The sequence below is a fragment of the Ornithinicoccus sp. genome, from assembly GCF_057176825.1.
On record NZ_CM169976.1, the window covers coordinates 3,606,638 to 3,664,308 of the forward strand.

Sequence of the window (57,671 nt, forward strand, 5' to 3'; positions counted from 1 at the left end):
CCCGTGGCCGGGCAGGACCTGCGCTGGCTGGTCGACCACGTGCCCGCCGATGCGTGGCGGGCCGAGGTGGGCCGGCCGCGGGACCACGCCTTCGCCGATCTCCTCTCCCGCGTCGACCGGGGCCTGGTGGTGGCCGTCGACTACGGCCACGTCCGGGGTGACCGACCGCCCGGGGGCACGCTCACGGCATACCGGTCGGGGGTCCAGGTTCCCCCGGTACCCGACGGGTCCTGCGACCTGACCGCCCACGTCGCGGTCGACACACTGGGGGCCGAGCGCCTGGTCCGCCAGCGGGACCTGCTGCCCGAGCTGTTGGGGCCGGCGCCTCCTCCGCCGCACGACCTGGCGAGCCGGGATCCCGCGGCCTACCTGGGCGCCCTGGCGCGGCGCTCCGCCAGGGCCGCGCTCACCTCCCCCGACGGACTCGGCGCGTTCTGGTGGGCGATGAGCAGCCGCGGCGGGGCGTGCCTGGGCTAGCGTGGGGCGGGTGACACCACAGGACCTCGACCTGGCCCTGGGCGCCGGTGGGCTGACCACCACCGAGATGGTGCTCAACATCGGGCCGCAGCACCCGGCGACGCACGGCGTGCTGCGGTTGCGGATCACCGTCGACGGCGAGCGCATCGTGGCCGCCGAGCCGGTGATCGGTTACATGCACCGGGGCGCCGAGAAACTGTTCGAGGTGCGCGACTACCGCCAGATCATGGTGCTGGCGAACCGGCACGACTGGCTGTCGGCGTTCAGCAACGAGATCGGGGTCGCGCTCGCCGTCGAGTCGATGCTGGGGATGGAGGTCCCCGAACGCGCCACCTGGGCACGCACCCTCCTGGCCGAGCTGAACCGGGTGCTCAACCACCTGATGTTCCTGGGCTCCTACCCGCTGGAGCTGGGCGCGATCACGCCGATCTTCTACGCCTTCCGCGAGCGCGAGGAGTTGCAGGCGGTGATGGAGGAGATCAGCGGCGGTCGGATGCACTACATGATCGCCCGGGTCGGGGGGCTGCGCGAGGACATCCCCGACGGGTGGCTGGACCGGGTGGACGCCGCCGTCGCGGCGGTGCGCGGCCGCCTGCCCGAGCTGGAGGCGCTGCTGGTCGACAACCCCATCCTGCGCGGCCGGACCGTCGGCGTGGGCGTCCTGTCGCCCGAGACGGTCCGCGAGTTCGGGGTCTCCGGCCCGATCGCCCGGGCCTCGGGACTCAACATCGACCTGCGGCGCGACGAGCCCTACCTGGCCTATGGCGAGCTCTTCGGCCCGGACGGCCCGGGGCGGGTGGTGACCCGCACCGCCGGCGACTGCCACGCCCGGCTGGAGCTGCTGCTGGAGCAGGTGAGGGTGAGCCTGGACCTGGCCGAGCGCTGCACCGCGGTGCTGCGGGACCTGCCCGACGGGCCCATCAACGTCAAGCTGCCCAAGGTGCTCAAGGTCCCCGAGGGCGAGATCTACCTGGCCACCGAGAACCCGCTCGGCTTCAACGGCTACTACCTGGTCAGCCGCGGCGACAAGGTCCCCCACCGGCTCAAGCTGCGCTCCGCCTCGTTCAACAACGTCCAGGTCCTCTCCCGGATGCTCCCCGGCCACCTCGTCGGCGACATGGTCGCCATCCTGGGCTCGATGTTCTTCGTCGTCGGCGACATCGACCGCTGAGTTCGCATCTGTCCGGGCGATCTCCCCCGGACCCCTACAGGCCCGCCCTACAGGCCCGCCGAGTCCGCCCGGTCCAGGAGCCACTGCATCGCCCGGGGCAGGGCCACCTCGAGGGCGCCGTTCAGGCCCTCGTGGTCATACCCCTCGTAGACGTCGCGGGGGACGCCGCGCCGCTCCAGCCCGGCGCGGTACTCCTCGTGCGATAGCACCATCTCGACGGCCTCGGCGTCCTGGTCCCCCCAGAAGCAATAGAGCGGGCAGGGGAGGTCGTCGACCAGTGTGTCCGGCGGCAGGGTTGCGAGGTCGCGGTAGAACGCCCGCGCCGCGAGGGGATCGAACCGCTGGTGCACCTGCTCCCAGACCGCGGGGTCCTGCTGCAGCGCCCGGGCCTGCCCCTCGATGTCGGCCAGCGTGACCCCGTAGTCACCAAGGAGGGGGAAGCCTCCGGAGGCGACGGCCGCCACCGTGTTCGCCTCGCGCAGTCGCCGGGCCAGCCACGGGCCGAGGGCGCCGGTGAAGGAGTAGCCGAAGAACAGGGTCCGGTCGAATCCCGCCCGCCGGACGACGGCCTGCAGGTCGGTGGCCCAGCGACCGGCCTGGTAGGCGGGTCCGCCCGTCCTCGTGCTCGGGCCGTAGTCCCGGGGCGAGGCCACGATCAGCGTGAACCGCTCCGCCAGGCGCTGTTCAACGACTGGACTCCAGGTGAAGTTGCACTCGGGGGCCAGCAACGGTGGCCCGGCCCCCCGCACGCGATAGGCGATGCGGGCGCCGTCCAGGTCGAGCGTCTCCATGGCCACCTCGCGGGTCGACTCCGGCGCGGTCGGCATGCCGCGCCCCGCACGCTACCCGGCTGTGGGGCGCAGCACGGCCAGCGCATCACCCAGCGTGCCGAATCCCCTGGCGCACAGGACCTCCCGGGTGTCGGCGGGGTCGCACCGACTGAGCACCTGTCGCTGCATCGCCTCGTCCAGGGAGTCCATGCTGTCCTGGGACAGGGCCCAGCCGAGCGGGGCGGTGACGGTGGGGAAGGTCGTCTGGTTGACCACGACCACCGACAGGGGTCGCCACTGCTCGATGGCCGCGATGATGCCGGCGTGCTCGACGTCCGGGCCGGTGACCGGCCCGAGCCCGAGCCGTCCCGTGCGGGTGAGCGTGCTCACCCGCTGCAGCAGGGCCGCGGTGTCGGACTGGGACAGGGCGGCCCGGCTGTTGGCGACGGGCGGCACGAGGATCTCGTTGGTCAGGTTGTTCCGCGGGCTGGCCAGGTCGCTCCCGGCCCCGTTGTCGAGATAAATGACGAGTGGCACGACCAGCTCGACCCCCGCTCCCCCGGCACCGGCGAGCTGGCTCCGGTTGTGCTCCTGGACCAGGACCAGCCACTGCGGCGCCAGGTCCACCAGGGTCCCCAGCCCGGTGTTCTCGGTGTAGCCGCCGTCGACGAGCTGCTGCACCGGCCACTGCCCGCACGGGCCGACCACGCCGGAGGGGGTCACGTAGGGGAACCGGGCGGTGAGCATCCCCGCCGTCGCGGTGGTCAGCGCGCCGAGGCAGTCGGGGCGCCGCGCCCCCGTAGTCGGCCAACAGGTCCACCGACCGCGGCGCCGCCCGGTCCAGGGCGTCGCAGGTGCCGTCTGCCGACACCGAGGAGGTGGTCTCACCCGAGAGCGCCCCGTCCCCATCTCCGACCAGGAACCCCGGACTGCCCGGGCCCGCGACGTTCTCCGACACTTCGGGTCGGTCCGGCGCGGCGAGCTCCAGCTGGCTGACCAGCATCCGGCACCCGGTCGTGGCCGAGGTCGAGGTGAGCACCAGGTGCCCCGACGGGGTGCCCACGACACCGGGGGCGTCCTCGGGCAGGAACGGCTGCCCGAGGGCGCTGCTGTTGCGCTCCCAGGACCGCTCCATCAGCCCGGCACGATCGACCCAGTCCCGTTCCGCACCTCCTGCCGGCAGCGGGACGCCGGTCGCGCTGAAGATCAGGTCCCGCACCAACAGGCCCACGACACCCGCGCCCAGCGCGTCACCGCCGGTGATCCCGGTGACCTCCTCGCGCGCCCCGCCGACGGGGGCGAACCGGGTCGCGGCCAGCCCGACCGCCCCACCGCTGGCGCCGCCGGAGAACAGGGTGGAACGGGCCCCGCACGCCTCCTCACCGGACGCCGGCGCCAGCCACTCCTGGCCGTCCGCCGTCATCTGGCGCCCGCTGAGCAGGTCCAGCCCGGCCGCCGTCCAGTAGGCGGCGCGCACCCCACCCCCCTCGGCCGCGACCAGCACCATGGGCCGCAACGTCACCTCGCGCCCGTCGACCGTGACCGTATGCCGACACGCACCGGGATCCTCCAGCCAGCCCCGGAAGGCCGTGGCCACGTCGGCACGCTCGGGCAGCGGGTCGACCCGGGGGTCCGCGCTGCGGACCCCGTGCACGTCCGAGGACCCACCGGCGGTGCCGGCGATCAGGAGCGTGACCACGAGCAGGGTGACGACCGGGGCGACCGACAACCGGATCCCCGGGATCCAGAAGAGGTGCGGTGACCCGCCGTACTGCAGGAGCACCACGGCGCTGGCGATGAGGGTGGTGAGCAGGGTGATGGCCAGCACCACGCAGGCGATCACGCCCAGGCCCCTGCCGAGCGGGAACGGGAAGGACCCGACGAGGAGCAGCCCGAGGGTGCTGGCGGCGAGCAGGCTCGCAGCGACCGTGGTCTGGCGCCGGGTGGTGGGGTGGCCGGGCGACAGGATGGTGCGCAGGCGGCCCCAGACCCGCTGGCTACGGGTCCGCGGGACGTCCTGGGTGGGCTCGAGCCGCTCCAGGACGAAGTCCCCCACCGGCCACGCGGCGAGCGCGGTGCCGCAGCCCAGCACGATCAGGAACCAACTCCACCCGTCGCCCCCGTCCAGCACGATCGGGGCGGTGAACGAGCGCACCAGGCCGAGCCCGGCGACCACCGGCACCAGCACGGCCAGGACGTCACCGGCCAGGCGGACCGGGCGCAGGTGCTCGGGTCGCAGCACCCGGACGTCGGGGCGCCGCACGTGGCGGCGCACCCACTGCGCCACCGGGCCGTCTGCCGACCCTGCCAGGAGGGCACGCAGCACCAGCGACCCGACGCCGATGACGGCCGGGACCCCGGCGAACACCAGCACCCGCGTCCAGTTGCGGCCGTCGGTGCCGGTCAGGGCCGGCAGCAGCAGCGCCAGCGCCAGGATGACCCCCGCGCAGATGATCCAGAACCACACCAGCGGGCCGGGTCGGCGCCGACCCCGCTCCTCCCACCCGTGCACGCGCCACCAGGTGAAGTCGCTGCGCATCCGGCCCAGCACGAGGACCACGACGCCCAGCACCGCGAGGGCCACGGACGCCGCCAGCGCGTGGACGAAGCCGGTGCCGTCGTCGGTCCACCGCCGCTGGATGTCGGGCAGCTGGTCGAGCATGTCCGCCCCCGGCAGGATGCTCAGCGCCAGCAGCGGCAGCAGCGCCACCACCGAGAACCGGTGGGTGTAGAGCGCCCGCACCCCCCGGGCCAGGGCCGCCCGCCAGCTCGGGTCGCCCCGTCGGAACAGCCTGCGCAGCACGACCACGCTCAGCAGCACGACCCCCACCCACTTGCCGGCACTGACCCAGGGCAGCACCGCGGCCACGCCGCCGGACCGCCCCGGGGCGACGGCGGCGAGCAGGGCCAACGCGTTCTCCAGCAGGTCGACCGCGACGGTCACGGCGAGCAGCCGGTATGCCGAGGGGAGCGGGGTGCGCAACAGTCGCCCGAGCAGGGTGGCATAGAGGGTGATCAGCACCAGGTCGAGGAGCAGGTACGCCAGGAGCCAGGTCTGCACCCGTGCGTCCCCGGCCATCGACTGCGCCACGGCGTGCCACCCGTCGGGGCTGCGGTCCAGCAGCCGCGAGGGCCCCATGAGGTCGGTGAAGGGCCAGGTCCTGGCCCGGTCGTCGAGCACGGCGCCAGCGAGCCGGTTGATCTCCCCCAGCACCACCACGAGGATCACGATGCCGGTCAGCAGGCCGGTCACGGGAAGGTCGAACCGGGGTCGCGGGCCCCGGTCCTCGGTCGGCACCGAGCGAGCACCTTCCATGGGTGCAGCATGGGCGCACCCCGGCCCCCGGTCAAGGGGACGACAAGACCCAGGTCAGTCCAGGTGTTCCGTCACCCGGACCAAGATCCCGGCCCAGTCCTCCCCGTGCAGGTCGTCCACGGAGCCGATCCCGAGCAGGTGGTGCAGGGCGGCTGCGCACAGGCCCCCGACATCCGGCCACTCCTCGGAGTCGGTGGCCAGCCCCGGGTCCGGCCGGAGGCTGACCTGCTCCACGTCGATGTGGGCCAGACCGTCGTCGTCGACGAAGGACCCCGGCGATGATGCAGCCAGCTCGTTCGCCCTGACACTCGGCTCCAGCGCCCGCCAGAAGGGCCTGCCGTCGCGGAACTCGACCGTCCCGAGGTCTCCCTCGTACTCCCGGGGCAATCCGCCACCGGCGAGCGTCGCGCCCTGGAGCACCAGGAGCTCGGGCAGCAACACCTGCTCGGCGAGGGGCCTCGGGGTGAGCGGATCCGGGGCGTCCGCGAACTCCCCACCCTGCGGTTGCCGCCCGTCCCAGAACTCCGCCTCCCACGGGAACGGGTCACCGAAGAGCACCCACGGCATCTCCGAGCTGCACCGGATCAGCCTGCGCAGCCGACCATGGTCGTAGACCTCGACCCGCAGTTGGTCGATCACCTCGGCATACTGGATCCGCACCCACCACGCGGGCTCCTCGCGCGACCAGACCCAGGGGTTCAGGTCAAAGACGAAGGGGAGCAGGATCTGGTGCGCCACCCAGGAGTAGCGGCCCTCCACCTCACCGGTGAGAACCTCCCACTCGTGGACATCGTCGCCGGTGAAGTAGTCGGCAAGCGTCGTGTCCTCATCGTCGTCCCGCATCCGGAGCTCGGGCCAGCAGTCGGCGATGTGGTCGATCGCCCGGCTGAAGGCTGCGCCCTCCTCCTCGTAGTTGGAGTAGACCACCAGATCGAAAGACGACAGCTCACTCATCGCAGCCCCTCCCAGGTGCCGTCCTCGTCGTCATCGTCCGCCGGCGGCACGCGGCACCACCGTTGGGCCACCATGCCGCAGACCGCCACGGTGGCGGCTGCGGCGGCGCTGGCCAGGGCCCGCAGCAACAAGGAACGGACCGAGGCGACATCGGCGTCGGGGGCGGCCAGCACGGCGTGCGCGAGGTACCAGCCGACCAGCGCGGCCCCGCCCAGTGCGCTGGCCTGGGCGGCGACGAGCGCGCCTCGGGCTCGCTGCGGCGACATCGGCAGGCCCGGCCCTACCGCCCGCGCCCCCGCGCCCCGGCCCGTGGGCGGTTGCTGGACCGACCGGTGCACCTGCCACCCCGCCAGCAGGACGATGGCCGACAGCAGGAGCAGCGGCCCCAGCGCGAGCCAGGGCAGGGTGGGCAATTGCCCGCCGTTGTGCCGCCACACCAGGAGCAGCACGAGGCAGACGATGCCGGACGCGACGGCGGTCAGCCCGACTGCGCTCCACCGCACCCCGCCGTCCCGGACGTTCACGACGATGCACCCCCCGGCAGCGGCCGGACCCCCTCCCGGCCGACCCGGTCGAGTTGCTCGACCACCGGCCGCACCTCCTCGCCGACCCGCAGCGTGGCCCCGGGGTCGACCTCGGCCCAGGGCGCCAGGACGAACCCGCGCTCGTGCGCCCGCGGGTGGGGCAGGGTGAGCGCGGGGTCGTCGGAGAGGGCCTCGCCGGCGCTGCCGGGCGTGCCGTACTGGATGAGGTCCAGGTCGAGGGTGCGGGCACCCCACCGCACCTCGCGGGTGCGCCCGAAGTCCTCCTCGATGCGGTGCAGCGCGGCCAGCAGGGACGCCGGGGTGAGCCGGGTCCGCGCCACCGCGACGGCGTTGACGTAGTCCGGCTGCTCCGGCCCGCCGACCGGGGTGGTCCCGAACAGCGGCGAGGTGCGCACCGCCCGCAGCCCCCTCACCCGGTGCAACCGCCGGGCCGCGGACCGCACCTGGTGCGCGGGGTCCTCCAGGTTGGCGCCGAGGGCGATGACGACCGGGACGTCCCGGTCGCGGCGCACGGTGACCGCGACGTCGCCGAACGGCACGCCCACGGGGGCCTGGGGCTTGTGCACGGTCACGGCGACGGACTCGACCAACGGCCGCGACAGCACCCGCTCGGCGATCCGCCCGGCCAGGGCCTCGATGAGGTCCAACGAGGGCCCGGTGACGATCTCCACGACGTCGGCGGCGACCTCCGCGTAGCTCACCGTGGCCGCCAGGTCGTCGCGCTCGGCGGCGGCCCGCAGGTCCAGGTCCATGACGACGTCGACGACGAAGTCCTGCCCGTCGCGCTTCTCGAAGTCCAGCACCCCGTGGTGCCCGTATGCCGTCACGCCGGTGAGAGTGATCCGGTCCCGGGAGCGGTCAGCGGGCATCGCGCACCCTCCGCAGCACGGCCAGGGCGTCGCGGGTGCCGGGGACGTCGTGCACCCGCACGGCCCAGGCACCCAGTTGGGCGGCCAGCAGGCTGGTCGCGGCGGTCGCGGCGTCGCGTTCGGTGGGCGGCGCCGGCTCAGCCGTGTCGTCGTCCAGCCGGCCGAGGAAGCGCTTGCGGGAGGTCCCGACCAGCACCCGGTGACCCATCGCGACCACGTCCGCCAGCCCGGCGAGCAGCTGCCAGTTGTGCCCGGCGTCCTTGCTGAAGCCGAACCCCGGGTCGACGATCAGTTGGTCCGCGCCGACCCCTGCCGCGGTGAGGTCGGTAATCCGCTGGCCGAGCTCGGCGACCACGTCGGCGACCACGTCGTCATACCGGGCCAGCTGGTCCATCTGCGCGGAGTGTCCCCGCCAGTGCATCACCACGAAGGGGACGCCGGCGCGGGCCACCACGCCCGCCATCGCGGGATCGGCCAGCCCCCCGGAGACGTCGTTGACGATCTGCGCCCCGGCCGCCAGCGCCTGCTCAGCCACCTCCGCGCGCATCGTGTCGACCGAGACCGTGACGTCCCGGTCGGCCAGCGCCCGCACCACCGGGATCACCCGGTCCAGCTCCTCCCGCACGGCGGGCCGGTCGGCACCGGGGCGGGTGGACTCACCGCCCACGTCGACCAGGTCGGCGCCCTGGCGGACCAGCTCCAGCCCGTGCTCGACGGCACGGTCCGGCTCCAGCCACATACCGCCGTCGCTGAAGGAGTCGGGCGTGACGTTCACGACCCCCATCACCAGCGGGAGGTCGGCGCCGCTCATCGCGTCCGGTCCGCCAGGACCAGGCTCATCGCCTCGGCCCGGGTCGCCGGGTGCCGCAGCTGCCCGCGCACCGCCGAGGTGATGGTGCGGGCGCCGGGACGCCGGACGCCGCGCATCGACATACAGAGGTGCTCGGCCTCGATCACCACGAGGACACCCTGCGGATTCAGGTGGTCGGCCATGGCGTCGGCGATCTGGGAGGTGAGCCGCTCCTGCACCTGCGGGCGGCGGGCGAAGACGTCCACCAGCCGGGCCAGCTTCGACAGCCCGGTGACCCGCCCGTCGGTGCCGGGGATGTAGCCGACGTGGGCGACCCCGTGGAACGGCACCAGGTGGTGCTCGCACAGGCTGAACAGCTCGATGTCGCGGACCAGGATCAGCTCGCTGTGGCCCACGTCGAAGCTGGTGGTGAGCACCTGCTCCGGCTTCTGGACCAACCCGGAGAACAGCTCGGCGTAGGACCGGGCGACCCGGTCCGGGGTGTCCCGCAGACCGTCCCGGTCGGGGTCCTCCCCGACGGCGAGGAGGATCTCGCGGACCGCGGCGGCGATCCGGGCATGGTCCACGGGGGCGACGGCCGGCATCTCGCCCGCGTCGCTGTCCCCGTTGTCCGCTGTGCGGCGGTCCACGTCGGGCCGGTCCACCTCAGTGCAGCCCCTGGCCGGGGTCGACGTAGCCGCCGTCGGGCACCTCGACGACGGCCGAGGGGGGTCGCTCCCCCTCCGGCTCGCGGTGCCCGTTGGACATGGCGCGGCGCTCGGCCTCGGTCTGGACGGGGCCGCGCTGGTGGATGCCGCGCTGCTCGCTGCTCAGCCACACCGGCCGCTCGGGGCGCTTGACGACATCGGCGAAGATCTCGGCGAGCGGCTCGGCGCCCAGCGTCTCCTTCTCCAGCAGTTCCAGGACGAGGAGGTCCAGGATCTCGCGGTTGTCGTTCAGCGCGTGCCAGGCCTCGTCGTGCGCGGCCTCGATGAGGCGGCGGACCTCCTGGTCGACGACACCGGCCAGGTCCTCGGAGTAGTCCCGTTCGTGGCCCATGTCCTTGCCGAGGAACACCTCGCCGGACCCGGAGCCGAGCTTGACGGCGCCGATCCGCTCGCTCATCCCGAACTGGGTGACCATCTTGCGGGCCAGGCCGGTCGCCTTCTCGATGTCGTTGGAGGCGCCGGTCGTCGGGTCGTGGAAGACCATCTCCTCGGCCACCCGCCCGCCGAGGGCGTAGGCGAGCTGGTCGAGCAACTCGTTGCGGGTGGTGGAGTACTTGTCGTCGGCCGGCAGCACCATCGTGTAGCCCAGCGCCCGCCCCCGCGGCAGGATCGTGATCTTGGACACCGGGTCGGTATGCCGCATGGCCGCCGCGACGAGGGCGTGGCCGCCCTCGTGGTAGGCGGTGATCTTCTTCTCCTTGTTGCTCATCACCCGGGTCCGCTTCTGCGGGCCGGCCATCACCCGGTCGATCGCCTCGTCGAGGTACTGGTCGGTGATCACCTTGGCGTCGGAGCGGGCGGTGAGCAGCGCGGCCTCGTTGAGCACGTTGGCCAGGTCAGCGCCGGAGAAGCCGGGGGTCCGCTTGGCGACGGTCATCAGGTCGACGCCCTCGGCCAGCGGCTTGCCCTTGCCGTGCACCTGCAGGATGTGCAGCCGCCCCATCATGTCGGGGGCCTCGACCGCGATCTGCCGGTCGAACCGGCCGGGGCGCAGCAGGGCCGGGTCCAGGATGTCGGGCCGGTTCGTCGCGGCGATGAGGATGACGTTGGCGTTGGCGTCGAAGCCGTCCATCTCGACGAGCAACTGGTTCAGCGTCTGCTCGCGCTCGTCGTGGCCGCCGCCCAGCCCGGCGCCGCGGTGCCGGCCGACCGCGTCGATCTCGTCGACGAAGATGATCGCGGGGGCGTTCTCCTTGGCCTGCTCGAACAGGTCGCGCACCCGGGAGGCACCGACACCGACGAACATCTCGACGAAGTCGGACCCGGAGATCGTGTAGAACGGCACGCCCGCCTCGCCGGCGACCGCCCGGGCCAGCAACGTCTTGCCGGTGCCGGGGGGGCCGTAGAGCAGCACGCCCTTGGGGATCTTGGCGCCCACGTCGAGGAATTTGCGCGGGTCGGCCAGGAACTCCTTGATCTCGTGCAGCTCCTCGACGGCCTCGTCGGCGCCCGCGACGTCGGCGAAGGTGACCTTGGGCATGTCCTTGGTGGCCAGCTTGGCCTTGGACTTGCCGAACTGCATGACCCCCCGGCCGCCGCCTTGCATCCGGGTCATCAGCCAGAGGAAGAGCCCGAGGATGAGCAGGATCGGCAGCATCGTGAACATCAGGGAGACGAACCAGTTCTGCTGCGCCGGGTCGTCGGTGTAGCCCTCGCTGGGCGGGTGCTCCTCCAGCGTCTGCACGACGAGGTTGCCGCGGGAGGGGACGTAGTAGGCCTGCACCTGCTCGCTCTCGGAGACCTCGTCGTTGCTGAAGGTCTCACCGTCCTTGAGGACGAGGTCCACCCGGTCCGGGGTCACGGTGGCGGAGGCCACCTTGTCCGCGGTGATCAGCTCCATCGCCTCGGAGGTGTCGATGCGGTCGTAGCCGCTCGGCATGGTGAGGGCATACCAGAGCACGCCCAGACCGAGGATCATCAGGATCCACATCCAGGGGCCGCGGGTGGTGCGCTTCTTCGTCATCTACTGTCGGGGCGGAGTGCCCCGTTCCTCCTGCTCAGGTGGTCGCCGGTCCTGCCTGCCGACAACGTGTGGTCGTCTCCCAGTGTTCCAGATCGCCGGGTCGGCGACCCCGGGCGCTCAGGAGTAGACGTGCGGCGCGAGGGTGCCCACGACCCGCAGGTTGCGGTAGGCCTCGGCGTAGTCCAGCCCGTAGCCGACCACGAACTCGCTCGGGATGTCGAACCCGACGTAGCGCACGTCGATCTCCACCTTCGCGGCCTCCGGCTTGCGCAGCAGGGTGCAGATCTCGACGGAGGCGGGGTTGCGTGAGCGCAGGTTGGTGCGGATCCAGCTCAGCGTCAGCCCGGAGTCGATGATGTCCTCGACGATGAGCACGTGCCGGTCGGAGATGTCGGCGTCCAGGTCCTTGAGGATCCGCACCACGCCGGAGGACTTGGTCCCCGAGCCGTAGGAGGACACCGCCATCCAGTCCATCTCGACGGACCCGGGCAGCGCCCGCATCAGGTCGGACATGACCAGCACGGCCCCCTTGAGGACCCCCACGAGCAGGACGTTCTTGTCCTGGTAGTCCTCCCAGATCTGGTCGGCCAGTTCCTGCAGCCTGGTCTGGATCTGCTCCTCGGTGAGCAGCACCTTCTCCAGGTCGGCACCCATGTGCGCGGCGTCCACGTCGTCTCCTGCGTTCGGGGTTGGTGGCTGGTTGCGAGCCCGGTACGGGCCCATTCAACCCGTCCCGGCGGCCTGCAGCCACATCTGGTCGTCGCTGCGGTGCGCCCGGATGCCGCCCGGCAGGTCGATCGGACCCTGGCCGTGCCACGCCGTGACCAGCCGGTCGACCGCCCTGAGGTGCTCGGCGGTGACCGACCCGGAGGGGCAGCCGGACGCTGCGGCGAGCCGTTGCCACAGGCGGCGCCGGACCGCCGGGTGCAGGGTGGTCAGCTCGGGCACCGGCCACGGGGGGTCGCCGAGCCGGTCGTATGCCGTGTCCGCCACCTGGTGGAGCGCGTCGGCGTCGTCGCGCAGCAGTTCGGCGCTGCGCGCCAGCGCGGCGGGCACCCCGGGGCCGAGGGCGGCGTCCAGGTGGTGCACCGCAGCCCGGGCCCGCACCCTGGCGAACCGGGGGTCCTCGTTGTGCGGGTCCTCCCACGGCGCCAGGCCGAGCGCCGCGCACACCGCCGCGGTCTGCGCCCGGGCCAGCCCCAGCAGCGGACGGAGCAACAGGAGCGGGGGGTCGCCGGGCACCTGCCGGGCTGACGGCATACCGGACAGCGAGCGGGTGCCCGAGCCCCGGGCGAGGCCGAGGAGGACCTGCTCGGCCTGGTCGTCGAGGGTGTGCCCGAGCAGGACCGCGCCGGCGGAAGCGTCCCGGGCGGCGGTGGCGAGCGCGGCGTACCGCGCGGTGCGGGCAGCGTCCTCCGGTCCGCTCGGTCCCGGCTGCACCCGCACCGGGATCACCGTCACGGGGTCCAGCCCCAGGTCCCGGCAGGTGTCGGCGGCGCGGGCCGCCACGGCGGCGGACCCGTCCTGCAGGCCGTGGTCGACGACGACGGCCCCAGCACGTGCTCCCAGTCGGGGCGCCACGAAGGACGCTGAGGCGGCGAGGGCCAGCGAGTCCGCGCCGCCGCTACAGGCGACCAGCACGGTGGAGCGCTCGAGGTCGTGCGCGGCCAGAGTTCGCCGGACGGCGAGACGTGCCGCGGCCACGGCGGGGTGGGGACCGGCCATGTCGTCTGTCTCCCGGACTCCGCAGTTCCCGGCTCAGCCCAGGACGCGCTGCACCCAGCGGTCCGGCTCCACGATCTCCTCGGCCCGCGGCAGCGTGTCGGGCGAGTCCCACACCCGGTTGAACTCCTCCCGCCCCACGCGGTCGACGACGTGGCGCACGAACACGGCGCCGTCGCGGTACTGGCGCATCTTCGCCTCCATCCCGAGCAGCCGGCGCAGCACCTTGTCCAGAGACCCGGCACCCTTGCGGCGGCGCTCGAACTTGCGCCGGATGGTCGCCACGGTCGGGATCACCGAGGGGCCGACATCGTCCATGACGACGTCGGCGTGCCCCTCCAGCAGGGACATCACGGCGGTGATCCCGGCGAGCTGCTCGCGCTGCTCCGGAGTGGCCAGGAGGGTCGTCACGTCGACGTCCCCGCGCACGACACCCGGCAGGTTGGTGACGATCTGCTGCACCCGGTCCCCGAGCTGGTCCGGCCCCGGGACCAGGTCGGTGCCCAGTCCCCTGGCGGCGTCGATGAGGTGCTCGCGCAGCCACGGCACGGCGGTGAACTGCACCCGGTGGGTCTCCTCGTGCAGGCACACCCAGAGCCGGAAGTCCGAGGAGTCCACCTCCAGCTCCCGCTCGGCCTGCAGCACGTTGGGGGCGACCAGCAGCAGGCGCGGTGTCCCCTGGGGCGCCAGGTCGTACTGCCCGAGCACCTTGGTGCTCACCCAGGCCAGCATGCCCGCGAGCTCGGTCCCGGCGACCGCGCCGCCCCAGGAGCTGCCCACCGGGGAGGCCCGGTGGGAGCCGGCGCCGCCGGCCCTGCCCTGGCTGCGCTGCCGCTCGACCACGGTGTCCAGCACCGGCCCGAGCATGGAACGCATCGAGGCGGCGTTGGCGCGGATCCACCCGGCCCGGTCCACCACGAGGGGGGCCGGGGCGCCCTCGGGTGCGCGCAGCAGGCTGGTGTCGGCGACCGGGGCCACGGCGCGCGCGGCGGCGTCGCGGAGCTCCTCGACCAGGTCCGCGACCTCAGCAGCGCCGACCCGGGGTCCGGCAGGGACGAGTCGTCGCCCGGCCGCCGCGGCGAGGTCCCAGTCGACGAGGTCGGAGCCGCGGGGCAGGTCCACGGGTTGGGTGCTCATGTCCCCAACCTACGCGGCGACGGCTCAGCAGCCGCAGCGGGCGAGTTCGGTGACGATGTCCTCGGTCACGGCCCGGGCCTCCAGCACCACCCGGTCGTCGAACCGGTCGGCCACGATGGCGTAGATGAGGAGGCGGTCGTCCTGGGTGACCAGGGTGCCCCCGAGGGCGGTGACCCCGGGCAGCGACCCGGTCTTGGCGCGGGCGATGCCGACGGACGGAGCATGCCGATCGGCCAGGAACCGGTCGTAGAGGGTGCCGGTGTAGCCGGCGATCGGCAGATCCTCCAGGACCTGTTGCAGGTCGGGATGGTCGCCGCCGGCGCCCGCGACCAGCACGTCGCCCACCACCCGGACCGGGATCGTCGTGCCGTCGGACAGCCCGGAGGTGTCGCTGAGCTGCACCCCGGTCACGTCGATGCCGTAGTGCTCGCTGACCTGGTCCACGACCCAGGCGTTGATGGCGTCGCGCTCCGCACCGACCCCGTCACGCAGCGCGGCCTGCCGGGCCAGCTGCTCCACCATGGCGTTGTCGCTGTCCGCCATGGCCAGCGTCAGGACGTCCCGGACCGGTGCGGAGCTCACCGTGGCCAGGAGCTCACCGTCTGCCGGGGCGCTGCCCCGCGGCACCTGCTCCTCGTCACCGGCCACCTCGACCCCGGCGTCCTCCAGCGCATCCCGGAAGGCGGCGGCCGTCACCTGCGTCGGGTTCCGGGGCGCGGGGTGGTACGGGAAGGCCCGGTCCCGCGCCAGCCCGAGCATGGTGATCGGCCCGGTGAATCCCTGGTCGAGCCAGTAGTCGGACCAGCCCGGCGCGGCCAGCTCACCGGCTCCGTAGCTGGGGTCGACGTGCAGCGTCACCGGCGGTGCGTCGCCGCCCCGGGCCTGCGCGACCTGCGTCGGCGAGGTCGGCCAGGCCGGCGCGGCCTGCCACCGCCTCGGGGTCGCCCTCCCCGGTGTCCAGCAGCATGTCGCCGCCGGACACCAGGTAGATGTCGTCGGCGCCCTCGTCGCCGACGCCGGCCACGACCGTGGTGTCGAAGGTGTCGTCGAGGGGGAGCGCCGTCACGATGGCGGCTGCGGTCAGCAGTTTGGTCAGGGACGCGGGGGTGACCTCGCGGTCCGGGGCGCGGTCCAGGATGTGCTCCCCGGTCACGGCGTCCCGCACCGTGATCGAGACCCGCTCGCCGAGCCAGTCGTTCTCCAGGTCGTCGGCCACCGCCTGCTCGACCACTTCGGGGTCCACGGCGGCGCCCTCCGTCACGGGCACCACGGGTGGGTCCGGCACCGCCCGCACGACCGGCCGGGTCCCTGCCGGAGCCGGCCCGTCCTCGGTCGCGGTTGCGGTGGCCTCGTCGCCTGCGGTCGCGGTCGCCTCGTCCGTGGCGGAGGCCGCACCAGGGCCCCCCGCCACGGCCAGGGCGAGGCAGCACCCGGCCGCGAACGCGGCTGCGCGACGTGCTCCCATGAACCCACGCTTTCGTGTTTGACCCCAAGATGTACGAAACTCTTCCGAGAGCCTAGACAACTCCGACCGCGAAGGGCAGTGCGCCATGCATTTCGACGTCACCATCGAGATCCCCCAGGGGAGCCGCAACAAGTACGAGGTCGACCACGACACCGGTCGGATCCGGCTGGACCGGATGCTCTTCACCTCGACCCGCTACCCGGCGGACTACGGCTACATCGAGGACACCCTGGGCGAGGACGGTGACCCCCTGGACGCGCTGGTCCTGCTGGACGAGCCCACCTGGCCGGGCTGCCTCGTGGCCGCCCGCCCGATCGGCATGTTCCACATGCGTGACGAGGCCGGCGGCGACGACAAGATCATCTGCGTCCCGGCGGACGACCCCCGCAAGGGCAACATCCGCGAGCTGGAGCACATCAGCGACCACACCCGCCTGGAGATCCAGCACTTCTTCGAGGTCTACAAGGACCTGGAGCCCGGCAAGTCCGTCGAGGGTGCCCACTGGGCAGGCCGCGAGGACGCCGAGCGCACCTACCACGAGGCCGTGACCCGGGCGCGCGAGGCGGGCCTGACCACGGCACGCTGGCCCGGCCCGCACGCCAACAGCTGACGTCGCGCCTCTCGGGCGCCCGTTGCGACGGGCGTCCGGCCAGCGGCCGCTACGACGGGCGTCCGGCCAGCGGCAGGATGCCGGTGGAGTAGCTGATCGGGGTGACCTTCACTCCGTCCCAGCTGGACCAGTCACGCAGGGCGTGGATCATCTCTCCGCCGCCGAGGTAGATGGCCACGTGGTAGATCCCTGAGGGCTGCCCGTTGTTGCTGAAGAACAGCAGGTCGCCGCGCTGGGCGTCGGCCAGGGCCACCTTAGGCAGTGCGTTGTACTGCGCGCCGCTGTGGTGCGACAGGTGCACGCCTGCCTGACGCCAGGCCATCTTGGTCAGCCCGGAGCAGTCGAACGCGTCCGGTCCCTCGGCGCCCCACTTGTACGGCTTTCCCAGCTGCTCGTAGGCGTAGGCGATGGCCGCCTCCGCTCCGGGAGCCGGCGCCGGCGGAGCCGGCGGCGGGGTCGGAGCCGGGGGCGGGGTGGGCGTCGGTGTCGGCGTGGGAGTCGGGGTCGGCGTTGGAGTCGGCGTCGGCGTAGGATGTCGGCGTAGGAGTCGGCGTAGGAGTCGGGGTAGGCGTCGGCGTCGGCGTAGGAGTCGGGCGTAGGCGTCGGAGTCGGGGTAGGCGTCGGAGTCGGAGTCGGGGTCGGCGTCGGCGTCGGGGTAGGCGTCGGCGTCGGCGTCGGAGTCGGCGTCGGGGTGGGAGTCGGCGTCGGGCTCGGCTCCGGCTCCGGCTCGGGGGTCGGTTCCGGGGTTGGCTCCGGCGTCGGCTGGGGCGCCGGGGTGGGCTCCTGGTTGCGGCGCTCCTCGGCCAGACGTGCCGCCTCGGCCTCCTCCGCAGCGATCCGCTCCGCCTCTGCTTCCTCAGCGGCGATGCGCTCCGCCTCGGCCTTCTCGGCCGCGATCCGGTCGGCCTCGGCCTGCAGATAGGCCTGCCGCTCGTTCTCGGTCTCCACGGAGACCTGGCGGACCCTGGCCAGCTCGGCGATCGTGTCCTGTCGCTGGGACTCCAGGCGAGCGCTCTCCTCCTCGGCCCGGGCGACCGCCGTGTCGGCTGCCTCGGCGGTGGACTGTGCCTCCAGGGCAGCGGCCTCGGCCTGTGCCGCGGCCATGGCGGCCTCGCGGTCCAGCACGTCGGCCGTGCCCGAGGCGGTGGTCGCGTCCTGCACCTCCCGGTTGCGGATCTTGCTGATCACTTCCAGGGATCCGGCCCGCTCGAGCACGTCGTTCCCGCCCCGCTGGTCGAACAGCACGTTCAGCGCGCCCAGTCCCCCACCCTTGTACGCCGTCGCAGCATGCCGTCCGAGCACGGTGTTCGCCTCGTCCGCGACGTCGCGCGCGACCGCGGCCTCCACCGCCAGCTGGTCGGCCTTCGCCTGCTTCTCCTCGTGGTCCAACCGGGCGGCCATCGCGGCCTCGCCGGCCACCTGCGCGTCGTACTCGACCTGGCGCAACTGGGCGTTGAACTCCAGCACCTGCGCGTCCAGCCCGGACACCTGCGTCTCGACGCCCCGGACGGCCTGCTGGGCATCCCGGACGTCCTGCTCCGAGGGCGGACGGTCCACATCGGCAGCGAGCGCCGGAGCGCCCCCGCCGATGACGAGGAGGCAACTCAGGGTGAAGGCAGCGCGTCGCACTCTGGTGGAGCTAGGCACAGAACGAACCTTCCGGTTGGGCAACAGGGCATCAGTGGCGGCGTGGGCGAACCGGGCTCGACAGTAGACGTGAATGTGCACACTGGAAACAGCGATCACACGTATTTGCGCTGGTCACAGCGTTACCTCACGTCACATGCGCCACAGGCAATACCTGGCGTTCGAAATCACACGCATGTGCTTCGGCAGGTCGTCCAAGTCGCATCGTTGTGATTTCGAACGTGTCCCCAAGTCGCATCACGATTTGATAACGAAACAGGGCGGGGAGGTACTCTTGGGGCGAGGTCGACGTCCTACGAACGTTGACCGAGCGGGGTCGAGTGCCCGCACCAGAGTGGAGGGAACCCATGACTACACCGATGAGCGGCGTCTTCGACCAGCCGCAGGGGGATCCGTACGCCCCCGAGAAGAACACGTCCAAGAAGAAGGGCGGCGTCATCGTCGCCCTGGCACTGGTGGCCGCCCTGGTCATCGGCGGCGGTGCGTTCGCCGTCACCCGCGTCCTGGGCGGAGGCGGGGACCAGCCCGCCAGCGCACTGCCGGGCGACAGCGCGGTCTACGTCCGCATGGACATCGACCCCAGCGCCGGCCAGAAGATCGCGGCCGTCCGCTTCCTGCAGGACCTCGACCCCGAGATCATCGAGACCCTGCGCAGCGACGACATGCGCCGCGAGTTCTTCGAGATGGTGGCCGAGGACGAGCCGGCCTTCGCCGGAATCGACTACGAGAGCGACATCGAGCCCTGGCTCGGAGACCGGCTGGGCGTCGGGATGATCCCGCAGGGGGATGGCGACCCGCAGGTGGCCGTCGCGCTCCAGGTCAAGGACCAGGAGGCGGCAGAGGAGGGGCTGACCACCCTGTTCGAGGAGGCCGGGGGCGCGGAAGAGGCCGGCTGGTTCTTCCACGGTGACTACGCCGTGCTGTCCTCCGCCGAGTGGATTGACGACATCCAGGCCGGTGTCGAGGCGGGCACCCTGGCCGACAACGAGACCTTCGCCGGGGATATCGACTCCCTGGGCGACGAGGGGATCCTGTCCTTCTGGGCCGACGGGGAGAAGCTGGCCCCGTTCTTCGACGAGGCCGGCGTCGCGCTGGACGAGGTCGGCGACGTCACCGGGGTGAGCCCCGGTGGCATGGCGGGCTTCCTGTCCGGCTCCTCGCTGGAGCAGGCCGAGACCGGCCGCGTCGCCGCGGCCGTCCGCTTCGGCGAGGACCACATCGAGTTGCACGGGATCAGCCGCGGCGTTCCGTTCGAGCTGGAGGACAACGACACCGCGCAGCTCGTGCAGGACCTGCCGGCGGACACCGCGGTGGCCATCGGGCAGGAGCACGGCGACCAGCTGGTCACGCTCGTGTGGGACGAGATGAACAAGGTGATGCCGGAGGAGCTCGCGCAGATCCAGTCCGAGGCTGCTGCGGAGGGCTTCGAGCTCCCCGGCGACCTGCAGACCCTGCTCGGGCAGAGCCTGGCCATCGGGGTCGGCGCCGACATCGCCACGGTGGACCAGATGGAGGACCCGAGCCAGCTGCCCCTGGTCGTCCGCGTGCAGACCGACACCGACGCCGCCAACGCCGTGATCGACCGCGTGGCCACGGCCACCGGCGCAACGCCGGCCGAGTTGGACCAGATCCTGGTCCGTCGCGCGGACGACGGTGTCCTCAGCCTGGGCCTGAGCCAGCCGTACGTCGACGCTGCGGTGCAGGACGGCGGGCTGGGCGACGACGCCACGTTCCAGTCGGCGGTGCCGAACGCTGACGGCGCCGACACGGTCTTGTACGTGAACCTGAACGCTTTCGAGCAGTTCTACCTCCCGGAGATCACGGACGAGAACACCCGGGCCAGCGTGGAGCAGATCGCCGCCATCGGCATCAGCTCGACCTGGGCCGGTGACGACGGCGAGTTCACCATCCGGGTCGTCGCTGACTGACCCGCACTCGGCAACAGGGCAGGGCCCGTCCGGCAGCACGCCGGGGCGGGCCCTGTCCTGTGCCAGCGTGTCACGATGCCAGAGTCAGGCGGCTTTCCGATAGCGGAGCAGGCTGGGCGGCGGTCGCGGGCGTCAAGCGGGGACAGATCCGAGTGACTCGGTGCGCAGGTGCGGAGCAGCTTCCCGAACTAACACCAGGTCCCCTTGATGCCCTCGCCCGACGCCCTGATCGTGGGGGTCCCCGCCGTCGCCGGCGCGCCGAAGGCGCGCCTTGAACCAGCAGAGAAGTACTCGCGCGCTAGCCAGTGAGGCGGTGACGGACAGACCAAGATCACTCGGCTCCCACCAACCACAGCGTGTCGTCGTCCTGGATGCATTCACCGCCCGAGGTGATTGGCACCGAGGTCTGAGACGCCGGGACCGCGGTCCCCCCAAACGACATGGTCTGCCCGATGGTGAACCGCTCGCCTCGAAACTCAATGCCGGTGCTATCCACGCTCGCGCCACCCTCAGGGAAGGCGAGCAGGTACTCCATCTGGACGCCTCCGGAACCGGCCGCCAGGTGCATCATCAGGCAACCATCACGCAAAGCGAGCGATCCCTCAATGCCCGCGTCTGCACCTACTTCTCCGCCATGCTCAACTATCGCGATAGTGTCCTGACCGTCGGCACACGCTCCCCCTGATAAGGCGAGCAGGAACACAAGCCCTCGATGCTTCATGCATCACACCCCGTCCGACGTTGGATGCTGTTGATCACCCTACGCGCGAGAACCCTGGGGGGGGCAACGGTTCGACGACCCTCATAGCGCCAGGCTTTCGGCTCGCAGGCCGCAGTGTCTTTGGTTGGCTGGTGACCCAGCCGATCCGTTCGGCGATCACCGTTGCCGGCATCGTCGGCCGGGCCGAGAGCAGCTCACGAATCCGCGGTTCGACCGCGTCGACGACCGACCCCTTGGCCGGTCGCTGGTATCCGGGCGGCCCGGAGGCAGCCGACGCCCCGCTTCACCTGGATCTTCGAACAGCCCATCACCCGAGCGATCGCGTTGATCGGCACGCCCTCCGACCGGCGCAACCGGCGGATCGCAGCCCAGTCCTCCACGTCCAACACCCGCTTTCTCCTGTCCTCGTCGACGAGGACAGGATCTCGGCCGGGGGTCAGTTTTCACCTGCCGTCCAGGGGTCAGTTTCCACGTGCCGTCGACAGGGCGTCGCGACGACGACGGCGCACGCTGACGCAGCGATGACTCACCGGCTCCCGCCTGCGTTGACAGCCCGTGCGGTGGGGTCGGTGACGGATCGGGATGTGCGACGGGTCCTCAATGGGTGGGCCACGAGGTATGCGGAGGGCAGCGTCCGCCGGTGGCGGGCCAGCCTCGCGGCGTTCTTCGGTTGGTGTGTTGCGGAACGGTCGATCATGACGAACCCGGTGACGCTGAGCCGGGTCCCTCGTCAGGACACTGAGCCGGACCGGGTGATGCCTCGGAGTGAGGTCGAGGTGGAGGAAGTCGCTGCGGTCCGCGTGCATGACGGCCGTTCTGCTGACCTGGTACTCATAGCCGCGTGGACGGGCCTTCGTTGGTCGGAATTTCGCGCCGTGAGGGTGTGTGATTTCGCGCCTGCCCCGGTGCCGGTCGCGGATCGTGCCGGATTGGGCCGGCGGGGGCACACACGGAGAGGAGGACGCTGCGGGCAACGAAAACGCCCCAGGCCGTTGACCTGGGACGTTTCGTGGAGCCGCCTATCGGAATCGAACCGATGACCTATTCATTACGAGTGAATCGCTCTAGCCGACTGAGCTAAGGCGGCACGCGCCAGGGGCGCCGTAGGAGAATAACTGATCGTCAACGCCCGGAGCGAATCGGTCGGCGGCTCAGCAGCTCAGCCCGTCCTCGGGCACATTGCCGTCCACCAGGTAGGCGTCCACGGCATCGTCGACACAGGAGTTTGACCTGCCGTATGCCGTGTGGCCGTCACCGTCGTAGCTGATCAGCACCCCGGACTCCAGGGTGTCCGCGAGCGTCTGCGCCCACTCGTACGGGGTCGCGGGATCGCGCGTGGTCCCGATGACCACGATCGGCGCGGCACCGGCGGCGTCGTAGTCGGTCAGCGTGGTCTGGGCCTCCACGGGCCAGTGGGCACAGGCCCCCTCCCCCGAGAGGTAACGACCCCAGGTCGGGGAGACCTCCTCGAACTGCTCCAGCATGTCCTCGCTGTCATCCCCCTCCGTGCTGGGACGGTCCAGGCAGTTCACGGCATAGATCGCCTGCATGCTGTTGCCGTCGTAGCTGCCGTCGGAGGACCTGCTGGCATAGAGGTTGGCCAGGAACATCAGCATCGACCCGTCGCCGTCCTGGGCGTTGCGCAGCGCCGTCGACAGCAGCGGCCAGCCGGCCTGGTCGTACATCGCCACGATGATGCCGTACATCCCCCAGCCCTCGGTCAGCTCCGTGACGGTGTCACCCTGGACCGGGACCGGGTTGGCGTCGAGCTCGTCGAGGAAGGCCGGGATGCCCGCCATCGCGGTCTCCACGTCGTCGCCCAGCGGGCAGTCGCCCTTGGCAACGCAGTCCTCGACGTAGGCGCGGGTGGCCCGTTCGAACCCCTCGGCCTGGCCCAGCCCCATCTCCGTCCCGGTCAGGGCCGGGTCGATCGCGCCGTCCAGCACGAACCGGCCGACGTTCTCCGGGAAGAGCTCGGCGTAGGTGGCGCCGAGGAAGGTGCCGTAGGAGGCGCCCAGGTAGTCCAACTGGTCCTCGCCGAGCGCCGCACGCAGCACGTCCATGTCACGCGCGGCCTCGACCGTGGAGACGTGCCCCAGCAGGTCCCCGGCGTTGTCGCGGCAGGCCTCGGCGAAGCCCTGCACGAGCGCGGCGCTGGCCGCCTCCTCCTCCGCGTCGTCCGGCGTGGGGTCGCTGCCGAGGTACTCGTCGAGCTGGGCGTCGTCCAGGCAGACGATCGGGGCCGACCGCGCCACGCCCCGCGGGTCGAAGCCGACGATGTCGTAGGCGTCGCGCACGGGGCCGCCGACGATGGACCCGGCCATCTGGGCGTACTCCACGCCCGACCCGCCGGGTCCGCCCGGGTTCACCACGAGGGAGCCCTGGCGGTCACCGGAGGCGTCGACCTTGAGCACCGCGATCTCGATGGTGGCTCCCTCCGGGTCCTCGTAGTCGATCGGGACCTCCAGCTGGGCGCACTCACCACCGTCGCAGCCCTCCCAGGACAGCTCCTGCTCGTAGTAGCGCTCCAGCCCCTCCGGGGCAGGGGCGCCACCGCCGCCGGCCTCTCCCGGCTCCTCCCCCGTGGTGCCTCCGGCGCCGTCGGTGGTGTCCCCGCCGTTGTCCTGACTCGCCCCGTCGTCCTGACTCGCCCCGTCGTCCTGGCCACCGCCCTCGGGCGCGGAGGAATCCGGCGCCCCCGTGCAGCCGGCGAGCAGCACCAGGGCAGCGGCGCTGCCGGCCGCGGCCACGCGCCAGGGGGCGGGGCGGCCGGACGCGTGGCGTCCGGTCCCTCGCTGGATCAGTGTCCGCACTGTGCCGTCCTCTCGTGTGGTCATCCGTGCGCCCCCGTCGTCGAGCGCGGCAGCACCAAGCCAATCATCATCGCCTCCAGGACCAACAATGGCGCCCCGTTGGCGACCAGCCTGGCGCGGGCCAGGCCGATGGTCTCGATGGCCCTGAGCAGTTCCTCGGGGGTGAAGGCGCGCGCGACCTGGCGCACCTGGTCGATCTCGGTGGCGTTGACCGGGTCGACCCCGGCCCCACTGCCCAGCACGAGCGCGTCGCGATAGACCGAGGAGAGGTCGGTCAGCGCGGCGTCGATGGTGTCGTGCCGCTGCCGGGTCGACTGCCGCTTGCGGTCCTCCTCCCACCGCTTCAGGTGGGCCCGGACGGAGGGTGGCTGGGTCCGGGCGTCGGGGTCGGCCCCGAGCTGGCGCAGCAGCTCGCGCCGCTCCTCGTCGCCGTCCTCGCCCGCGGCACGGGTCGCCCCGGCCACGGCCTCCTCGTGCAGCTCCGCGGCCGCCGTGAGGGCGGCCCCCAGCCCGGTGAGACGGGTCGGTATGCCGATCACCGCCCGACGGCGGGACCGCGCGGCCTCGTCGGTGGCCAGCCTGCGGGCCAGCCCGATGTGGCTCTGGGCGGCGCGGGCGGCGTAGTGGGCCATCGCCACGTCGATGCCGTCGCGGCGTTGCAGCAGCTCCGCCACCGCATCCGCCGGCGGGGTCCGCAGCCGCACGTGCCGGCACCGCGACCGGACCGTCACCAGCAGGTCCTCCAGGCTCGGGGCGCACAGCAACCAGACGGTGCGCGGCGGGGGCTCCTCGATCGCCTTGAGCAGGGCGTCGGCGGCCTGATCGTTGAGCCGGTCGGCGTCCTCGACCACGATCACCCGCCAGCGCCCGGTCGTGGGCCGGGTCGCGGCGGTCTGCGCCAGGGTGCGTGCCTCGTCGACCCGGATAAAGGTGTGGCTGGTCGCCACCACGGTGAGGTCGGGGTGGCTGCCGACCTGCACGGTGTGGCAGGCGGTGCACTCCCCGCAGCCGGGACCGGCCGGTCCGTCGGGACGCTCACACTGCAGGGCGGCGGCGAAGGCCCGCGCGGCGACGGACCTGCCGGAGCCCGGTGGTCCGGTGAACAGCCACGCGTGCGTCATCGACCCCGGGTTGGTGGCCGCCCGGGTCAGCTCGGCGACGACCGGCTCCTGACCCACCAGTTGCTCAAAGACGCTCATCGCACCCCCAGCCCCTCCACCGCGTCCCGCACCCGGGCCTGCAGGGTCTCCGGCGGCAGCGCGGCGTCGAGCACGAGGTAGCGCTCCGGCTCGGCGGAGGCCAGGTCGAGGAACCCCTGCCGGACCCGCTGGTGGAACTCGCGGCCCTCGGACTCGAGCCGGTCGTGGACGGAGCCGCGGCGCTCGTGCCCGGTGGCGGCGTCCACGTCGAGCAGCACGGTCAGGTGCGGCACCAGACCCCCGGTGGCCCACAGCGACAGGCCCCTGACCTGGTGGGCGTCCAACCCCCGGGCGGCGGCCTGGTAGGCGATCGAGGAGTCCATGTAGCGATCGGTGAGCACTGTTGCGCCCCGGTCCAGCGCGGGCCGCACGACGGTCTCGACGTGGTGCGCCCGGTCCGCGGCGAAGAGCAGCGCCTCGGCGCGGGGCGCAACGTGGTCCCCGTGCAGCAGCACCTCCCGGATCGCCGCCCCGACGGTGGTGCCCCCGGGCTCGCGCGTCGTCTCGACGTCGTACCCCTGCGCGGTCAGCGCCTCCGAGAGCAGCCTGATCTGCGTCGACTTGCCGGCCCCGTCCCCACCCTCGAAGGCGACGAACAAGCCGGAGTCGGCCATGCGGCATACGGGTTGGTCGACGGGCACGGGACCGAGCCTAAGCGACGCGACCGACCGTCAGCCGTCGCCGTCCACCGTGGGCACCTGCCAGCGCTCGGCCCACGCGTCCAGCTCCGGCACCTCCAGGACTGCCTCGTAGCGCAGCGTCGCCGGCTCGTCCCGCACCAGGAGCAGGTTGTCGCGCTCGGGCAGTGACTCCGGCTCCTGCACCGGGAAGTGCCGTGCGGCCACCGCCGCCACCTCCTGGCCCAGCGGGCCGGACGCGCGCACGGCACGAGCGTCGAGCCGGGCCACGGCGGGGAAGGGCACCTGCCCCCAGGCCCGCTTCAGCGAGCGCAGGTGTGCCCGGGCCTCCGGCCCGGCCGGGATCGCCGGATCCTCGGGGTCGATCCGGTGCAGCGTGTGGCACCAGGTCGCGAAGTGGCTGCCGGTGCCAAGCGCCCGCTGGTAGGGCCCGGCGCCGTGCCAGGCGGTCTCCCCCTCCAGTGCGTCGGCGGCGGCGGCGAGCTCGACCACCCGCGGGTCGGTGAGCAACCGGTCGTAGTCCATGTCCGGGGCCACGTGCCCGAAGGACAGCCCCAGGAGCGCGAACTCCAGGCACTTGGCGCACTCGTGGCAGAAGCGTTCGGCCTCCAGCGTGCGGGTGCACATCACCATCTCGGCGAAGGCGTCGGGGTAGGCCTGCAGCACGGTCCCGAAGGAGACGTACTCCCCGATCGCGAAGTGGGTGCTCTCGCTGTGCAGGTCCCACCCGAGGACGTCGGCACAGTAGCGGCGCAGGTGGCGCAGCTTCTCGGGGCGCCCGGCCGGGTTGGAGAAGCGCAGGCCGCCGTCCTTGGTCGGGGTGGTGCGGTAGCCCAGAGCCGTGCGGGAGAACACCACCTGGTGCACTCCCCGGTCAACCAGCAGCGGCAGCATCGCCGCGACGTAAATGTTGATGTGCGGGCGCGGGCCGGACCGGTCGTGCCGGAGCACCGCCAGGTAGTCGGTCGTGGCCACGTGCTGGGGGGCGCCGGTGCGCCGCCGGGCCGGGCCGAGGATGGTGTCCAGGCTGCGCCGGGTGGTGCGTTCCCGCGTCTCGTTGCCCAGGGCGAACAGCTGGACCAGGTGCAGGAGGAGCACCTGGTCGGGGCGGCGACCCTCCAGCAGCGCCTGGTGGGCCAGGGTGCTGTCCTTGCCGCCGCCGTAGGTGACCGCCAGCGGGGTGGGGCGGCGCCGCAGCGGGGAGAGGCGACGCCACGGCGCCGGCGGGCGGGCCACGCGGTAGCGGCGGGTATCGTCGACCGGGCCCTCGAACCGGACGTTGCCGACGTCCAGGTAGGCCCGCCAGAAGTCGAGGGTGATCTGCCCGACCGGCTCGGGCAGGCGCACCGTGACCTCGCGTGCGGTCGCCGCCCAGATCGGCAGCTGCAGGCTGAGCAGCACCTCGTAGAGGACGCGCCGATCCATCCGGTCGACCCGGACGCGGCCGTAGTCCACGCGCCAGGTGTTGCGCCGCTGGTAGGGGTTGTCGCCGTCCTGGTCCCAGCTGAAGCGCACCCGCCCCCGGGTGACCTCCGGTGGGTGCACCTGCACCGTCAGCGACTCAGCCCTCGGCACCGTCGGGACCCCTCACTCGTCGTCGGCAGGGGTCAGCGTCCCCTCGCCACGCAGCGCGTCGAAGATGAGGGAGGTCTCGGCGTGCAGCACCCCGGGTCGGTTGGTGAGGTGGTCCAGCACAAAGTCGCGCAACGCGTCCGCCGACTCCGCGGCGACGTGCACCAGGTAGTCGACCGCACCGCTGACGTGGTAGGCGCCGAGCACCCCCGGCAACAGGGGCACCTCCTCGCGGAAGGCCTCGAAGTGGCTGCGGCGGTGACCGCCGAACCGGACCGCGATCATCGCCTGGACCGGGCGGCCGACCGCGGCCGGGTCGATCCGGGCGTGGATCCCCTCGATGACGCCGCGTTCCCGCAGCGACCGGACCCGGACCAGGCAGGTCGACTCCGCCACGCCCACCGCCCGGGCCAGCGTCGCGTTGGGGGTCCGTCCGTCCTCTTCCAGCAGCCGCACGAGCTGCCGGTCGACCCGGTCCAGCACCGTCGGGGCAGGGGCCTGCACCATCTTCGCCATGCCCCGCAGTCTACCCCGTCACTCTCGCAGATCCAGTGGACTCCAAGCCGCAGATACGAAGTTTCCACGGGCAGATTGACCTTGCTCGGCGATTTCTTCACCATGGAGGGACGGACACCGTCGTCCACCCCGACCAGGAGCCCTCCCGTGAGCATCTCATCAGCCCCGTCCCGTTCCGTCGACACCACGGCCGTCCACGCCGCGCGCGAGGACCTGGCCGCCGCGGGGGTGCACGTGCCCCCGATCGACCTGTCGACGACCTACCCGCTCCCCGGGGTGGAGGCCGGCGGCGACTCCTACGAGCAGCTGGCCACCGGCCAGCCCCTGGGGGCGGGTGCGAGCCCGGTCTATCAGCGGCTGTGGAACCCCACCGTGGCCCGCTTCGAGGAGGCCCTGGCCGCTCTGGAGGAGGCCGAGGAGGCCGTGGCGTTCGGGTCCGGGATGGCCGCCCTCTCGGCCACCCTGCTCGCCACGGTCGCCGAGGGAAGGCCCCACGTCGTGGCCGTGCGGCCGCTGTACGGCGGCACCGACCACGTGCTGGCCACCGGACTGCTCGGCACCCGCGTCACCTGGGCCAGGCCCGGGGACGTGGCCGCGGCGCTCGAGGCCGACACCGGGCTCGTGGTCGTCGAGACCCCCGCCAACCCCACGCTCGACCTGGTCGACATCGCCGACGTGGTGCACCAGGCCGGCGACGTCCCGGTCCTGGTCGACAACACCTTCGCCACCCCGGTCCTGCAGCAGCCCCTGACGCTCGGGGCCACCATCGTGCTGCACTCCGCCACCAAGTTCCTCGGCGGCCACGGCGACATCATGGCCGGGATCGTCGCCACGGACGCCCGGTGGGCCGCCCGCATTCGCTCCGTCCGGGCACTGACCGGCGGTCTGCTGCACCCGCTCGCCGCCTACCAGGCACACCGCGGCCTGCAGACCCTGCCGATCCGGGTCCGCGCCCAGCAGGACAGCGCCCAGGTGGTCGCCCGCTGGCTGGGCCACCACCCGCGGGTCCGGGCGGTGCACTACCCGGGCCTGCCCGGCAGCGACCCGCGCGGGCTGATCGGGACCCAGCAGGCCGGCACCGGAGCGGTGCTCGCCTTCGAGGTGGACTCGTATGCCGTGGCCGCCGCCACCGCGGACGCCTGCCAGCTGATCCAGCACGCGGTCTCCCTGGGCGGGGTGGACACCCTGATCCAGCACCCCGCCTCGCTCACCCACCGCCCGGTCGCACCCGAGGCGCGGCCCGTCGCCTCACTGCTGCGGCTGTCGGTCGGGCTCGAGGACCCACGCGACCTGATCAACGACCTGGAGCTCGCGCTCGCGGCGGCGCACCCGGCCGCACAACGGGCCGCTCGGCACGCCACGGCCCGTCTGACCCAGCCGGTCTGACCGGGGTTCAGGCCTTCTTGGTGGTCTTCCGCGCGGTGCTCTTGCGCGTGGTCGTCTTCTTCGCCGTGGACTTGCGGGTCGTCCGCTTGCGGGTGGTCGGGCCCTTGGCCCGCTTCTCGGCGAGCAGCTCGAAGCCGCGCTCCGGGGTGATCGACTCCGGGTCGTCGCCCTTGCGCAGCGTGGCGTTGGTCTCGCCGTCGGTGACGTAGGGGCCGAACCGGCCGTCCTTGACCACGACCGGCTTGCCGCTGGACGGGTCCTCACCCAGCTCCTTCAGCGGCGGCGCCGCCGCGGCCCGCCCCCGGGTCTTGGGCTGGGCGTAGATCGCCAGCGCCTCCTCCAGGGTGATCTCGAACAGCTGCGCCTCGGTGGTCAGCGACCGCGAGTCGGTCCCCTTCTTCAGGTACGGGCCGTAGCGGCCGTTCTGGGCGGTGATGTCGTCGCCGCTCTCGGGGTCCTGCCCGACGACGCGGGGCAGGCTCAGCAGCTTCAGGGCGGTGTCCAGCTCGATGGTGGCCAGGTCCATGTCCTTGAACAGGCTGGCGGTGCGCGGCTTGACCTTGGCCGTCTTGCGAGCCGGCTTCTTCGCCGGCGTCTTGGCGGCGTCCCCGCCGTCGGCAGCCGCAGCCGGGTCCTCGGGCAGCACCTCGGTGACGTAGGGGCCGTAGCGCCCGGCCTTGGCCACGATGTCGCGACCGGTCTCCGGGTCCTGCCCCAGCACCCGGCCGTCGTCGGCCGAGGCCTCGAGCAGTTCGCGCCCCTTCTCGGGCGACATCTCGTCGGGGGCGATGTCGTCGGAGACCGTGGCCCGGCGCGCCTCGCCCTCGGCCCGGGTGTCCTCCACGTAGGGCCCGTACCGACCGACGCGCACCACGATGCCGTCACCGATCGGGATGGTGGAGACCCCGCGGGCATCGATCTCCCCCAGGTCCTGCACCAGGTCCCGCAGGCCCTCGGCGCTGCGGGCCTCGTCGCCGAAGTAGAACCGGCGCAGCCAGTCCACCCGGTGCTCGTCGCCGCGGGCAATGCGGTCCAGGTCCTCCTCCATGGAGGCGGTGAAGTCGTAGTCGACCAGCCGGGAGAAGTGCTGCTCCAGCAGCTGCGTCACGGCGAAGGCCAACCAGGTCGGGACCAAGGCGTTGCCCTTGGTGCGCACGTAGCCACGGTCCTGGATGGTGCCCACGGTGGCCGCGTAGGTCGAGGGGCGACCGATGCCCTTCTCCTCCAGCGCCTTCACCAGGGTGGCCTCGGTGTAGCGGGCCGGCGGGGAGGTCTGGTGCCCCTCCGCCTCGGCGCGCAGCACGTCCAGCGGGACCCCCTCGGACAGCTTCGGCAGCCGGCGCTCGGTCTCCTCCGCGGCGCGGCCGTAGCGCTCCTCGTCGCGGCCCTCCTCATAGGCGGCCAGGAAGCCGCGGAAGGTGATGACCGTGCCGGAGGCGGTGAACTCGGCCTCGCGCGCGGCGTGGTCCGCAGGCAGGGTGGCGGTCAGCTTCACCGTGGCGGTCGACCCCTTGGCGTCGGCCATCTGGGAGGCCACGGTCCGCTTCCAGATGAGCTCGTAGAGCTTGAACTCCTGGCCGTGCAGCTCACCGGCCACCTGGGCCGGGGTCCGGAACGAGTCACCGGCCGGACGGACCGCCTCGTGCGCCTCCTGCGCGTTCTTGCTGGCCTTGCCGTAGCGGCGCGGGGCGTCCGGCACGTAGTCGGCGCCGTAGAGGTCGCGGGCCTGACCGCGGGCGGCGTGGATCGCCGACTCCGACAGCGTCGTGGAGTCGGTCCGCATGTAGGTGATGTAGCCGTTCTCGTAGAGCGACTGCGCCACCCGCATCGTGGTCTTGCTGTTCAGCCGCAGCTTGCGGGAGGCCTCCTGCTGCAGCGTGGAGGTGGTGAACGGCGCCGACGGGCGGCGGGTGTAGGGCTTCTCGGAGACCTCGCGGACCACGACGTCGCCGGCGCGGGTGCCCTCGGCGATCGAGGTGGCGGCCGCGGCGTCCAGGTGGCGGACCGCGTCGGACTTCAGCACCCCGGAGTCGGTGAAGTCGCGCCCCGTGGCCACCCGCTTGCCGTCCGTGCCGGTCAGCCGGGCGGTGAAGGTCTGACCGCCACTGCCCTGCGGGGCGAAGTCGCCCTCGACGTCCCAGTAGCTGGCGGAGCGGAACGCCATCCGCTCCCGCTCCCGCTCGACCACCATCCGGGTCGCGACCGACTGCACCCGTCCGGCGCTCAGGCCCTGCTTGACCTTGCGCCACAACACCGGGGAGACCTCGTAGCCGTAGAGCCGGTCGAGCACCCGGCGTGTCTCCTGGGCGTCCACGAGGCGGGTGTCCAGGTCGCGGGTGTTGCTCGCCGCGCGCTGGATGGCCTCCTTGGTGATCTCGTGGAACACCATCCGCCGCACCGGGACCTTGGGCTTGAGCACCTCCAGCAGGTGCCAGGCGATGGCCTCGCCCTCGCGGTCCTCATCGGTGGCGAGCAGCAACTCGTCGGAGTCCTTCAGGGCGCGCTTGAGCTCGGTGACCTTCTTCTTCTTGTCGGCGTCGACCACGTAGTAGGGGTCGAAGTCGTTCTCGATGTCGATGGCGAACTTGCCGTACGGGCCCTTCTTCATGTCTGCCGGCAGCTCGCTGGGGTTCGGCAGGTCCCGGATGTGCCCGACGCTGGCGTCGACCTGATAGTCCGAGCCCAGGTACTCGCCGATCTTGCGGGCCTTGGCGGGTGACTCGACGATGACGAGTTTGCGGTTGCTCACGGGACGACCTCTTTCTGCACCTTCCGACGTGTCGCGGATTCGTCGCGACGTCGACGTCAGGGGGTGACCGGCCACACCGTAACCCATCAGGGCTGCACGAACACCGCCACCGTCCGGGCGGGCACGGTCAGGGTCGCGGACGCGGGGTCCCACGACGACTCCCTGACCACCTCGTCGGCGCCCGCCACCTGGACGGGCGACAGCTCCAGCGCGGCGCCCTCCAGCCCGGGCACCGCCTGGGCCACCGTCTCCGGCGTGGCGTTGAACACCACGACCAGGCCGTCCAGCTCCGGGTCGGCGTCCTCCCCGGCGGTGTCGTCGATCCGCAGCACGATCACGCCGTCGTGGGCGTCCTGGGTGCCGGACACCGGGAAGGTCACCTTCTGCCCGATCGCCTCGGCCGACCCCAGGCGGAACAGCGGGGTGGACTCCCGCAGCCGCAGCAGGTCCAGGGCCTGCGCGGACGCGGCCTGTATGTCGTCAGGCGCCGGGGCGAGGTCCGCGTCGGCCAACAGCGGGGCCAGGTAGTCCCACTTGTCCTCGTTGTCCTCCGCCGGGGGCAGGCCACGGCCGAAGCCGTTGTCGGTCAGGGTCAGGTCGAGCAGGTTGAACCAGTCGCCGCTGTCGTAGCTGTTGCGGTCCAGGCTCTTGCTGCGCAACAGGTCCGCGCCGGCGTGCCAGAACGCCGGGCCCTGCCCGAGGGTGACCGTCGCCAGGGACAGGGTGTTCATCCGCACCCGGTCCTGCATCGTGGTGGCGACCGGCAGCTTCAGCGCCAGGGAGTCGAAGAGCGTCTCGTTGTCGTGCGCGTCGACGTAGTTGACGACCTCGTCCGGGTCCTCGGCGTAGCCCGCCGGGGCCCCGTTGTAGTCGATCTCGGACCCGGCCACGGGGTCGCCCGTCTCGGCGCTGCGGAAGGTGTAGTCACGCAGGTTGCCGGCCAGCCCCAGCTGGACCAGGTCCGTGTCGTGCGCCAGGCTCGTCTGCTGCTCCTGCTCGTCGCCGTTCACCGGTGCCCCGTTGGGGTCGGTGAACTGGCCGGAGCCGAAGCCCTGCATGCGGGGGTCCTCGTCGAAGGGCCCACCGCCGCGCACGGCGTCCCGGATGCGGTCGTTGAAGGTGCCGATGCTGGTCCCGGTGAGCTGTCCCTGGATCGCCTGGCGGAACAACCGGTTGCCGGACACCTCCCCGAAGTCCCAGCCCTCGCCATACAGGGTGACGGCGGAGCCGTCGACCCCGTCCTGCTCCACGGTCAGGGCGTCCAGGCCGGCCCGCACCGCCGCCATGTTCTCCACCGAGTGGTGTCCCATCAGGTCGAAGCGGAACCCGTCGACCTTGTAGTCCCGGGCCCACAGCACGACCGAGTCGACCATCAGCTTCTCGGCCATCGCGTGCTCGGTGGCCACGTTCTGGCAGCAGGTCGAGGTCTCCACCCGGCCCATGGCGTTGAGGCGGTGGTAGTAGCCCGGCACGACGCGGTCCAGGACCGAGCGTTGGCCCTGACCGGACTCGGCGGTGTGGTTGAACACCTGGTCCAGCACCACCCGCAGCCCGGCATCGTGCAGGCCGCCGACCATGGTGCGGAACTCCACGACCCGCTCCCCGCCGTGGGCAGCTTCCGCGGACGAGGCGTAGGAGCCCTCCGGCACCGAGAAGTGCCACGGGTCGTAGCCCCAGTTAAACGCGTCGGTGCCCGCCTGGGCCTTCACGCAGGCCTGCTGCTCCTCGCTGTCCGGGGCCATCGACTCCAGGTCGCAGTCCGGCTCGGTCTGCTCGGCAGGATCCTCTTCGATGGAGGCGATGTCGAAGGTCGGCAGCAGGTGCACCGTGTTCATCCCCGCGTCGGCGAGCGCCCGCAGGTGCCGGGTGCCGTAGCCGTCATCGGCGAACGCCAGGTAGGAGCCCCGATGCGCCTCCGGGACGTCGGGGTCGCTCACCGAGAAGTCGCGGACGTGCAGCTCGTAGATCATCTGGTCCACCTCGTCCCCGAGCGCCGGCGGCGTGGCCTGCCGCCACAACTCCGGCGCCAGCGCCGGGTCGGCGAGGTCGACGAGCACCGAGCGGGTCGAGTTGAGGGTGAGCGCCACCGAGTACGGGTCGGTCACCAGGTTGGTCTCGACGGCACCGGTGGCGGGCACGAAGACGGTGACCTCGTAGAGATAGTTGCGCCCCGCCCAGTCGGGCCCGCCCTCGGCGCTCCAGACCCCGTCCGCGCCGCGGTCCAGATCGATCCGGCTGGCCTCCTCCACGGGCGCGTCGTCACCCGCACCCGCCGGCCACACCAGCAGGTCCACCTGCTGCGCGGTCGGCGCCCAGAGCGCGAGCGTCGGCACCCCGTCATCCCAGGTCACGCCCAGGTCGGCACTGCTGGCTCCCTCGGCATACAGCTGGTCGAGGACGCCCGGCACCTGCACCGCGGTGGCATCGCGGACCCTGCCCAGGTCGTCGTGCAGGGCGACCGCGACCTGCCCGCGCAGCAGGTCGGCCGCGTCCTGCGCGTCCGCCCCGTCCCACCGCAGCGCGAGGTAGTCCGCCAGGGCGGGGTGCCGCTCGAGCACCTCCTCGGGAAGCCCCTGCGGGTCCAGGGTCAGCGGGACGGAGGTGCCGCCGGTCAGCGTCTCGGCGTCGATCGCCAGACCCCCGTCCGGGGCCGCGTAGAGGCGCCAGGCGAGGAGGGCGGGGTCGGCGCCCTCCGGTATGCCGTCGGCGGGCCAGGCGAGCAGGCCCGGCTCGAGCCAGTAGGCCTTGGCTGCGGTCAGGTCCGGCGCGACGCCGGCCTCGGACGTGGTTGCGGTCACCTCGTGGGTCTCCAGGTCGTAGCTGATGGTCAGGACCACCCCATCGTCGGGGACGCTGACCGCGACGTTGTCCGCCGGGTAGCTCTCGTCCCAGGACAGGTCGTGGGCGACCTTGAACTCGTAGTTGCCGGCGGGCACCTCGGTGCTGGACCAGGTGTAGGTGCCGTCGCCGTCGGGGTCCTGCAGCCAGGGCCGCATGCAGTCCGGCGCCCAGTCGTCCGGGCAGCCCAGCTCGGACTGGAAGCTCCCCGGCGCGGTGAGCACCGGGTCCTGCACGTCGCTGGTCACCCAGTGGGTGGCGTGGTCGTAGTAGAAGGTGACGTCCCCACCGGGGGCGGTGTAGGGGATGTCGGCGCCGCCCGGCTCGCCGCCCGCGCCGTAGTTCTCATCCCAGGAGCGGTCGATGGCCGCCTTGTAGGCGTAGTCGCCGGCGGGCAGGTCGTAGGTCCCCTTCCAGATCTGGTCGTCCTCGTCCAGGCTCAGCTGCGCCTGGTCGCAGGCCGGCTCCCAGTCGCCGGCACAACCCATCTCGGTGTTGTGCGAACCGGGCACCGACACGAAGTCGGGCTGCTCGACCGGGTCGACCGGCCCCGGGCCGGGGTCGGTGCCGCCCCCGCCGGGCTCCCCCACGATGCCGAAGGAGGAGTCGACCGAGAGGTTGCCGTGCGCGTCCTGCAGGATCGCGCGGTACTCCAGGAGCGTGCCGTGCGGCAGGTCGGTCACGTCATGGAATACCCGGTAGGGCGCGTTGTCGTCGGTGCCCAGCACCGTCCACGCCTCAGTGCCGACGGGGCGGTAGGCCAGCGTGGTCTGTGCGAAGGCCGAGCCTGCCGCCGGGGCGGTGGCCGTGGCCGGCACCGCCGCCCGGATCTCGGCGCGGCCCCCGACCGTGGTGCCGCCCGGACCGTCCGGGGACGGGGTGACCAGGTGCACCTGCGGGGCCTTGCGGGACCGGGGCAGCGCCCGCCCTTCCCAGACCTCCACGGACAACGGTGCGACCTCCGCGGTGACCCTGCCCTCGGTGTCGCTGCGCAGCGTGCCGGTGTCGCCGTACCGCGCCCGGAAGGCGATCGACCGGCTGCCCGTCGGGAACGTCGCCGAGGCGGTCTCGGTGGAGTTGTTGGCGACCACGAGGTACTCGACATTGCGGTCGGTGTCCCACCGGCTCACCGCAAAGATCCCCGCGCCCGAGGAGGCGTAGCGGTGCTGCTGGGCGCCGTCGACCAGCGCGGGGTGCTCCGCGCGCAGCTTCGCCAGCCCGGCGATCTGCCGGTAGAGCGGGTGGTCGGTGTCGTACCGGTCCATGCTCCCGGAGGGGGCCCCGATCACCGGCTCCTCGGCATACTGCTCCACCTGCGTGGCGAACATGTCCTGCCGCGCGTCCTTGTCCCCGCCCGAGCCGATGAAGCCCTGCTCGTCGCCGTAGTAGACCACCGGCTGGCCACGGGTCAGGAACATCAGGGCGTTGGACAGTTCGACCCGGTCCTGCAGGTCCTGCCCCTCGTGCCCGGACCCGGCGAGCATCATCGCGGCCCGGCCCATGTCGTGGTTCCCGGTGAAGGTGGGCAGTTGGTAGGCGTTGGAGTCGGCGTCGGTGTAGTAGTCGTCCATCGCGTAGAGGTCCCGCAGCCCGGTCGTCGCCGCACCCTTGGCGAAGTCGACGGCCCGCCCCTGGAAGCCGAAGTCGATGGTGGCCGGCATCCCGCCCGTCGTCGTGTACTCGCTCATCACCCGCGGGTCCCCGTCGTAGACCTCACCGAACATGAAGAAGTCGGGGTTGCCCTCCCGCGCGGACTCCAGCACGCGCGGGCTGAACTCCTGCCAGAACTCCATGTTGACGTGCTTGACGGTGTCGACCCGGAAGCCGTCGATGCCGAAGTCGGCCCAGGTGGAGTAGATGTCGACCATCCCGTCGACCACCTCGTGCCGCTCGGTCCACAGGTCGTCGAGCCCCACGAAGTCGCCGTAGGTGTTGGACTCGCCGGAGAAGGTCGAGTCCCCCCGGTTGTGATAGAGCCGCGGGTCGTTGAGCCACTCGGGCACCTTGACGGTCGCATCCTCCTCGGTGCGGAACTCGGGCACGTAGGGGAAGGAGATCTGCGGGTCGATCTCGGGGAAGCTGTCGGTCCCGGCGTAATCGACGTCGTCGAAGATCTCCCCGTCGGCGTCGCGGTAGGGGCTGGTCTCCTTGCTGATGTATGCCGTGTCCCCGCCCTCGTAGGCGATCACGTCGGCGGTGTGGTTGGTGATGATGTCGAAGTAGACCTTCATCCCCCGCTCGTGCGCCTCGTCGATGAGCTCGGTCATCTCCTCGTTGCTGCCCAGGTGCGGGTCGATCTGGGTGAAGTCGGTGATCCAGTAGCCGTGGTAGCCGGCGCTGGCGTCCGCCCCGCTGCCTTGCACGGGACGGTTCTTGAACGAGGGCGTGAGCCAGATCGCGGTGGTCCCCAACCCCTCGATGTAGTCCAGCTGCTCCCGGATCCCCGCCAGGTCGCCGCCGTGGTAGAAGCCCTTGTCGGTCGGGTCGAACCCGTGCTCCAGCCGGTCGCCGTCCAGCCCGCCCCGGTCGTTGGAGGGGTCGCCGTTGGCGAACCGGTCGGCCAGCACGAAGTAGAACTGCTCCCCCGTGACCGGCTCGCGCAGGCTCTCCCCGGCCAGGGCCCGGTCCTGCGCGCTCACGTCGTCGCCGGCGAGCTCCGTCGGCGCCACGGTCACCGCGTGGGTCCCGTCGTGGTAGCCGAACTCCAGGGTGGCCGGGCCCTCCAGCACCAGCGGCAGGTTGTCGGCCGGGTGGCTTTCCTCCCACCCGCCGTCCAGGGCGATCTTGAACTCCCACTCGCCCGCGGGCACCTCGAAGGTGCCGCGGTAGGCCGTGCCCTCCCCCTCCTCGTCCGTCCCGTCTTCGTCCGTCGGCGTCAGCCGGGTGGTCTCACAGGCGGGCATCCAGTCCTCGGCGCACCCCAATTCGTCCTGCAGCGAGCCCACCAGGGTGACCACACGTTCCTCGGCAGGTGCCGCCGTGACCTCCGTCGGGGACGCCCCGACGGGGCCGGCGGCCGCGGTGACGACGAGCGCTGCCGCGCACAGGGTCGGGGGCAGGAAGCGGGCCATGGGATCTCCAGTGATCTCAGCGGGTCGGGTGGTGGTGCCGGGCCGGCGCACCCGCCAGCCTTCGTCGACAGCACCCTAGGTCCGCTTTGTCGCGAAAGCCACGGCTTCTCGCAAGATTTTGCAGAGTCCAGACCTTCCAGCGTCGTGGGTCACGGTCTCCTCTGCGTGACCCAGAGCCGGATGACCCCCTCCACCACGACGGCGCCGTCGGTGCGGACTGCCCTGACGCGCACCGGGACGTCCGGGTCCTCCCCGGTCCAGGCCGCCGGGTCCGTCTCGGCGATGCAGGTCACGTCCGTGTCCGCCTTCGCGGGATAGGTCACCTCCATCCCCTTGGGGATCCACCGCTTGTCCGCCGGGACGGACGCCTCGGCGAGCGCGCCCATCGCGGCCTCCAGCCCGTTGCAGACCGCGATGACGTGCAGGGTGCCGATGTGGTTCTGCACCCTGCGCCGCTTGCGCACGACCAGCTCCGCACGGTTGGGCTCGATCACGGTGAACGCGGGCCGCACGGTGGCGAAGTAGGGGGCCTTGCGCGCGAACGCGAGGGAGAAGGCGCGCCGTCCCATCGGCACCCGGGAGGACTTCTGCCACAGCGCAAGGAGTTGGGTCACGGCCCCTCCTCGTCGACGTCCACGGCCGACCCCGCGAACTGCGACTGGTAGAGCGCGGCGTACGCACCCCCGGCCGTGAGCAGCTCCTCGTGGGTGCCCTGCTCGACGATCGCGCCGTCCTGCATCACCAGGATCAGATCGGCGTCCCGGATCGTGGAGAGCCGGTGGGCGATGACGAAGCTGGTCCGGTCGCTGCGCAACGCGTTCATCGCGTGCTGCAACAGCAACTCGGTGCGGGTGTCCACCGAGGAGGTGGCCTCGTCCAGGATGAGCAGGGCCGGGTCGGACAGAAAGGCCCGGGCGATGGTGACCAGCTGCTTCTCGCCGGCGCTGATGTTGCCGCCCTCGGCGTCCAGCATCGTGTCGTACCCCTCGGGCAGGGAGTGCACGAACCGGTCCACGTAGGTGGCCTCGGCCGCCTGCTGGATCTCCTCCGCCGAGGCCTCCGGCCGACCGTAGGCGATGTTCTCCCGGATCGTCCCCTGGAACAGCCAGGTGTCCTGCAGCACCATCCCGATCCGCGAGCGCAGACCCTGCCGGGTCAGGGCGGTGATGTCCACCCCGTCCAGCGTGATCCGCCCCGAGTCCAGCTCGTAGAACCGCATCAGCAGGTTGACCAACGTGGTCTTGCCGGCACCGGTCGGCCCGACGATCGCGACCGTCTGCCCAGGGCGCACCTGCAGGTCCAGGTCGTGGATCAACGGACGCTCCGGGTCGTAGGAGAACGCGACGTCCTCGAACGCGACCTCACCGCGGGGATCCTGCAGGGTGACCGGCTGACCGCTCTCGGGCTGCTGCTCCTGCGCGTCCAGCAACTCGAAGACCCGCTCGGCCGAGGCCACCCCAGACTGCATGAGGTTGGCCATCGAGGCGACCTGCGTCAGCGGCTGGGTGAACTGGCGGGAGTACTGGATGAAGGCCTGCACCTCGCCCAGGCTCATCGTGCCGGAGGCGACCCGGAGCCCCCCGAGCACCGCGATGACCACGTAGTTCAGGTTCCCGACGAACATCATCGTCGGCATGATGATGCCGCTGACGAACTGGGCCCCGAACCCGGCGGAGTACAGGTCGCCGTTGGCCTTGTCGAAGGCGCGCCGGCTCTCCTCCTGCCGCCCGAACACCTTGATCAGCTCGTGCCCGGTGAAGGACTCCTCGACGATGCTGTTGACCTCGCCGGTGTGCCGCCACTGCCGGATGAAGTAGGCCTGCGCCCGTTTGCCGATCACGGCGGTCAGCACCATGGAAACCGGGATCGTGATCAGCGCCACGAGCGCCAACGTCGGCGAGATCACGAACATCATGGTCACCATCGCGACCACGGTGAGCAGCGAGGTCAGCAGCTGGCTCAACGTCTGCTGCAGGCTCTGCGAGACGTTGTCGATGTCGTTGGTGACGCGGCTGAGCAGCTCCCCCCGGGGTTGCCGGTCGAAGTAGGGCAGCGGCAACCGGTTGAGCTTGTCCTCGACATCGCGGCGCAGCCCGTAGATCGTCCGGTTGACGACCACGACCAGCACCCTGGCCTGCACCCAGGACAGCAGCGAGGCGACCAGGTAGATGCCCAGGACCCACAGCAGCACCTCGGCCACCGCCGGGAAATCGATGCCCTGCCCGGGGACCAGGAAGTCCATCGCGCCGATCATGTCGGCCATGCTGTCCTCGCCGGTGTCCCGCAACTCCTGCACGACCTCGTCCTGGCTGACCCCTGGGGGCATCTGCGTGCTGATCCACCCCGCGAAGATCAGGTCGGTGGCCCGGGCCAGGATGTAGGGCCCGACCGCGTTGAGCACGACGCTGACCGCGGCCAGGACCACGACCACGAGGAGCAGTGCCCGGTCCGGACGCAGCAGGCCGAGCAGCCGTTTGGCGCTGGCCACGAAGTGGGTCGGCTTCTCCGCCGGGACCCCGAGCCCCCCGCCGGGTTGCCCGTGGGTCGGCCGCGGCCCGCGACGTTCCTCGGCGGCCTTCTCCTCGGCCGACTTGATCCCCTCGCTCACGGCGCCACCTCCGCCACGAGCTGGGACTGGACGATCTCCTGGTATGTCGTGCAGCTGGCAAGGAGCTCCTCGTGCGTGCCCGTGCCGACCACCTCCCCGTCCTCCAGGACGACGATCTGGTCGGCGTCGATGATGGTCGACACCCGCTGGGCGACCACGATCACCGTGGCGTCGGCGGTCACCGGCTCCAGCGCGGCACGCAGCCGGGCGTCGGTGGTCAGGTCGAGGGCCGAGAAGGAATCGTCGAAGAGGTAGACCGCGGGGCGGCGCACCAGGGCCCGGGCGATCGCGAGCCGTTGCCGCTGACCCCCGGAGACGTTGCCGCCGCCCTGGGCGATCGGGGAGTCGATCCCCTCCGACATCTCCTGCACGAAGTCGGCGCCCTGGGCGATCCGCAGCGCCTCCCAGAGCTGCTCGATGTCGGCGTCAACGTCGCCGTAGCGCAAGTTGTCCGCGACCGTTCCCGTGAACAGGTAGGGCTTCTGCGGCACCAACCCGATCCGGCCCCACACCTCCTCCAACCCGGCCGACCGCACGTCGACGCCGCCGATCCGCACCGACCCGGCGGTCACGTCATACAGCCGGGGGATCAGGGACAGCAGGGTGGACTTGCCCGCCCCGGTGGACCCGATGATCGCCGTGGTGCGGCCCGGCCGCGCGGTGAACGAGACATCCCGCAGCACCGGCTCCTCCGCGCCGGGGTAGGCGAAGGTGACCTCCCGGAACTCGACCGGGACCGGCCCTGCCGGGATCGGCTCCGGTCTGGCCGGAGGACGCACGCTCGTCTCGGTGTCGAGCACCTCGACGATGCGGCCCGCGGACACCGCACCACGCGGGATCATGGTCGCCATGAAGGTCGCCATCATCACCGACATGAGCACGAAGATCAGGTAGGACATGAAGGCGGTCAGCGCGCCGATCTGCATCTGACCGCCCTCGATGCGGTGCGCGCCGAACCACAGCACGGCCACCGTCGAGGCGTTGAAGATCAACATCACGACGGGGAAGACCATCGCCATGAGCTTGCCCACGGCCAGGGCGGTCCCCGTGTACTGCGTGTTCGCCTCGGCGAACCGGGCGCGCTCGTGGTCCTCGCGGACGAAGGCGCGGACCACCCGGATCCCGGTGATCTGCTCGCGCAGGATCCGGTTGACCCAGTCGACCGACTCCTGCATCAGCGTGAACTGGGGCACCATCTTGCGGATGACGAGCGCGACGAAGATCGCCAGCAACGGCACCGCGACCGCCATCAGCCAGGACAGCCCGACGTCCTCACGCAGCGCCATCACCACCCCGCCGACCATCATGATCGGCACCGTCACCATCAGCGTGAGCCCCATGAACAGCACCATCTGCACCTGGGTGACGTCGTTGGTCGACCGGGAGATCAGCGTCGGCGCGCCGAAGCGGCCGACCTCCTGGGCGCTGAAGCTGGCGACCCGGTCGAAGACGGAGGCGCGCACGTCGCGCCCCACGGAGGCGGCGGTGCGTGAGCTGAGGTAGGTCGCGGCGATCGTCACCGTGATCTGCAGGAGGGAGACGCCGAGCATGACCGCCCCGAGCCGCAGGATCGGCTCGGTCAGCCCGAGCGCCACCCCCTCGTCGATGATGCGGCCGTTCAGGCTGGGCAGGAACAGCGAGGCGATGGTGCTGGCCAGTTGCAGGACCAGCACGAGCCCGACCAGGCCGGCATACGGCGCCAGGTGTGTCCGCAGGAGCCTGACCAGTGTCGATCCGGAGGCGTTTGGCACCAGAGCAGCATAAGCAGGTCCGGCGCCTGCCTCACCCCTGTTTATCCCCTGTCGCTGCTACGGGTTATCTCCTGGCGCAGTTACGGGCTGACGAACGGGAGCTCCCCGGTGCTGTACATCGAGACCACGGTCTGGGGCGAGCGGCCGTCCACCATGCCGAGGGTGAGGACCGCGACCGGACCATCGACAGCGGCGTCCCGGACGGTGACCAGGTCGCTCAACGGGAGGCCCGACTGGATGCTCTCGGAGTCGGCGAAGCGGCGCTCGAGGCCGGGTGCCGCCTCGCTCGCGGCGTCCTCGGAGGCGAAGTGGTAGGCGAGGGTCACGACCGCCTCCTCGCCCTCCACGCCGAAGCCGATGCCCAGCACGTCGAAGGAGACCGACCCCAGGTCCCCGTGAATCTCCTCGAGTCGCTCCATGGCCGCCGCCGCATCGTCCTCAGCGCCCGGCCGGCCGGCGATGCTCCACACGTCCAGGGGCCGGCTCGGGCCGAGGACCGCCCCGACGACATCGGCCTCGTCCAGCGCTTCGGCCACCGCCGCGTAGGACGCGTGGTCGGCGAAGGTGTCCGCCTCCCCGGCGACCCACGCAGACACGGCGGTGGTGCTGGGTGAGGCGGCGAGCCTCGAGTCCGCCTGTGCCATCCGCAGGGGCACGCCGAGCTGGCGCGCTGGGGTGGAGTCGGAGGGGTTGATCTGGCCGTCCTCCCCCTCACCGGCGGTGGAGACCCCGTCGGCGACCTCGGGGAGCCCGGCCAGGGCGTCCTCCGGCAGGTCGCCGGTCACGACCGTGAACGACTCGGGCGCCGCGTGCATCTCGGTGAACGCGTCGACGTCGCTCGGTGACCAGCCGAGTTCCTCGGCGAACTGCGCGTCCCGCTCCAGCGCCGACACGAACAGCTGCGGCAGGGGCACGTAGACGGGGAGAAACTCCCGGTCCTGGGGTAGTCCGCTGAGCCGGCTCGCCCACCGTGCGAAGTCCTCGCCGTCCTCGGGTCGCTCCAGTCCGGCGAGCTCACCGGCCGCGGTCAGGTCGCCAGTGCTGACTAACACCCCCTCCGCCGACGAGTGCGGCAACTCGGCCAGCGCCCCGAGCACGGTGTAGTCCTCCCCCGCGACCAGCCCGCCACTGCCCGAGCCGCCGCAGGCCGCGAGCGTGAGGCAGAGTGCGAGTGCGCCGGCTGCGCGGCCGGTTCGATAACGGGTCATCAGTACTCCTCAGTGCGTCATCTCAGGGTGGGTGAGCATCCCCGCGGCGACCAGTTCGTGGATCAGGTCCCCACCGGTGTCGAGGGTCGCCGCTGCGTCGACCCCGAGGAGTCCCGCGATCGCCTGGAGGGCCTGGCGGGCGGTCAACTCTCCGTCGCACACCCCGACGAGGGCGGCGCCGACGGTGTCCAGCCGCACCGTTCGACGCAGCCCCCCGCCCTGGCGGAGCTGGATGACGGTCGGGTCGGCCGCTCCGGGACGGCCGACTCGCTCCTCGGTGACGTCGGCGGCCACGGTCCAGGCCCGGTCGAGCAAGTCGTCCCGGGTGTGCTCCGCCAGCCAGGTCCGCGTCCTGAGCCCAGCCAGCACGGTGGGACCCATCGGGTGCGCCACAGCCCCTGTCTCCTCGACCAAGTCGCGCCACGGCCCCCGGTCCGTCGCGGGCCGTTGCAGGGTGATCACGCCGAAGCCGACCTCCTCCACCCCGCGGCTGCTGAAGTCGGCGAGCCAGGCGTCATACAGCTCCTCGAACTCTGGTGTCCCCGGGCGGTGACCTCCGTCGCGGACCCAGGTCTCGGCATACTCCGCGGGGTCCTGGGTGTCACGTTGGACCACCCAGGCGTCCAGCCCGGTCCCCTCCAACCAGCCACCGACCCGGTCGCGCCAGTCCTCCCCCAGGCCGGTCTCCCAGTTGCCCAGGAGCTGGGCGATCCCCCCGGGCCGGAGATGGTCCGCGACAGACCGGACAAGCTCGGCCACCAGAGTGTCGCCGGTGCCCCCGCCGTCGCGGTACTCATAGACCGGCACACCCTCGGCCCGCGGGGTGATGACGAACGGTGGGTTGGACACGATGAGGTCGAACTGCTCCCCGGCGATTGGGTCGAGGAGCGAGCCCGTCCGTAGGTCGAGGGGCAGGTCGTTCAGGACGGCGTTGAAGCGGGCGTAGGCGATCGCCCTGACCGAGATGTCGGTGGCCGTGACCGACTGCGCGTGCCCCGACAGGTGCATCGCCTGGACCCCGCACCCGGTGCCCAGGTCGAGGGCCTTGTCCACCTCCGGTCTGGGGGTCCAGTGGGCAAGGGTGGCCGAGGCCCCGCCCAGGCCCAGGACGTGGTCGGTCGGCAACGGGCCTGCGACGGTGGTCTCCCCGTGGTCGGACGCGAGCCACCACTCGTGCTGCTCGTCCCCATAGGGCCGCAATTCGCACGGCGCCCGATCATCCGACAACAGCCCCATGGTGCGCAGCCCCATCGAGCCGGTCCGCGGCAGCGCCTCGTCCAGCGCGCCGTCGGCGACGGGGAGCCCCAGGACCCAGAAGCGGATCAGCGTGCCGAGCGTGCCGGCCTCGCCGCCCTCGCGGGCGTCCTGAGTCGCACGAACCGCCGGCCCGGTGTGCCCCCGGTGCAGTGCCCCCGCGGCGACCGGGCCGAGGAACTCCTGCACCCGGTCGACGGTGTACCCGCACTCGAGCAGGTCGGCCCTGAGCGCGGCAGCCTGCTCCGGGGTCCCCACCGGGGGCGCGAAGCCTGCTCCCGGGGACTCGAAGCCTGCTCCCGGCTGCTCGACGGCTGCGCCCGGCGGACTCTGGGTGGGTTGGATCGGGTCCACGGCGCCTACCGTAATGGTGGCCGCCGGCTCATCAGCGGATCTGCCGCGCGTTCTCAGAACGGTGGCGGCGGCTCCTGGACCGTGGGATCCATCGGGGTCTCGGCCTCCCCCGTCAGGTCGGCACCGATCTCGGCCAGGATCTCCTCGGGTGTGGGCTGGTCCGGAGGCGGACCGGGGCGGCGCCTACTGCCCGGGCCCGACACGCGGTGACGGAGCTGGATGGGTGCCGTCCGGTGCAGGCTCCGCCGGGACTCGTCGACCAGGTCATTGTCTGCGTGATCGTCGTGCCCTGCCAGCCGGTCGTCCGGGTCACGATGCGCCAGGGCAGCGAACACCAGGCGATCCTGCAGGTCCCTGTCGCCCTCGGCTGCGCTCAGGTCCTCCATCGCCGATGACCCCACAGAGGCCCCCGAGGACGACCCGGCAGAGGACCCCGGGGACGACCCGGCAGAGGACCCCTGCGATGTGTAGGCCCGGTAGTCGTGTGCCCGCGTCGTGTAGCACCGACCGAACAGGGTGGTCCACGTGACCCGCCTCGTCCGGTCCATCGAGGTCTGCCACACCTTCCAGGTCTTGAGCTGGTGATGCGGCTTGTGCTTGGCGCTCAGACCCGTCTCCGAGGTCAGTCCGCCAGTCACCCCGTCGACGTAGGGGATCTCGTGATCGAGCTCGCAATCGTCCACGGGAACGAGGCATCCAGGCGCCCGGCAGTGCCTGTCCGCAGCGCGGATCTGGGTGCGCATCGGCGCATCGGGTCGGTAGGAGGTGACAGACCTCTCCACCGCCCTGCCGTCCATTGGATCGGTGACCAGACGGTGCAGCACGCCCCCGGTTGCGGCCGCGAGCTCACGCACGTGCTCGGCCGAGAGATACCCGTGCCCCGGTATGGCACCGACCCCGTCGCTCCCGGCCCCCAGCAGCACGTCCAGCGGGACGATGACCTCAAGGTTGATCGTGGGCTGCCCGGCGATGATGCGGGCGACGTCCTCCCCTACCTCGCTCACGAGGTCGTCGCTGTCTGCGTCGTTCTCCCCTTCGGGACTGGTCTCCCGTTCCGGCCTGGTCTCAGTTTCCGACCGGGTCGCGCCTTCCGACCGGGTCGCACCCTCCGGCCTGGTCCTACCTCCCGAGCCGTTCGCGCGCTGAGGGGGCGGGACCGTCGTCCCGTGGACGAGCAGCGACATCGCGATGTCCGAACGCAACTGCGCCAGGGTCCGAGGGTCGCCGGCCGCCTTGACGGCCCGGGCAATGCGGTCGATCCGATCAATCGCGGCGACCACCGAACTGGTCCCACCGGTGATGGTGAGCGTCCCCGTGCCGTCGTCCTCCAGCTCGGCATACGCATCCCGTCGTGCCACCGCGGCACGCCGGGAGGCCCGGGCTGCCTCGGGATCCTCACCGAGCAGCGCCGCCAACAAGCGGGCCAGGTCGTCCTTGGTCTCACCGAGGGAGGACCGTGCCCGGTCCCCCGGGTCAATGCCGGAGTCACGGGCCGACTTCGCCCGGTCCGAGCCTGGGCCGAACATGCGAGCCGCGACCTGCGCGGCGATCTCGACGGGCATCCGACGGCAGGCCTGCCACCAGGTCCGCACCTGCGACCACTGTGCCTCGCCCGTGGCCATCGCCGTCAGCGGAATGGCCACCGCCTGCCGCGGACCGAGCGCGAATCCGACCCGGTCGTGGCAGTCCTGGATCCCCCAGCCGGTGAGCAGCTGCAGCTCGTGGGCCACCACGGACTTCGTCTTGGCGCGCCAGCGTTCCCGGGCGGTCTTGGACAGCTCCTCCGCGCCTGCCACGTCGTCGCGGGCCAGGAGCTCCTCGCCCGTCGCCTCGGCGATGTCTCCCAGGACGCCGCTGAGTGCGGCGTCGGACCAGCGCCCGAGCACGAGAAGCCCCTCGGCCGCGGCCACGAGTTCGTCGTCCGTGGCTCGGTGCCTGCGGACGGAGCTCGGCCGTGCGGGCTCCTGCACCGAGGTGTCGCCCGCGAGGAGCGCCGCGGACACGGCACACAGGTGCTCGACGATGTGGGAAGGGAAGCCCGACGCCTCCAGCACCGCCGGTAGCGCAGCGCGTCCCGCACCGGGGGCAGGCACCGCCGACTCAGGTGCCTCCACCCCCGCCGACTCAGGTGCCTCCACCCTCGCCGACTCAGGTGCCTCCACCTCCGTCGGCTCAGGAGCTGCGGGGTCCGCACCCTGCTTCCCGGGGTGCGCCTCGGACGCCAGCCACTGCTCGGCAAGCCGGGCTGCGCGATGGGCCTCCGCCACGGCTGACGCGTCCGGACGGCACCAACCCATGGCACCAGGTGCGCGTGCCCCAGGCGCCCCGCCGGCCATGCCCTGCCGCCGACGTGCCGCGCCCGCGTGCCAGGCCCGGAAGGCGTCGGCCGCCACGGGGTCCCGGTCGGAGCCGATCCGGCAGCGCAGCTCCCCCACATCCGCACCCCTCGTCATACCGGTCACCGACTCCACCCCCTCCCAGAGGATTCATGTCCCGCGGGGCCCCTCCGGCCCCCCGGATCAAGCTGATACCCACACGCTAGCGCGCGCCACCGACAGAGCCGCTGACCTGCGACAACGTCGATCTACCACTCCCACATGAAGCCGCAGATCGTCTCCTCGACGTCGCTGCGAAATGCGTGCACCGAGTGGTCGGCGCGCAGCGCGATCTGCTCCCGCTCCAGCGGCCCGGCGCCCAGCTCTCCCCACCGGGCCCAGTCGACCCGTCGCGGCAGACGATCGGGGTGGAACTGAACCTCCAGGGCCATCGCCCCCACGGGCCGGCGCACGCCCCGGCGGAACTCCGGGGGCGGCGCGGTGTCGTAGTGGAAGACGGTCTGGTACTCCATCGTGGCGGTCTCCCCGGGGGCCAGCTCACTGGGGAACTGGATGTCCACCGCGAAGATCCCGGCGCCGAGCGGGTGAACCCGCCCGGCCCTTCCGCCGCGGGTCACCTCGATCGACGCCGCCGACGTATCGAACCGGTAGGTGTAGTGCGAGATCGGCTCCACCGCCTCGATGACCTGCATCGTGACGTGCCGTAGCGGCAGGCCTTGGCGCCCGAGGATGTGGTGCTCGTTGAGCGCGCGGGTCCGGTACTGCGCCCCGTTGACCGGTGACCGCACCACGTCCAGCACCGGCGACGGCGGCTCCCGATCGGCACGCAGCTGCTCCCACAGTTGGGCCCGGTGCACGTCCGTGAACTCGAAGGCCTGGATGAACCACTCCAGCGTCCGCCGGGACAGTACGTGCCCCGACAGGGCCCGGCCGACCGGGTCCTTCAGCCGACGCGGCAAGCGATCGTCCGACTCGTCAACCTCTCCCCTGTCCCACAAGTACTCCGCGATCACCATGGCCACGGCCCCCTGGTGCACCTCCACCGCCCCCGCACGCAACACGTGCCGACGCCACTGCCGCCGGTACGGCTCGTACTCGGCCAGCAGTGACCTGAGCAGGAGTCCGGCGCCGGGAGCACTTCGGCGCCCGGGGTGCGTACTCATGGGAGTTCCTTGCGTCGGGCTGGCGATCACGTTACCAATCTCTGTGCGCGCGCACACTGTTCGAGAACGCTGCCGGAGACACTCTCCGGGGCCGGACGACGCCGACCCCCCGGCCACGTGGGCCAGGGGGTCGGTATGCCGTCACGCAGGGGCCGCGGGGCCCTGCGGTGGGCGGGGGGGTCAGCTGCCGGCGGATCCCGCCGAGACGGACTCGTCGACGTCGCCGCCGATGGCCAGGTCCCGACGCTTGCTGATCCACACCGCGACCACGATCACGGCCAGGGCCACGAGGGCGATCAGCCAGCGGAGCATGTCGTTGGCGTTGTCCCCGATGGACAGCGACACGATGGCCGGGGCGATCAGCAGCGCCACCAGGTTCATCACCTTCAGCAGCGGGTTGATCGCCGGGCCGGCGGTGTCCTTGAACGGGTCGCCGACCGTGTCGCCGATGACCGTCGCCTCGTGGGCTGCCGTGCCCTTGCCACCGTGGTGACCGTCCTCGACGATCTTCTTGGCGTTGTCCCAGGCACCGCCGGAGTTGGCCAGGAACACCGCCATCAGCACGCCGGCGCCGATCGCGCCCGCCAGGTAGCCCGCCAGGGCACCGACACCCAGGGAGAAGCCGACCGCGATCGGGGCGAAGATCGCCAACAGACCCGGGGTAGCCAGCTCACGCAGGGAGTCCTTGGTGCAGATGTCGACGACGCGGGCGTACTCCGGCTTCTGCGTGTAGTTCATGATGCCGGGCATCTCGCGGAACTGGCGGCGCACCTCGAAGACGATGGCGCCCGCAGCCCGGGTGACCGCGTTGATGGCCAGACCGGAGAACAGGAAGACCACTGCGCCACCGAGCAGCACCCCGACCAGGGCACGCGGGTCGAAGACCAGGAACGACTGGAACAGCGAGCTGCCGTCCTCCGCGCTCACCTCGGAGCCGCTCTCCACCATGTCCCGCACCGAGGTGACGATGGCGTCCAGGTAGGAGCCGAAGAGCGCGGTCGCGGCGAGCACCGCCGTGGCGATGGCGATGCCCTTGGTGATCGCCTTGGTGGTGTTGCCGACCGCGTCCAGGTCGGTGAGGATCTGCGCGGCCTCACCGTCCACGTCACCGGACATCTCGGCGATGCCCTGCGCGTTGTCCGAGACCGGGCCGAAGGTGTCCATCGCGACGATGACGCCGACCGTGGTGAGCAGACCGCACCCGGCCAGGGCGACGAAGAACAGGGAGAGGATCAACGACCCGCCGCCAAGGGTGAACAACAGGTAGACGGCCGCCGCGATCGTCGCGGAGGTGTAGACGGCCGACTCCAGGCCCACGCCGATACCGGAGAGCACCACCGTGGCCGGGCCGGTCAGCGAGGTCCGGGCCACGTCCTTGGTCGGCCGGTCCTCGGTGCCGGTGAAGTAGCCGGTCAGCCACAGGATGAACGCCGCCAGCACGATGCCGATGATCACGGCGGCCGCGCCGCGGACGGCCGGGTTGAAGTCGGGCTGGGACGTCGCACCCAGGAAGAGTGACATCGGGTCGTTGACCTCGATGCCGTCGAAGTCCCACGGCAGGAAGACGAAGGCGGCCAGCGCGGAGGCGCCGGCGGCGACCAGCGCGGAGACGTAGAAGCCCCGGTTGATCGCGGACAGCCCGCTCTCACCCGGTCGGGTCTTGGTGATGTAGACGCCCATGATCGCGGTCAGCGTGCCGATCGCGCAGATGATCAGGGGGAAGGACAGGCCGCTCACGCCGAGCGCCGCGGTGCCGAGGATCAACGCTGCAACCAGCGTCACGGCATACGACTCGAAGAGGTCCGCGGCCATCCCGGCGCAGTCACCGACGTTGTCGCCGACGTTGTCCGCGATGGTGGCGGCGTTGCGCGGGTCGTCCTCGGGGATCCCCGCCTCGACCTTGCCCACCAGGTCCGCGCCGACATCGGCCGCCTTGGTGAAGATGCCGCCGCCGACCCTCATGAACATGGCCAGCAGCGCAGCGCCGAACCCGAAGCCCTCGAGGACCTTGGGGGCATCACCCTGATAGAGCAGCACCACCAGGGAGGCACCGAGCAGCCCGAGGCCGACGGTGAACATGCCAACCGTGCCACCGGTGCGGAACGCGATCCGCATCCCCAGGTCCTTGCCCGTGGTGCGCGCGGCCTCGGCGACGCGCATGTTGGCCTCGGTGGCCAGGCTCATACCCAGGTAGCCGATCGCCGCGGAGGACCCGGCTCCCAGGAGGAAGAACACCGAGCGTCCGCCCCGCACCCACCAGTCGTCGGCGGGCAGCGCCATGAGGAGGAAGAAGGCCAGGACCGCGAAGACACCGAGGGTCTTGAACTGCCGTTGCAAGAACGCCTGCGCACCCTCCTGCACCGCGGCACCGATCTGTTTCATCGAGTCCGTGCCTGCCGAGGTCGTCAACACCTCCTGCCGGAAGCGGAAGCCCATCACCAGGGCAGCAACCGAGATCAGCAACACGACCACGACGATGGAGTACTCCCCACCGCCGAGATCGATGTCACGCGTCAGAACAGGCGTCATCGTTCCTCCTGGGCACGTCGGCATCGACGCACGGACCGTTGTGATGTTGCGGCAACTCTAGGGGGTGCACCCCGACAATCCGTGTCCGACCCACGGCATACCGTGTCCGACGATGACCGACCCACCCACCGGACCCTCCCGGTTCGACCCCTCACGGGTGCTCGCGCAACTGTCCCGCGGCGACGAGCGGCTGGTCCATGTGCACCGTGTCCCCGCGCGGGAGGCGGTCACCGAGCCCTGGCCGGAGTGGGTCGACCCGACCGTGTATGCCGCATGGTCGGGTCAGGGCATCACCCGCCTGTGGCGGCACCAGGCGCAGGTCGCCCGGCTCGCCCGCGAGGGACGGCACACGGTGTGCGCCACGGGCACCGCGTCCGGCAAGTCACTGGGATACCTGGTGCCGGTGCTGTCGGCGCTGGCCGAGGGCACCCAGGCACCCACGGGTCGGGGCGCCACCGCGCTCTACCTGGCGCCGACCAAGGCCCTCGCGGGCGACCAACTGGCCCGGTTGGAGTCGCTCGCCCTGCCGGGGGTGCGGTGCGCGACTTATGACGGGGACACCGCGCCGGAGGAACGGCGGTGGATCCGCGACCACGCGCACTACGTGCTGACCAACCCGGACCTGGTGCATCACTCGCTGCTTCCGGGGCACCCGCAGTGGGTGCCCTTCCTGCGCGCGCTGCGGTTCGTCGTGATCGATGAGTGCCATGTCTATCGGGGCGTGTTCGGGGCGCACGTCTCGGCCGTGCTGCGGCGGCTTCTGCGGGTGGCGGCCCGCTACGGCTCCCACCCGATCGTGCTCCTGGCCTCGGCGACCGTCGCCGATCCTGCGGGCCACGCCTCGCGGCTGGTCGGGCAGGAGGTGGTGGCGGTCACCGAGGACGGGTCGCCACGGCAGGCCGCGACCTTCGGGCTGTGGGAGCCTCCCCTGACCACCGAGGGCGCCCGGCGGAGCGCGGTCGCCGAGACCGCGGACCTGCTCGCCGACCTCGTGGTGCGCGACGTGCAGACCGTGGCGTTCGCCCGGTCGCGGGTGGGGGTGGAGGTGGTCGCCCAGGCGGCCCGGCGGGGATTGGAGCCGGTGGACCCCCGCCTGGCGGGCCGAGTGGCCGCCTACCGCGGTGGCTACCTGCCCGAGGAGCGGCGGGAACTGGAGGAGCAGCTCCGGTCCAGGGCACTGCTGGGCCTGGCGGCCACCACCGCGCTGGAGCTGGGCATCGATATCGACGGGCTGGACGCTGCCCTGTTGGCCGGCTGGCCCGGGACGCGGGCGTCCTTCTGGCAGCAGGCGGGACGGGCGGGGCGCTCCGGTGCGGAGTCGCTCGCGGTGTTGGTGGCCGGGGACGACCCGCTCGACACCTTCCTGGTGCACCACCCCGAGGCCATCTTCGAGGCACCGGTCGAGTCCAGCATCATCGACCCGACGAACCCGCACGTCCTGGCACCCCACCTGGCCGCCGCCGCGGCCGAGCTCCCACTGACCGAGCAGGACACCGCGTGGTTCGGCCCGGGCGTCCCCGCGCTCGCCGAGTCCCTGGTCGCGGCCGGTGTGCTGCGGCGCCGCCCCAGGGGGTGGTACTGGGCACGGCCCGACCGTGCCGCCGACCACGTCCGGTTGCGTGGAATCGGTCAGCAGGTGCGGATCGTGGAGTCCGACACCGGCCGGGTGTTGGGCACCGTCGACGAACCGCGGGCGCCATCCGTCGTGCACACCGGAGCGGTCTATGTGCACCAGGGTCAGCCGTATGTCGTCAGCGGGCTCGACCTGACCGACGGCAGTGCGTTCGTGGTCCCGGGGGACCCCGGCTGGAGCACGCAGGCCCGGTCGGTGAGTGAGTTCGCCATCGGCGGGGTGCAGGAGGAGACGGCCTGGGGTCCGGTGCGGCTGCACCTCGGGCAGGTCCGGGTCACCAGCCAGGTCACCTCGTTCCTGCGCCGGCTCCCCACGGGCGAGGTCATCGGCGAGCACCCGCTGGACCTGCCCGCCTCGACCCTGGACACCGTCGCCGTGTGGTGGACCCTTCCCGAGGGAGAACTGGCGACTGCCGGGGTGTCGGCGGCAGACGTCCCCGGGGCGTTGCACGCAGCGGAGCACGCCTCGATCGGGCTGCTGCCCCTGATCGCAACCTGCGACCGGTGGGACATCGGCGGGGTGTCGACCGCGCTCCACCCCGACACGGGGCTCCCGACGGTGATGGTCTACGACGGGCACCCGGGTGGCGCGGGCTTCGCCGAGCAGGGCTATCGTCGCGCCGCCACCTGGCTGTCGGCGACCCTGGAGGCCATCGAGTCCTGCGGCTGCCGCACCGGCTGCCCGTCCTGCGTGCAGTCCCCCAAGTGCGGCAACGGCAACAACCCGCTGGACAAGGCGGCTGCGCGGGTGGTGCTGCGACACGTCCTGCGCCGGGCACCGCTTGGCGGGACCTGATGCCCGGGCCGCAGTATGGTCAAAGCGTTCTGGACCGACTGCCCCGGAGGTGTTCCCCATGCTGGTCATCGGTGTGATCCTGAGCCTGATCGCCCTCGTGGTGGTCGGGTTCATGGCGTTCGGCACGGCCAACCTGGAGAAGATCGAGATCGACCTCTGGGTGTTGACCGCCAACCTCAACCCGCTCGAGATCTTCGGACTGGGCGCGCTGAGCATCGTGGTGCTCGCCGTCGGGCTTGTCCTGATCTTTGCCGGGTTGCGCCGGCAGCGACGCAAGAGCAAGGAGCTCCAGGAGTTGCGCCACCGGGCCCAGCAGGCCGACCGCACCTCCCCGCGCGACGAGAGCGGTGCCGCCGGGCGCACGTCCCGGTCCGGGCATGGCTCTAGGGACGTCGGACGGGAAACCCCCGGCACCGGGACCTCGGACCCTTCGGACGACCGGGTGGTGCGTGGCGGCGACCCCGCGAAGGGGACGGCAGAGGGCCGTGACGGGCGCATCGACATCCCGATGGACCACCGCCAGCCGCGTGCCGACGGCGAGGGCCGCTGACCGCGCACAGACGCCCGGAAGAGGCCCACGGGATTACCGCTCCCCTGCCGGCACACCCCCGGCGCGGGCCCTGGCCTGCGCTGGGCCGAGCCCTGCAACGGGGTGTTGCACCTCGACCAGCAGGGTGATGCTCGGGCCGAGGAGGCCCTCACCCTCGGCCGTCCGACACTCGGTGAGGCGGGCGCCGTTGCGGCGGGCGACGTCCTCGGCCTGGGCACAGGCGGCCTCCCCCGTCTCGCCGGACAGCAGCCGACCCGCCCCCGCGAGCGCCGCGAGGTCGGCCGCGGAGCTGGCCCTGCCTGACGCCGCCAGCGCCGCACCGACCGTGAGCAACAGGCCCAGCAACATCAGGCAGACCCCCGTGACGCCGAGGCCCAGCACCGTGGCGGAGCCCCGCTCGGTCTGCGGCGTGGCGCGGCGGGATCCGGTCTTCATGGGTCCACCACGCCGGGCTCCAGCGCAGCGACGGCGTTGGAGCTGGCCGCCGGACCTCCGAACAGCAAGCGCCGCGGCGGCGCGGTCACCTGCACCAGCACCTCCCCGCCGCCGACCTCGACGCTGATCACCGATCCCTCCGGCGCTACCCGGGCGGCAGCCTCCCGCGCCGTGGCCACCGGGTCACCGCGGGATGCGGCCCGCGCTGCGACGCGGGCCGCATCCGCGCAACGGACCTGGTCCACGGCCAGCCCCAGCCCCGCCAGACAGAGCGCGAGCACCACGAGCACGGCGGGGATGACCACAGCCAGCTCGGCCGCAACCATCCCGCGCTCGCCATGGCGCCCGCGCCACCTCACAGCACGACCGACAGCGCGGTGGTGATGATGGTCGTGATCAGGTCTGAGATGCCTCCCGACTTCACGATCCCGAACAGCACGGCCGCCAGCGCACACGCGGCGAGCGTGCCGACGGAGTACTCCGCCGTCGACATCCCCGCCTCTCGCGCGCCGGACACCGCCTCGGTGAGCCGGCGCCAGCCGTGACGCCGCTCCAGTGACTTCCTCATGCTTGCCTCCATCCCTGCGGGGAACCGGATGTTCCCTTTGGGGAAGGCTCACTCAGCGGCACGGACGGTGGAAGGCGCTGCCCAGGATCTGTGGACAGCCGTGCGGTCCGGACCTCGCTGTGCACAACCTCAGGACCCCAGCAGGACACCGGTGGCCAGGGCCAACACGACCGGCACGACGGTGGTCAGCAGGAAGGCTGGCAGGAACAACAGCCCCAGCGGCAGCACGAGACGCACCCCAAGCCGAGCCGCTGCCGCCTCCAACTCGGCATCTCGGTCCCGGCGCAGGTCGGCGGCCGCGGCCCTGAGCAGGGCTGCCGGGGGCACACCCGCCTGCTGCGCCAGGGAAAGGGCGCGATGCACCGGCTCCCAGTCCGGTCCCGCGACGGACCACGCCCGGTCCTCATAGCCCCACGCAACGGCGGCGGCCACCCGGGCGAGTTCGGCGCCCCGTCGGCCCCGGAGGACACCGGCAACCTCCTCAAGAGCCGGGACCACCGCCGCCCCGGTGGCGATGGCCACCGCGATCAGTTCCATCGCCTCCGTGACCGGCACCTCGGGCTCCCGACCGCGGGCCCCTCCCCCAGGAGCGCCCCACGGGCGCCTTTGACCTCCGGGGCGGCCCCCGCGCCGCGGCCTCCAGCCCGGTCCGGGCTGGACGCGTCCGCCGCAGGCAACCCAGACGGCGAGCCCGACCAGGGCACCGGTCAGCACGGCCCACATCACTCCTCCCCGGCCGCCACCCGCACGATCATGCGGCGCACGACGGCACGCCCCAGGAGCAGCACGAGCAGCCCTGCCCCAAGACTCGCCTGCGCCAACGGGGTCCCGTACAACTGTGCCGGCGAGAAGCCCAGCAACAGCCCAACCCCCATCCCACCGAGCGGGAGGAGCGAGAGCAGCATCGCGGTGGCCTGCGCCCCGGCCGTGGCGCCGGAGACCCGCCCCTGGTGAGCCACCCTGGCACGGGCCACGGTCGCCGCAGTGGCGAGCGCGTCGGCCAGCGGCGCTCCGGTGCGCTCGCTCAGCGCCCAGGCCCGCGCGACGACGGTGAGATCCGGGTCGGCCTCGGCGCGGGCGACCTTGAGCCAGACCGGTGCGAGCGGACGGCCCTCCCGCGCCGCACGCACGACGGGGTCGACCACCCTGGCGCGCACGGGGTCCGGCACCGCGCCACCTGCCACCTGCAGCGCCTCGACCGTCGGCAGTCCGGTGCGCAACGCCGCCGCGGCCGCATCGAGCAACGGCAGGAGCGTCCCGCGCTGACCCGGGCGCAGCCGAAGAGCCCAGCGCTGCAACCGCGAGCCGAGTTGGAGTCCCGTGGTCGACGAAACTCGCGTTGTTGGCGAGACGCCCGACGTCGGCAAGCCTGCCACCCCCTGGCGCCGACGCGTCCCTGTGGAGTCGGACCGCGACGACGGCAGCTCCACGCCTGCGGCAGCGGCCCGCAACGCGCGGCGGGACGGCCAACAGAGCACCGCGAGCGCGAGCAGCACGGCCGCGGTCACGACATCCCCACCCGCTGGGTGAGCCGTGGCCAGGCGGATTCGCGGACTACCCGCCACCCGCCGTCCGGAGTGGTGCCCACGGTCAGGGCCGGGTCCACCTGGACCCGGCCGTCGGCGCCGCGGGTCAGCAGGGCGATCTCCTGCACCTGCCGGGAACCGCCCTCCCGGGTCAGGTGCACGACGGCGTCGAGCGCACTCCCGACCTGGGCGTGCACCGCCGCCGGACCGAGCCCGGCCAGTGCCCCGAGCGCCTCGAACCGGCTGACCACGTCGGCACTGGCGTTGGCGTGGAGCGTGCCGCATCCACCCTCGTGGCCGGTGTTGAGCGCGCCCAGCAGTTCCCGCACCTCCGGGCCACGGACCTCGCCCACGACCAACCGGTCCGGACGCATCCGCAGCGACTGTCGCACCAGGGTGGTCAGCGTGATCTCCCCCTTGCCCTCGATGTTGGCCGGTCGGCCCTGGAGACGCACGACGTGCGGGTGTCGGACGGCGAGCTCGCGCACGTCCTCGACCACGACAATGCGTTCGTCGTCCCCGACCTGCCCGAGCATCGCTCCGAGCAGCGTGGTTTTGCCGGTCCCGGTGCCGCCGGTGACGACGAAGGCGAGCCTGCTCCGGACCATCGCGTGCAGCAGCGAGCCGACCTCGGCGGGGTACATCCCCAACTCCTGCAGGCCCGCGAGATCGGGAGTCAACCGACGGGGCACGCGCAGGCTCAGGTGGGCGCCGCCCTCCACCAGGGGCGGGAGCACGGCGTGCAGGCGGATCCCGCCCGGCAGGAGCCCGTCGACGGCCGGGTTGGCGTCGTCGAGTCGCTGCCCGGCGAGGGCGGCGAGCCGCACCGCGAGCCGTCGCACCGGCTGCTCCCCCAAGGCCTGTTCACCGACCCGGCGCAGGCCCTCCCCGGCATCGACCCAGACGCCCTCGGCACCGTTGACCAGGATGTCGGTGACCGTCTCGTCGGCGAGCAGGTCCTGCAGGGGCCCGAGCCCCAGCACGGCCCGGTGCAACTCGTCGCGCAGACCGGCCGCACCGTCCTCCCCGAGCCTTCCGACCTGCGCGCGGGCGACCTCGGTGACCCCCTCCTCCGTGGGTCCGCGCCCCTGGCGGACCTGCCGCCACACCGCCTCGTCGGTCGAGACCATCAGCCCGGTCCATCCGTCCGTGGGGTGCGCGGATCCCCTCGACCGTCGACATCCGTCGACCCGGGCGCCAGTTCGGCCAGCACCTGGTCCGCGACCCGGGAGAGCTCCCCACCGGTCCCGACCGGCCTGCCGCGCACCAGGTCGACGGCCACCGAGTCGTCCTGTCCCAGCTCGGCTAGAATCGGGAGACCGAGCGCGGCCGCCACCCACTCGGGCTCGACCCCGCCGGGGGCCAG

General features: G+C 72.0%; 45 protein-coding genes, 1 tRNA gene and 1 pseudogene (2 of these 47 running past the window's edge). 7 read left to right on the forward strand and 40 right to left on the reverse strand.

The annotated features are described in order from the left end of the window. Nucleotides 1–477: the end of an SAM-dependent methyltransferase gene (locus tag AC1QRC_RS17990; RefSeq protein ID WP_484204606.1), read on the forward strand. 510 nt of this gene lie to the left of the window's left edge; the window shows 477 of its 987 coding nt (coding positions 511–987); its start codon lies beyond the left edge, outside the window; its stop codon occupies nucleotides 475–477. A gap of 67 nt (nucleotides 478–544) precedes the next feature. Further along, nucleotides 545–1,648, forward strand: coding sequence for an NADH-quinone oxidoreductase subunit D (locus AC1QRC_RS17995; protein ID WP_484206684.1), 1,104 nt, complete (start codon nucleotides 545–547; stop codon nucleotides 1,646–1,648). A gap of 47 nt (nucleotides 1,649–1,695) precedes the next feature. On the opposite strand, the gene AC1QRC_RS18000 is transcribed toward AC1QRC_RS17995, so the two are convergent. From AC1QRC_RS18000 to AC1QRC_RS18060, 13 genes are all read right to left on the reverse strand, one after another. Beyond that, nucleotides 1,696–2,475, reverse strand: coding sequence for an alpha/beta fold hydrolase (locus AC1QRC_RS18000; RefSeq protein WP_484204607.1), 780 nt, complete (start codon nucleotides 2,473–2,475; stop codon nucleotides 1,696–1,698). 49 nt (nucleotides 2,476–2,524) lie between these two features. Beyond that, complete coding sequence (locus AC1QRC_RS18005) at nucleotides 2,525–5,734, reverse strand: hypothetical protein (protein WP_484204608.1); 3,210 nt, start codon at nucleotides 5,732–5,734, stop codon at nucleotides 2,525–2,527. Between the two features lie 54 nt (nucleotides 5,735–5,788). Continuing rightward, on the reverse strand, nucleotides 5,789–6,688 hold the full coding sequence (locus AC1QRC_RS18010; RefSeq protein ID WP_484204609.1) for a hypothetical protein: 900 nt from the start codon (nucleotides 6,686–6,688) through the stop codon (nucleotides 5,789–5,791). After that, nucleotides 6,685–7,212 carry a DUF3180 domain-containing protein gene (locus tag AC1QRC_RS18015; protein ID WP_484204610.1) on the reverse strand — a complete coding sequence of 176 codons (528 nt, stop codon included), beginning with the start codon at nucleotides 7,210–7,212 and terminating at the stop codon, nucleotides 6,685–6,687. The genes AC1QRC_RS18010 and AC1QRC_RS18015 overlap by 4 nt, the downstream gene beginning before the upstream one ends. Next, nucleotides 7,209–8,102 (reverse strand): 2-amino-4-hydroxy-6-hydroxymethyldihydropteridine diphosphokinase, encoded by an 894-nt coding sequence (gene folK, locus AC1QRC_RS18020; protein ID WP_484204611.1) that lies wholly within the window; start codon nucleotides 8,100–8,102, stop codon nucleotides 7,209–7,211. The genes AC1QRC_RS18015 and folK overlap by 4 nt, the downstream gene beginning before the upstream one ends. After that, entirely contained in the window at nucleotides 8,092–8,913 is an 822-nt protein-coding gene (folP, locus tag AC1QRC_RS18025; protein ID WP_484204612.1) for a dihydropteroate synthase, read from the reverse strand. The genes folK and folP overlap by 11 nt, the downstream gene beginning before the upstream one ends. Further along, the gene (gene folE / locus AC1QRC_RS18030) at nucleotides 8,910–9,497 is read right to left on the reverse strand and encodes a GTP cyclohydrolase I FolE (protein WP_484206685.1); all 588 of its coding nucleotides are present in this window, start codon (nucleotides 9,495–9,497) and stop codon (nucleotides 8,910–8,912) included. The genes folP and folE overlap by 4 nt, the downstream gene beginning before the upstream one ends. 61 nt (nucleotides 9,498–9,558) lie before the next feature. Then, nucleotides 9,559–11,583 carry an ATP-dependent zinc metalloprotease FtsH gene (gene ftsH / locus AC1QRC_RS18035; RefSeq protein ID WP_484204613.1) on the reverse strand — a complete coding sequence of 675 codons (2,025 nt, stop codon included), beginning with the start codon at nucleotides 11,581–11,583 and terminating at the stop codon, nucleotides 9,559–9,561. 117 nt (nucleotides 11,584–11,700) lie between these two features. Beyond that, on the reverse strand, nucleotides 11,701–12,252 hold the full coding sequence (gene hpt / locus AC1QRC_RS18040; protein ID WP_484204614.1) for a hypoxanthine phosphoribosyltransferase: 552 nt from the start codon (nucleotides 12,250–12,252) through the stop codon (nucleotides 11,701–11,703). Between the two features lie 54 nt (nucleotides 12,253–12,306). Further along, a complete protein-coding gene (gene tilS / locus AC1QRC_RS18045) occupies nucleotides 12,307–13,308 on the reverse strand; it encodes a tRNA lysidine(34) synthetase TilS (RefSeq protein WP_484204615.1) in 1,002 nt (333 codons plus the stop codon). 33 nt (nucleotides 13,309–13,341) lie between these two features. Further along, nucleotides 13,342–14,442 (reverse strand): zinc-dependent metalloprotease, encoded by a 1,101-nt coding sequence (locus tag AC1QRC_RS18050; RefSeq protein WP_484204616.1) that lies wholly within the window; start codon nucleotides 14,440–14,442, stop codon nucleotides 13,342–13,344. 24 nt (nucleotides 14,443–14,466) lie between these two features. Beyond that, nucleotides 14,467–15,300 (reverse strand): D-alanyl-D-alanine carboxypeptidase, encoded by an 834-nt coding sequence (locus tag AC1QRC_RS18055; RefSeq protein WP_484204617.1) that lies wholly within the window; start codon nucleotides 15,298–15,300, stop codon nucleotides 14,467–14,469. Then, nucleotides 15,263–15,907: a D-alanyl-D-alanine carboxypeptidase gene (locus AC1QRC_RS18060; RefSeq protein WP_484204618.1), complete on the reverse strand. Its 645-nt coding sequence runs from the start codon at nucleotides 15,905–15,907 to the stop codon at nucleotides 15,263–15,265. The genes AC1QRC_RS18055 and AC1QRC_RS18060 overlap by 38 nt, the downstream gene beginning before the upstream one ends. Nucleotides 15,908–15,992: 85 nt before the next feature. Between AC1QRC_RS18060 and AC1QRC_RS18065 the strand changes: the two genes are divergently transcribed. Continuing rightward, nucleotides 15,993–16,517: an inorganic diphosphatase gene (locus AC1QRC_RS18065; protein WP_484204619.1), complete on the forward strand. Its 525-nt coding sequence runs from the start codon at nucleotides 15,993–15,995 to the stop codon at nucleotides 16,515–16,517. Between the two features lie 49 nt (nucleotides 16,518–16,566). Here the strand turns inward: AC1QRC_RS18065 and AC1QRC_RS18070 are convergent, their stop codons facing one another. Then, nucleotides 16,567–16,926 (reverse strand): C40 family peptidase, encoded by a 360-nt coding sequence (locus tag AC1QRC_RS18070; RefSeq protein ID WP_484206686.1) that lies wholly within the window; start codon nucleotides 16,924–16,926, stop codon nucleotides 16,567–16,569. Next, the gene (locus AC1QRC_RS18075; protein WP_484204620.1) at nucleotides 16,845–18,146 is read right to left on the reverse strand and encodes a hypothetical protein; all 1,302 of its coding nucleotides are present in this window, start codon (nucleotides 18,144–18,146) and stop codon (nucleotides 16,845–16,847) included. The genes AC1QRC_RS18070 and AC1QRC_RS18075 overlap by 82 nt, the downstream gene beginning before the upstream one ends. Nucleotides 18,147–18,511: 365 nt before the next feature. Here AC1QRC_RS18075 and AC1QRC_RS18080 point away from each other — a divergent pair, with 365 nt between their 5' ends. Then, nucleotides 18,512–20,092 carry a DUF3352 domain-containing protein gene (locus tag AC1QRC_RS18080; protein WP_484204621.1) on the forward strand — a complete coding sequence of 527 codons (1,581 nt, stop codon included), beginning with the start codon at nucleotides 18,512–18,514 and terminating at the stop codon, nucleotides 20,090–20,092. Between the two features lie 331 nt (nucleotides 20,093–20,423). Here the strand turns inward: AC1QRC_RS18080 and AC1QRC_RS18085 are convergent, their stop codons facing one another. The 8 genes and pseudogenes from AC1QRC_RS18085 to AC1QRC_RS18120 all read right to left on the reverse strand — a co-directional run bounded on the left by AC1QRC_RS18085 (nucleotide 20,424) and on the right by AC1QRC_RS18120 (nucleotide 27,551). After that, the gene (locus tag AC1QRC_RS18085) at nucleotides 20,424–20,795 is read right to left on the reverse strand and encodes a hypothetical protein (RefSeq protein ID WP_484204622.1); all 372 of its coding nucleotides are present in this window, start codon (nucleotides 20,793–20,795) and stop codon (nucleotides 20,424–20,426) included. Between the two features lie 61 nt (nucleotides 20,796–20,856). After that, nucleotides 20,857–21,202: pseudogene (locus tag AC1QRC_RS18090) on the reverse strand (IS21 family transposase); the annotation flags it as partial. A 621-nt stretch (nucleotides 21,203–21,823) separates the two neighbouring features. Beyond that, nucleotides 21,824–21,900: transfer RNA gene (locus AC1QRC_RS18095), tRNA-Thr, on the reverse strand. A gap of 64 nt (nucleotides 21,901–21,964) precedes the next feature. Further along, nucleotides 21,965–23,626, reverse strand: a complete 1,662-nt coding sequence (locus AC1QRC_RS18100) for an alpha/beta hydrolase (protein WP_484204623.1) — start codon at nucleotides 23,624–23,626, stop codon at nucleotides 21,965–21,967. Nucleotides 23,627–23,646: 20 nt separating this feature from the next. Next, on the reverse strand, nucleotides 23,647–24,825 hold the full coding sequence (locus AC1QRC_RS18105) for a DNA polymerase III subunit delta' (protein WP_484204624.1): 1,179 nt from the start codon (nucleotides 24,823–24,825) through the stop codon (nucleotides 23,647–23,649). Continuing rightward, nucleotides 24,822–25,439 carry a dTMP kinase gene (tmk, locus tag AC1QRC_RS18110; RefSeq protein ID WP_484206687.1) on the reverse strand — a complete coding sequence of 206 codons (618 nt, stop codon included), beginning with the start codon at nucleotides 25,437–25,439 and terminating at the stop codon, nucleotides 24,822–24,824. The genes AC1QRC_RS18105 and tmk overlap by 4 nt, the downstream gene beginning before the upstream one ends. Before the next feature lie 57 nt (nucleotides 25,440–25,496). Beyond that, nucleotides 25,497–27,038, reverse strand: a complete 1,542-nt coding sequence (locus AC1QRC_RS18115) for a hypothetical protein (RefSeq protein ID WP_484204625.1) — start codon at nucleotides 27,036–27,038, stop codon at nucleotides 25,497–25,499. Nucleotides 27,039–27,050: 12 nt separating this feature from the next. Further along, nucleotides 27,051–27,551, reverse strand: a complete 501-nt coding sequence (locus AC1QRC_RS18120) for an Lrp/AsnC family transcriptional regulator (RefSeq protein ID WP_484204626.1) — start codon at nucleotides 27,549–27,551, stop codon at nucleotides 27,051–27,053. Nucleotides 27,552–27,698: 147 nt separating this feature from the next. Here AC1QRC_RS18120 and AC1QRC_RS18125 point away from each other — a divergent pair, with 147 nt between their 5' ends. After that, entirely contained in the window at nucleotides 27,699–28,937 is a 1,239-nt protein-coding gene (locus AC1QRC_RS18125; protein ID WP_484204627.1) for a trans-sulfuration enzyme family protein, read from the forward strand. Nucleotides 28,938–28,944: 7 nt separating this feature from the next. On the opposite strand, the gene topA is transcribed toward AC1QRC_RS18125, so the two are convergent. From topA to AC1QRC_RS18175, 10 genes are all read right to left on the reverse strand, one after another. Continuing rightward, on the reverse strand, nucleotides 28,945–31,686 hold the full coding sequence (topA, locus tag AC1QRC_RS18130) for a type I DNA topoisomerase (protein WP_484204628.1): 2,742 nt from the start codon (nucleotides 31,684–31,686) through the stop codon (nucleotides 28,945–28,947). A gap of 86 nt (nucleotides 31,687–31,772) precedes the next feature. Continuing rightward, complete coding sequence (pulA, locus tag AC1QRC_RS18135) at nucleotides 31,773–37,595, reverse strand: pullulanase-type alpha-1,6-glucosidase (protein WP_484204629.1); 5,823 nt, start codon at nucleotides 37,593–37,595, stop codon at nucleotides 31,773–31,775. Between the two features lie 149 nt (nucleotides 37,596–37,744). Next, the gene (locus AC1QRC_RS18140; RefSeq protein ID WP_484204630.1) at nucleotides 37,745–38,209 is read right to left on the reverse strand and encodes a hotdog fold domain-containing protein; all 465 of its coding nucleotides are present in this window, start codon (nucleotides 38,207–38,209) and stop codon (nucleotides 37,745–37,747) included. Then, complete coding sequence (locus AC1QRC_RS18145) at nucleotides 38,206–40,203, reverse strand: ABC transporter ATP-binding protein (protein ID WP_484204631.1); 1,998 nt, start codon at nucleotides 40,201–40,203, stop codon at nucleotides 38,206–38,208. The genes AC1QRC_RS18140 and AC1QRC_RS18145 overlap by 4 nt, the downstream gene beginning before the upstream one ends. Then, nucleotides 40,200–41,954, reverse strand: a complete 1,755-nt coding sequence (locus tag AC1QRC_RS18150; RefSeq protein WP_484204632.1) for an ABC transporter ATP-binding protein — start codon at nucleotides 41,952–41,954, stop codon at nucleotides 40,200–40,202. Before AC1QRC_RS18150 ends, AC1QRC_RS18145 begins: the two co-directional genes overlap by 4 nt. 80 nt (nucleotides 41,955–42,034) lie before the next feature. Next, complete coding sequence (locus AC1QRC_RS18155; protein ID WP_484204633.1) at nucleotides 42,035–43,162, reverse strand: hypothetical protein; 1,128 nt, start codon at nucleotides 43,160–43,162, stop codon at nucleotides 42,035–42,037. Nucleotides 43,163–43,171: 9 nt separating this feature from the next. Continuing rightward, nucleotides 43,172–44,770 (reverse strand): DUF7059 domain-containing protein, encoded by a 1,599-nt coding sequence (locus tag AC1QRC_RS18160; RefSeq protein WP_484204634.1) that lies wholly within the window; start codon nucleotides 44,768–44,770, stop codon nucleotides 43,172–43,174. A 53-nt stretch (nucleotides 44,771–44,823) separates the two neighbouring features. Continuing rightward, nucleotides 44,824–46,824 carry an HNH endonuclease signature motif containing protein gene (locus tag AC1QRC_RS18165; protein ID WP_484204635.1) on the reverse strand — a complete coding sequence of 667 codons (2,001 nt, stop codon included), beginning with the start codon at nucleotides 46,822–46,824 and terminating at the stop codon, nucleotides 44,824–44,826. A 530-nt stretch (nucleotides 46,825–47,354) separates the two neighbouring features. Further along, a complete protein-coding gene (locus AC1QRC_RS18170) occupies nucleotides 47,355–48,269 on the reverse strand; it encodes a hypothetical protein (RefSeq protein ID WP_484204636.1) in 915 nt (304 codons plus the stop codon). Between the two features lie 180 nt (nucleotides 48,270–48,449). Further along, nucleotides 48,450–50,798 carry a sodium-translocating pyrophosphatase gene (locus AC1QRC_RS18175; RefSeq protein WP_484204637.1) on the reverse strand — a complete coding sequence of 783 codons (2,349 nt, stop codon included), beginning with the start codon at nucleotides 50,796–50,798 and terminating at the stop codon, nucleotides 48,450–48,452. A gap of 112 nt (nucleotides 50,799–50,910) precedes the next feature. Between AC1QRC_RS18175 and AC1QRC_RS18180 the strand changes: the two genes are divergently transcribed. Further along, nucleotides 50,911–53,226 (forward strand): DEAD/DEAH box helicase, encoded by a 2,316-nt coding sequence (locus AC1QRC_RS18180; protein WP_484204638.1) that lies wholly within the window; start codon nucleotides 50,911–50,913, stop codon nucleotides 53,224–53,226. 58 nt (nucleotides 53,227–53,284) lie between these two features. Further along, nucleotides 53,285–53,776, forward strand: coding sequence for an Asp23/Gls24 family envelope stress response protein (locus tag AC1QRC_RS18185; protein WP_484204639.1), 492 nt, complete (start codon nucleotides 53,285–53,287; stop codon nucleotides 53,774–53,776). A 33-nt stretch (nucleotides 53,777–53,809) separates the two neighbouring features. On the opposite strand, the gene AC1QRC_RS18190 is transcribed toward AC1QRC_RS18185, so the two are convergent. The 7 genes from AC1QRC_RS18190 to AC1QRC_RS18220 form a co-directional block, all read right to left on the reverse strand. Further along, the gene (locus tag AC1QRC_RS18190) at nucleotides 53,810–54,211 is read right to left on the reverse strand and encodes an Rv3654c family TadE-like protein (protein WP_484204640.1); all 402 of its coding nucleotides are present in this window, start codon (nucleotides 54,209–54,211) and stop codon (nucleotides 53,810–53,812) included. Then, complete coding sequence (locus AC1QRC_RS18195) at nucleotides 54,208–54,537, reverse strand: TadE family type IV pilus minor pilin (protein ID WP_484204641.1); 330 nt, start codon at nucleotides 54,535–54,537, stop codon at nucleotides 54,208–54,210. Before AC1QRC_RS18195 ends, AC1QRC_RS18190 begins: the two co-directional genes overlap by 4 nt. A gap of 29 nt (nucleotides 54,538–54,566) precedes the next feature. Beyond that, nucleotides 54,567–54,779: a DUF4244 domain-containing protein gene (locus AC1QRC_RS18200; protein ID WP_484204642.1), complete on the reverse strand. Its 213-nt coding sequence runs from the start codon at nucleotides 54,777–54,779 to the stop codon at nucleotides 54,567–54,569. 129 nt (nucleotides 54,780–54,908) lie between these two features. Continuing rightward, entirely contained in the window at nucleotides 54,909–55,334 is a 426-nt protein-coding gene (locus tag AC1QRC_RS18205) for a type II secretion system F family protein (protein WP_484204643.1), read from the reverse strand. 167 nt (nucleotides 55,335–55,501) lie between these two features. Continuing rightward, the gene (locus AC1QRC_RS18210) at nucleotides 55,502–56,023 is read right to left on the reverse strand and encodes a type II secretion system F family protein (protein WP_484204644.1); all 522 of its coding nucleotides are present in this window, start codon (nucleotides 56,021–56,023) and stop codon (nucleotides 55,502–55,504) included. A 260-nt stretch (nucleotides 56,024–56,283) separates the two neighbouring features. Beyond that, nucleotides 56,284–57,435, reverse strand: coding sequence for a TadA family conjugal transfer-associated ATPase (locus tag AC1QRC_RS18215; protein ID WP_484204645.1), 1,152 nt, complete (start codon nucleotides 57,433–57,435; stop codon nucleotides 56,284–56,286). After that, nucleotides 57,435–57,671, reverse strand: partial view of a CpaE-like family protein gene (locus tag AC1QRC_RS18220; protein ID WP_484204646.1) — the end only. 609 nt of this gene lie beyond the right edge of the window; the window shows 237 of its 846 coding nt (coding positions 610–846); its start codon lies beyond the right edge, outside the window — the gene reads right to left on this strand; the stop codon is at nucleotides 57,435–57,437. Before AC1QRC_RS18220 ends, AC1QRC_RS18215 begins: the two co-directional genes overlap by 1 nt.

Bases quoted from the DNA above. Each gene is read 5' to 3' on its own strand.
- AC1QRC_RS17995 (WP_484206684.1), top strand. From the start codon at position 545: ATGGTGCTCAACATCGGGCCGCAGCACCCGGCGACGCACGGCGTGCTG.
- AC1QRC_RS18000 (WP_484204607.1), bottom strand. From the start codon at position 2,475: ATGCCGACCGCGCCGGAGTCGACCCGCGAGGTGGCCATGGAGACGCTC.
- AC1QRC_RS18005 (WP_484204608.1), bottom strand. From the start codon at position 5,734: ATGGAAGGTGCTCGCTCGGTGCCGACCGAGGACCGGGGCCCGCGACCC.
- AC1QRC_RS18010 (WP_484204609.1), bottom strand. From the start codon at position 6,688: ATGAGTGAGCTGTCGTCTTTCGATCTGGTGGTCTACTCCAACTACGAG.
- folK (WP_484204611.1), bottom strand. From the start codon at position 8,102: ATGCCCGCTGACCGCTCCCGGGACCGGATCACTCTCACCGGCGTGACG.
- folP (WP_484204612.1), bottom strand. From the start codon at position 8,913: ATGAGCGGCGCCGACCTCCCGCTGGTGATGGGGGTCGTGAACGTCACG.
- folE (WP_484206685.1), bottom strand. From the start codon at position 9,497: ATGCCGGCCGTCGCCCCCGTGGACCATGCCCGGATCGCCGCCGCGGTC.
- ftsH (WP_484204613.1), bottom strand. From the start codon at position 11,583: ATGACGAAGAAGCGCACCACCCGCGGCCCCTGGATGTGGATCCTGATG.
- tilS (WP_484204615.1), bottom strand. From the start codon at position 13,308: ATGGCCGGTCCCCACCCCGCCGTGGCCGCGGCACGTCTCGCCGTCCGG.
- AC1QRC_RS18050 (WP_484204616.1), bottom strand. From the start codon at position 14,442: ATGAGCACCCAACCCGTGGACCTGCCCCGCGGCTCCGACCTCGTCGAC.
- AC1QRC_RS18060 (WP_484204618.1), bottom strand. From the start codon at position 15,907: ATGGGAGCACGTCGCGCAGCCGCGTTCGCGGCCGGGTGCTGCCTCGCC.
- AC1QRC_RS18065 (WP_484204619.1), top strand. From the start codon at position 15,993: ATGCATTTCGACGTCACCATCGAGATCCCCCAGGGGAGCCGCAACAAG.
- AC1QRC_RS18080 (WP_484204621.1), top strand. From the start codon at position 18,512: ATGACTACACCGATGAGCGGCGTCTTCGACCAGCCGCAGGGGGATCCG.
- AC1QRC_RS18105 (WP_484204624.1), bottom strand. From the start codon at position 24,825: ATGAGCGTCTTTGAGCAACTGGTGGGTCAGGAGCCGGTCGTCGCCGAG.
- tmk (WP_484206687.1), bottom strand. From the start codon at position 25,439: ATGGCCGACTCCGGCTTGTTCGTCGCCTTCGAGGGTGGGGACGGGGCC.
- AC1QRC_RS18120 (WP_484204626.1), bottom strand. From the start codon at position 27,551: ATGGCGAAGATGGTGCAGGCCCCTGCCCCGACGGTGCTGGACCGGGTC.
- pulA (WP_484204629.1), bottom strand. From the start codon at position 37,595: ATGGCCCGCTTCCTGCCCCCGACCCTGTGCGCGGCAGCGCTCGTCGTC.
- AC1QRC_RS18155 (WP_484204633.1), bottom strand. From the start codon at position 43,162: ATGACCCGTTATCGAACCGGCCGCGCAGCCGGCGCACTCGCACTCTGC.
- AC1QRC_RS18170 (WP_484204636.1), bottom strand. From the start codon at position 48,269: ATGAGTACGCACCCCGGGCGCCGAAGTGCTCCCGGCGCCGGACTCCTG.
- AC1QRC_RS18175 (WP_484204637.1), bottom strand. From the start codon at position 50,798: ATGACGCCTGTTCTGACGCGTGACATCGATCTCGGCGGTGGGGAGTAC.
- AC1QRC_RS18180 (WP_484204638.1), top strand. From the start codon at position 50,911: ATGACCGACCCACCCACCGGACCCTCCCGGTTCGACCCCTCACGGGTG.
- AC1QRC_RS18185 (WP_484204639.1), top strand. From the start codon at position 53,285: ATGCTGGTCATCGGTGTGATCCTGAGCCTGATCGCCCTCGTGGTGGTC.
- AC1QRC_RS18190 (WP_484204640.1), bottom strand. From the start codon at position 54,211: ATGAAGACCGGATCCCGCCGCGCCACGCCGCAGACCGAGCGGGGCTCC.
- AC1QRC_RS18195 (WP_484204641.1), bottom strand. From the start codon at position 54,537: ATGGTTGCGGCCGAGCTGGCTGTGGTCATCCCCGCCGTGCTCGTGGTG.
- AC1QRC_RS18200 (WP_484204642.1), bottom strand. From the start codon at position 54,779: ATGAGGAAGTCACTGGAGCGGCGTCACGGCTGGCGCCGGCTCACCGAG.
- AC1QRC_RS18215 (WP_484204645.1), bottom strand. From the start codon at position 57,435: ATGGTCTCGACCGACGAGGCGGTGTGGCGGCAGGTCCGCCAGGGGCGC.